Below are 57671 nucleotides of genomic sequence, written 5' to 3' on the forward strand. Positions count from 1 at the left end.
AGTATTCGCCTTACTTTCGCTACGACATCATGAGAAGTATAGCCTTCAGGCTTCCAAACGGGCAAAACACCTTCTAGTGTCATCTCAGTTCTGTACCTACTTCCTGAACCATTCTAGCTATTGCTTCCTCTAACGTACCATGTATCGTGCAGCCCGAAGCACGGACATGCCCGCCTCCACCAATAGACTGCGCGATCTGTGCGACGTCAACTTTTCCAGCGGATCGAAGACTGACTTTGATAACGCCTGGCGCTTTTTCCTTAAACAGGATGCCCACCTCGACACCCTCCACATTACGAGGATAATTCACAAGACCGTCAAGATCATCACTCGAAGCTCCCGTAATCTCCAAATCTGCCAAAGAGACTGCGAGCCAGGCAAGCTTGCGGTCGTGGGCAAAAGAGAGTGTGGAGAGCGCTCTTTGCAGCAGCACAGTCTGGGAATAAGTCAGCCGTTCGAGCACCTGCTCCGCAATAACGGAGCCTTGCACGCCGAGTTGCAATAAAGTTGCGCCAATCTGCATGACCTCCGGCGTCGTATTGGAATAGCGGAATCCGCCGGTATCCGTTAAGAGGCCCGTATAAAAGCAATCTCCAACCTCTAAAGTTGGCACCAAGTTCATATGTATCGTCAAATCATATAAAATCTGCACGGTTGCCGCGGCATCGTGTTTAATTAGATGACAAGACCCAAATCTATCGTTCGTGGGATGATGATCGATATTGAGCAAACTAACCTGCTCATCAAAAAGAGTGCTGATCTTACCCATTCTGGAAAAATCAGCACAATCCACACTTATGATCGTTTGGTATAGCCTTGGCGGAGCTTCTTTGCTGAAATCCATCACTAGATCGCTTCCCCACAAATAAGAAAATTTTGAGGGCATGGCGCCCTCATTGATCATTGTGAACGATTTACCAAGCTGTTTCAGAATCCAGCCCGTTGCATACGTAGAACTGGCGGCATCCCCATCCGGCTGGATATGGGATACCACCAGGAAATCATCATGCTGCTCGATAAACTTCGCAGCCGCTTCAAGCTGCTGCACGTATTCGGATGCATGGTTCATTCCGTTCTTCATACGTTTGGATTTCCTTCCTGATTAAGCTGGTGCAGCAAGTTGTCAATCCGGCTTCCATAGTCGATAGAAGCATCGAACTTAAATTGCAGGTCTGGAATTTTGCGCAAACGAATTCGTTTGCCTAATTCCGAACGAATATAACCGGTTCCGGCAGACAGCGCCTTAAGTGTCGCTGCCTTTTCTTCTTCGGTTCCCATGACGCTTAAGAAAACGCGAGCCAAGGATAAATCGTTCGTTACTTCAACGCCGGTAACGGTCAAGAAGCCAATGCGCGGATCTTTTAATTCGGATTGTACGATTTGGCTAAGCTCTTTCTTGATCTGCTCGCCGACTCGCCCTACGCGAACTCTAGCCATAAGTCATCACCTCTCAACGGATTCCATGATGAAGGCTTCAATAATGTCCCCTTCTTTAATATCATGATAACGCTCCAGAGATATACCACATTCGTAGCCTTGAGCAACTTCTTTTGCATCGTCCTTAAATCTTTTCAGGGAATCAATCTTGCCTTCATGCACGACGATACCGCCGCGGATTAAGCGCAATTGAGCGTTACGAGCAATTTTACCGGAAATAACCATACAACCTGCGATGGTTCCGGCTCCTGTAATTTTGAACACGTTACGCACTTCAGCCTGACCAAGCGTCACTTCTTTAAAGACCGGATCCAACATGCCCTTCATGGCTTGCTCGATTTCTTCGATGACGTTATAGATGATGTTATGCAGACGAATATCCACTTTTTCTTGATCAGCAGTCGATTTGGCTGCAGGTTCCGGACGCACGTTGAAACCGATGATAATCGCATTGGAAGCCGATGCAAGGATAATATCGGACTCCGTAATCGCACCTACGCCGTTATGAAGGATTTTGACGCGAACGCCTTCCACTTCAATTTTTTCCAGCGAGCTCTTCAACGCTTCCACGGAACCTTGAACGTCACCTTTGATGATTACATTCAGATCCTTGATTTCACCGTCTTTAATATGCTTAAAGAGATCATCCAATGTGACGCGAGAGTTGGCCGTCATTTCGGATTGACGCAGCGCGATGGCGCGGCGTTCCGCAATGTCTCTTGCTTTGCGCTCATCTTCATAAGCCAGGAACGGATCCCCTGCTTGAGGAACTTCAGTCAAACCTGTAATCTCAACTGGAGTCGATGGTCCTGCTTCTTTCAGTCGTTTACCTTTATCATTCACCATGGCTCTGACACGACCAAAATGTACGCCCGCAACAAAGCTGTCGCCGACTTTCAGTGTTCCATGCTGAATCAGGATTCTCGCTACCGGTCCTCTACCTTTATCAAGCTCTGCCTCAATGACCGTACCTCTGGCACGTTTATTCGGGTTTGCTTTGTACTCTTGTACTTCAGCTACCAGAAGAATCATCTCCAGCAGGTTCTCAAGACCGATGCGCTGTTTGGCTGAAATCTCACAGAAAATCGTGTCGCCGCCCCACTCTTCGGGAACAAGCTCGAACGCCGTGAGCGCCTGCTTGATCTGATCAGGATTAGCGCCCTCTTTATCAATTTTGTTCACAGCGACAATGATTGGAACGCCAGCTGCTTTCGCATGGCTGATCGCTTCTACGGTTTGAGGCATAACGCCGTCATCCGCTGCAACAACGATAATCGTAATATCCGTTACTTGTGCACCGCGGGCACGCATTGTAGTGAACGCTTCGTGACCAGGCGTATCCAGGAACGTAATTTTCTTCTGATTCACTTCGACTTGATAAGCACCGATATGCTGAGTGATACCGCCTGCTTCGCCTTCCGTTACATTCGTCGAGCGAATGGCATCGAGCAGCGTCGTTTTACCATGGTCAACGTGACCCATAATGGTGACGACTGGCGGACGTTCAAGCAGATCTGCCTCATCATCGATTTCTTCAAACGTCTCAAAGTTATCTTCTTCCACTTTGATTTTCACTTCAACCTCAACGCCAAATTCCGTTGCGATTAATTGAATGGCATCCAAATCAAGCTCTTGGTTAATTGTTGCCATGGTTCCAAGGAATAATAGCTTTTTAATAACCTCGGAGGCATCTTTATGGAGCAATTTCGCCGTTTCACCGACCGTCATTGTGCCACGAACGATGATTTTCTTAGGCGTATTATCGATTTTCTCTTTTTTAACCGTTTCTTGTTGATATCTGCCTCTATTGTTACCGCGTTGGTTATTGCGGTTTTGTCCGCCTGGACCGCGTCTAGCGCCTGCTTTATTATCATCAAAGCGATTCGGCGTAGGTTTCGTTTTCTTCGTTGTTTTCACACCGGCTTTAGCTGCAGCTTCATCTAGCTCTGCTGCTGTAGCTCCCACGTGGAACTGTGGCTTCGCTTCTTGAATGACCGGTCTGCCACTTTGGTTATTGCGGTTGTCGAAAGGTCTGTTAGGACGGTTCGGACCCGCACCGCCGCGATTCGGAGCTCCGCCTTGCGGACGGTTACCACCTGTGCCTTGAGTACTTGTTCCAGTGCTGCCAGTACCTTGGTTCGGACGGGAGCCCGCATAGTTACTGCTGCGATTTCCGCCGCCTTGACCTTGGCCCTGGCTCGAACCTTGACCACCTGGACGGTTACCATAGTTGCCGCCGCCAGAATTGCCTGGGCGCTGGTCGTTAGAACGGTAAGGAGGGCGATCGCCAGTACGTTGACCTTGACCTTGGCCTTGGCCGCTTGGACGTTGACCCTGCCCTTGACCTTGATATCCGGAACGCTGCCCCTGACCTTGTCCTTGACCACTTGGACGCTGTCCCTGGCTTTGACCTGTCGGGCGCTGTCCTTGACCCTGACCGCTTGGGCGTTGATCACGCTGAGGCTGAGCCGGGCGGCTAGCTACATACTGATCATCCGAACGTCTAGGGGAAGTAGATTGTCCTTGTGTGGAAGATTGATTTTGCTGCGGTGAATTGACACCGCCATTAGTTTGCTCAGAAGCAACCGGCTTCGAAGCCGAAGTTGCCGCACCTTTATTCTCCTGTGCAGGAGCCTGCGAAGCAGGTTTCTGATTCGTCGTAGATGAACTCACATTTCCTCCGTCCGTAGCTGCTCGTTTGGCAGCCGCATTTGCTTTTATATCACGAAAAAACTTTTCAACACTATCCACCGCTTCGTTTTCCATTACGCTCATATGGTTGTTAACGGGAATATTTAAACGCTTGAGAATCGTAATGATTTCCTTACTGCTCATGTTCAGTGATTTCGCGTATTCGTACACGCGTGTTTTATCTTTATTGTCTTGTTTATTAGTCAATACTTTTCACCTCCGCAGGATTTACCTGACACTTCTGCAGCATCTGCGCGAAGCCTCCGTCCAGTACGCCCAGGATGACACGCATCTCTTTGCCAATGCTGCCTCCCAGCTCGTATTTCGTACCTAATTCCATCAGGGGAACCTTATAGAACTGGCATTTATCTTGAAATTTTTTACGCGTATTGTCCGAAGCGTCTTCCGCCATAATGACAAGTTTCGCTTCTCCCGAACGGATCGCTTTAAAGACGCTCTCATCGCCCGAGACCAGCTTACCTGCCCGCATTGCCAACCCCAATTGGGATAAAAATTTATTCTTCATCCTCGTTCTCCTCCTCTTTCGAAGAGAGGAACTCGTCTTCAACACGAATGAAATCCTGCTCCAATTGATCATAAATATCAGCGCTTACGGCATGCTTCAGCGCCCGATCCAGCGCCTTGCTCTTCTTAGCCAACTTAAAACAAGATACTTTGCCGCACAGGTAGGCACCGCGCCCGGACTTCTTCCCTTTCAAATCGATGAGAATTTCGTCCTCAGGCGTTTTGACGACGCGGATCAAGTCCCTCTTCGGCATCATCTCCTGGCAGGCCACGCATTTTCTTAGAGGGATTTTTCTCTGCTTCATTCCGATCACCCCTTGCTCCAGGCAACTACTCGTTAGTCAATGCTAACGGAATCTTGATGCATTTCTTCCGTGTACGTTTTAGGTCTGCCGTACTCTTGTTCCGCCTGTGACTCGCTCTTGATGTCAATTTTCCAGCCGGTCAGTTTCGCAGCCAAACGCGCGTTCTGTCCTTTAATGCCAATAGCAAGAGAAAGTTGATAATCAGGCACGATAACGCGCGCCATTTTTTCGCTCTCATGCACTTGCACTTCGAGCACTTTGGAAGGACTGAGCGCATTCGCTACGTACTCCTCCACGCTTTCCATCCAGCGTACGATATCGATTTTCTCGCCGCGGAGCTCGCCGACGATCGTTTGGACGCGCAAGCCTTTGGGCCCTACGCAGGAACCAACCGGATCGACTTCAGCATTGCGGGAATGAACGGCGATTTTGGAACGGAAACCCGCTTCGCGCGCAACCGAACGAATTTCAACGACGCCGTCGAAAATCTCCGGAACCTCGAGCTCGAACAACCGTTTGAGCAAACCAGGGTGCGTTCTGGAAAGAATGATTTGCGGCCCTTTTGTCGTATTCTCCACCTTGGTGATGTACGCTTTAATGCGGTCGCCTTGTTTGAATTTGTCTGTCGGCATCAACTCAGTAAGAGGAAGCACCGCTTCGACTTTACCCAGGTCCACATAAATGTTGCGCTGATCCTGACGTTGAAGAATACCCGTAACGATATCCTCTTCCTTGTCAATAAAAGCGTTGTAAATCAAACCTCTTTCCGCTTCGCGAATGCGCTGCGTCACAACTTGTTTCGCGGTTTGCGCCGCAATCCGGCCGAAATCGCGTGGCGTTACTTCAATCTCAACGATATCATCCAATTGATAGTTCGGATTGATCTCACGAGCTGCATGAAGCGAAATCTCTAATCTCGGATCGAGTACATCCTCCGTAACGGTTTTGCGGGCATATACTTTGATAAGTCCTGTTTGGCGGTTAATATCCACGCGCACGTTCTGTGCGGTATTGAAATTGCGCTTATAACTCGAAATCATCGCCGCCTCAATCGCATCGATCAGCAGCTCCTTGGAGATACCTTTCTCACGTTCAATTTCCGACAGCGCTTCGATAAAATCCATGTTCATTTGAACCGAGTTCCCCCTTTCAATAAGTAACTGTTGCTAAAAGACGATAGCCAAACGAGCGCTCGCTACTTTAGCAAACGATATCGTGCTTTTCTTCTTGCCTGTTTCAACAACGAGTTCCTCGCCGTCAAATGAAAGCAGCTTGCCTTCAAACTCTTTAGAGCCGTCAATAGGCTCGTAGGTGGTAACAAATACGTGACTTCCTACAGCTTTGTGATAATCCTGCAGCTTTTTGAGAGGTCGTTCTGCGCCTGGCGAAGACACTTCCAAAAAATACGCATCTGGAATAGGATCCTTCTCATCAAGCTGTGCGCTTAAGTATTCGCTGATGCGGCCGCAATCATCTATATCAATGCCGCCTTCTTTGTCTGCATAGACACGAAGGAACCAGTTGCTGCCTTCTTTCACGTATTCAATATCCACGAGTTCAAATCCATTTTGTTCGATGAAATCTTTCAGCATGTCCTCAATGACGGATTTGATTTGTGCTTGTGTAACCACGGATTGATTTGCCCTCCTAAAATGAACTTTGCCCACTAAAATAAGTGTTTAAAAAGTTGGCTTTTTAAACTTCATTTAAGGTAAAAAGTCCTATATCAAAATGTAAAGAGTGGGTTTCCCCACTCTTTAATCACAAGATGATATCCTCATTATTGCCAAGAAAAATTATACCATAACCATTCAGAGCTTTACAATAGCAAACTTGTTAATCATTTTCACTTGACAGGTTGCGTAAATTTGCAAAAAACAGGTTGCGTAAAGGCTTAGAACAAAGATAATTGATTCGATTCCGGCAATCCTCGGAAGCACCCCATTGAAGATAGAAGCTCGATAACTGTCTTCGAGGCCTTCGATCGGTTCTGGAAATCTTCGATCGATAAGAAGTCGCCGTCTTCTTTCGCTGCGGCGATGTTTTTCGCCGCACTCTCACCAATCCCCTGCATAGCTGCAAACGGAGGAATAAGTGAAGTCCCGTCAATGATAAACTTCGTAGCGTCGGATCGATACAGATCAATCGGCTTGAAGCTGAACCCGCGTGACGTCATTTCAAGCGCCATCTCGAGAATGGAGACCATCGCTTTTTCCTTAGGCAACGCTTGAAAGCCCTTCTCCTCAATTTCGATCAGACGTTTCAAAATGGCGTCGTAGCCTTGACAAAGCAGTTCAAGATCAAAATCAGCCGCCCTAACGCTAAAATATGTCGCATAGTAAGCAATTGGATGATAAACCTTGAAATAGGCTGTACGCACAGCCGAGATTACGTAAGCGGCGGCATGCGCTTTAGGGAACATATATTCGATGCGTTCGCACGATTCGATATACCAAGCGGGCACGTTGCAGCGCTTCATCTCTTCTTTCCATTCGTCGGTAAGACCCTTACCTTTACGTACGCTCTCCGTAATTTTAAAAGCAAGTCCTGCGTCCATCCCCGCTTTGTAGATCAGGTATAGCATAATGTCGTCACGACAACCGATAACGGTTTTAATGTTGCATATCCCTTTTTTAATGAGCTCCTGCGCATTGCCCAGCCAGACGCCGGTACCATGCGAAAGACCGGAAATTTGCAACAAGTCGGCAAATGAGCTCGGCTGTGTCTCTTGGAGCATCTGCCGCACGAATTTCGTTCCCATCTCGGGAACCCCGTACGTAGCGACAGGGGAACGGATTTGCTCCGGCGTTACGCCAAGCGCTTCTGTAGAATTAAAAATGCTCATCGCCTTCGGATCGTTCATTGGTATCGTCGTAGGATCCACGCCGGTCAAATCCTGCAGCATCCGCATCATCGTCGGGTCATCATGACCCAGGATGTCGAGTTTCAATAAGTTCGCATCGAAGGCATGGTAATCAAAATGCGTCGTCTTCCATTCCGCGTTCACATCATCGGCTGGATACTGAACAGGCGTAATGTCGTCTACTTCCATGTAATCAGGGACAACGACGATACCGCCGGGATGCTGCCCCGTGCTGCGTTTAACGCCCGTACAACCTGCGGCAAGTCGGTTGAGCTCGGCTCCGCGCCATTTTTGCCCCTGTTCCTCTTCGTACTTCTTGACGAAACCGAAGGCCGTCTTCTCTGCCACCGTACCGATCGTACCCGCACGGAACACGCTTTTTTCACCAAACAGCACTTTTGTGTAGTTATGAGCAACGGGCTGATATTCACCGGAGAAGTTCAAGTCGATATCGGGAACTTTATCCCCTTTAAAGCCAAGGAACGTTTCGAACGGGATATCATGACCGTCGCCTTTCATATTCGCGCCGCAGTTCGGGCAAATCTTATTCGGAAGGTCGAAGCCGCTTGGCACGCTTCCGTCTAAAAACCACTCGCTCGTTTTGCATGAATAGCATAGATAATGCGGCGGCAATGGATTAACTTCCGATATCCCAAGCATCATTGCAACGACAGACGATCCGACGGAACCCCGAGAGCCGACCAGATACCCGTCTGCATTCGATTTCTTAACCAGTCGCTCCGAAATCAAATAGTTCGCCGAGAAGCCGAATTTAATAATCGGCACGAGCTCCTTCTCCAATCGGGCAACAATAACTTCAGGCAATTCATCGCCATAAAGTCCTTTAGCCGTGTTATAGCAGGTATTACGAATTTCTTCGTCAGCCCCATCGATGATCGGCGTAAACAGCTTGTCCGGGAACAGCTGAATTTCTTCAAAACGGTCCGCAAGCTCGTTGGTGCTGCGTATGACGACTTCAAGCGCCTTTTCCTCGCCGAGGAATTTGAACTCCTCCAGCATCTCCTTTGTCGTACGGAAATGCGCATCAGGTTTGTTCATGCCCTTAAGCGGGCTAAAGCCCGTAATGCCGTTGATCGTAATGTCCCTGCATACTTTTTCTCGCGGATGCAAGTAATGCACATTACCGGTTGCAATGACCGGTTTGCCGGATTTATAGCCGATTTCGCAAACCCGGCGAACGGCATTTTCCAGATCCTCTTTACTCCCAACGAGCCCTTTGTCTACAAGGTGCATGTTATAGCTGACGGGCTGGATCTCAAGCACATCATAAAATTCGGCTACTTGCTCAGCTTCTTCTACGGATTTGTTAAGAATCGCTTCGAAAAATTCGCCTTTTTCACACCCGGAAGTAATAAGCAGTCCCTCTCTATGTTCAACTAATACACTTTTGGGTATTGTAGCCATTTTGTGAAAATATTGCGTATGCGATAAAGTAATAAGTCTGAATAAGTTCTTCTTGCCGGTGGCATTAAGCGCATAAATACAACAGTGAAAAGGACGCTGGTTCGTCAAATCTTTGCCAACATAGTCATTTAATCTAGCAAGATTCATAATCTGCCGATCATAGGCTTCGTTAATTAAATGATAGAGGACAAAGCCCAAAGCAATCGAGTCGTCAATCGCTCGGTGATGGTTGTCCAAACTCACTTTGAACTTATCCGACAATGTATTCAAACGATGATTTTTCATGGATGGGAATAAGAATCGTGCTAGTTCCAATGTATCGAGCGCGGAATTCGTTACTTCCGGCAACCCCATGCGTTTCAAATTGGCTTGGAGGAAGCCCATATCGAACCGGGCGTTATGAGCTACAAGAACGGCATCGCCGACGAATTCAATGAATTTCGGAAGCTCATCTTCAATGTCCGGCGCATCCTTAACCATATCATCGTTAATGTTCGTCAATTGTTGAATGTTGTAAGGAATTTTCTCGTGCGGATTAATGAAGGTAGCGAAACGGTCGATTTCTTTGCCGTCCTGCATTTTCACGCCTGCAAGCTCTATGATCTTATTGTTCGTAACGGAAAGCCCTGTTGTCTCTACGTCAAAAATAACGTAAGTGGCTGTCTTTAAATCCATATCTCGCGGATTCAAAACGATGGGAACGGAGTCATTTACAACGTTCGCTTCCAAACCATAAATGACCTTGATTCCGTGCTTTTTGCCAGCTTTGCCTGCTTCGGGGAAGCATTGGATGTTGCTGTGATCTGTAATTGCGATCGCCTTGTGGCCCCATTTGGCTGCTGTTTTGATATACTGATCAACTGGCGTGAGTGCATCCATCGTACTCATTGAGGTATGAAGGTGGAACTCGACCCGCTTCTCCGCCGCATCATCCATACGATCCTTGGGAGGCATGACTTCATTAAGATCATTCGGAATCATGACGAGTTCGGGTATTTGCATAAACCGATCGTATTCGACTTTGCCGCGTGCCCGAATCCATGTGCCGTTCGACAAGAGACTCAGAATCTTCACGTCGTCTTTCGTCTTGGCGAAAACTTTCATGGACATGGAATCAGTGAAATCCGTAAGGTTAAACGTGAAAAGTGTGTTGCCGTTTCGCAATTCTTTGACATCGAGTCCGAAAACCGTGCCCTGTACGGTCACTTTTTTCTCTTCTTCCTGAATATCTTTCAGCGGTGTCGGAACCTCTTTAATATCATAGCCGATGACCAGTTTAAGGTCTCCCTCAGGTAGATCCGAAGCTTCCTCTTCTTGTTCAATGGACATCATAATTTCTTGCGTAACGCTGCGCTCTTCCTGAGCTCTTTGCTGCGCGAATTTCTCGTATTCGGCTTCGATCTCGGTGCTATCGCTAACCGCATATTTAACGGACAATTCCAATTGAAAAAAGTTATGATAAAAATTTCGAATAAACATGTCAATGTTCTTCTTCTTCGCGAGGTCCAGGCCGATTTGATCGAGCATAATCAGCGTCAAAACTTGACCTTGTACGTCAATTTTCGCTTTAGCCATCCAACCGTTGATGGATGCCGCCTCACGCTGCAGCCATTCCATGAACAGACTCCAGTATTCATTTACCAGCGCTGACGGTTCCGCTTGTTCGAACCGCCAAATGAAGCGAATTTTCGCAATATGCGCGAATTTTTCTTGAATCGTTTTACAAAAAGAGCGGTATATGTTCTGAGGCACTAATTCATTTTTCACCAAATAAAAGGTCCAGTCGCGATTTTTCCGGCTAATTTCTACTTGATCGATGTACCCTTCCGCAAAAAATGACCGAACGGTATCGGCCGGAATCTCGGCTTGCTGCATCAAAAGCTCAAAGCGATTCCGTTTGTCAGCCAAACTACTCATGAACATCCTCCCCATAAAATATCCCCCACAAAGAGTCCCCGATAACTATATAAGCATAGTGAAAATTCCTGAACAAAAATACGAAGGGCAAAGGAGATGGTGCATTCCGTTTGCCCTTATGTTTGCTTTTAAAGAATCAATTAATAGCTTCTTCCGAATACGACCGTATGTTTGGCTGCTTCCCCGCAAACCAGACAAGTAGACTTCGATTCCGAAGGATTGAACGGAATGTTTCGGCTCGTTGCGCCGGTCTCTTCCTTCACTTGTGACTCACAAGCGTCCGAACCGCACCAGCCTGCCAACGCGAATCCTCGTTTGCCTTCCAGGAACGTCTTGAATTCGTCAAGCGAATCCACAGCGATATAATGCTCGTCACGGAACTGCTTCGCTTTATCATACATCTGCTGGTGAATCTCAGCAAGCATATTCTCAATTTCTTGAACGAAGTCCGCTTGCGCTACGACTTTTTTCTCACCGCTGACACGGGAAACGAGAACGACTTGTCCATTCTCCATATCGCGCGGTCCCAATTCCACTCGAATCGGAACGCCGCGCATTTCGTATTCATTAAATTTCCAGCCTGGACTTTGGTCTGCACGATCATCCACTTTGACCCGCACGCCTGCTTTCTTAAGCTGAGCGTACAGCTCATCTACGCGGCCAATCACTTGTTCTCTTGTCTTTGGCGGACCGATTGGAATCATGACAACTTGTGTCGGCGCAACTTTCGGCGGCAGTGCAAGTCCCCGATCATCGCCGTGAACCATAATCAGAGCGCCGATTAGGCGAGTGCTTACGCCCCAAGAAGTCGTATGCGCAAATTGATGTTGATTTTCCCGATCCAAGTATTTGATATCAAACGCAACTGCGAAATTCGTTCCAAGATAATGCGAGGTTCCTGCTTGTACCGCTTTGCCGTCTTTCATCATGGCTTCGATTGAGAAAGTATCGACTGCACCGGCGAATTTCTCAGATGGTGTTTTCTGACCGACAATGACCGGAATCGCCAAGAAATTCTCTGCAAAATCACGGTACACTTCCAGCATTTGCATCGTTTCGCGACGTGCATCCTGTTCGTCTTCATGAGCGGTATGGCCTTCTTGCCACAAAAACTCGCTGGTCCGCAAGAACGGTTGTGTGCGTTTTTCCCAACGCACCACGTTAGCCCATTGATTGATCAAAAGCGGAAGATCACGGTAAGAGTTGATCCATTCGGAGTACATATGGCCGATCATCGTCTCCGAAGTCGGACGAATCGCCAAGCGTTCCTCCAGCTTCTCGCCACCTGCTTCTGTTACCCAAGGCAGTTCAGGATTAAAGCCTTCCACATGTTCTTTTTCCTTCTGGAAGAAGCTTTCGGGAATAAAAAGCGGAAAATACGCATTACGGTGGCCGGTTTCTTTGAAACGGGCATCGAGTTCACGCTGAATGTTCTCCCAAATCTCATAACCGTCCGGTTTAAACACGATACAGCCTCGGACCGGCGAATAGCTCATTAAATCTGCTTTCTTAATAACATCTATGTACCAACGGGAGAAGTCTTCTCCCTGAGGTGTAATTTCTTTAACAAACTGCTTTTCGTTTGACATATGCGCCTCCTAAAAGTTTTGCTTTTGCAAAACTGACTTCGTAAGCATGAGCTCTCCATGGCTATCCTTTTATCAACCGTAATATATCATTATACGTCACCGCTACCATGAGCAGCATGAGCAATGCAAATCCGATGAAATGCACCATGCTTTCGCGATTCGGATCAATCGGCTTGCCGCGCAGCGCCTCAAGTCCCATAAAGAGAAGTCGGCTGCCATCAAGTGCAGGAATCGGCAACAGATTGAAAATGCCAAGGTACAGACTAAGCGTTGCCGCCCATGAAATCAAGTAAGTCATTCCGAGTTTGGCAAACTCCGCGGATACTTGTGCGGTACGGACGGGTCCTCCCAAATCATCTAATTTGAATTGAAGCATGACCAGCTTTTGCAAACCAGTCACGATCCCTACCGTAGTTCCCACGACCTGCTCGTATGTCCCTTTCATGACTTCGCTAAATGTTGCATTTCTCCGATCTCCTGAAATGACAACGCCAAGCTTGCCCGCACCTGCTTCCATTTCCGGTGTCACTTGAAGTGTCATTAAGCTGCCTGCGCGATCAACCACCCATGTCATGGATTTGCCGGCAGATTGTTGAATGGCTGTCACAAGTTTTTCACGATTATCTCCGATCGGTTGACTGTCTATAGAGATGATGATATCACCTTTATGAAGGCCGGCTTTCTCACCCGCTTTACCGGCAACCACCGAATCCAATTTCACATTTGTAAAAACACCCGACATAATCACGACGATCAGAAACAAGACAATCGCCAGCAAAAAATTCATGACAGGTCCCATAACAATTGCGAGCGCACGTTGACCCACCGTCTTACTGCCGAATTGTCGATCATAAGGCGCAATCTGCGTCTCCGTCCCTTTGGCCACCATCATGGCTTGGGGATCAATCGGGTAAGTCACCGTTTCACCATCAACTTCAAGAGTTAATTGAAGACTTCTCTCTAAATCAATCTGTTCAACAACACCCATGATAATATTAGAGCGTCGATCCAATTGATCCAAATAAAGCATGGTTACTTGATTGGCATTGTTCAGTTGAACTGCAATCGTTTGACCAGGGTTCACTTGCACGATCTCAGGGTCTTCACCTGCCATGCGCACGAAACCGCCAATCGGCAAGATTCGCAATGTGTACCTAGTCTCTCCTTTTTTATATGAAAAAAGCTTGGGTCCGAAACCGATGGCAAACTCCCTTACAAGAATGCCTGCACGTTTGGCAAAATAAAAGTGACCCCATTCATGAATCGTCACCAATACGAAAAACAACAAAATAACTTTCAATCCAACTTCTATGGCTGACAAGTCGTATTTCCTCCTTAGAGTTTTGCTATAGCAAAACTTGCATCGTAAGCACTTATTTGGGCTTGCTTGCTTTTAGATTACCATTATTGAATGACTGAATACAAGCTACCCCCTTTTAGCTCAGTATACGAGAAAGGAGTTTCATTTAGACTCTTTGACTCTGCCTAGACGTTGATGCATTGAAAAAAGAGCCGAGCCAACCTTGCTGACCTAAGCTCTCCTTCCATCGTTAAAATTGAATCGATGCTGCATAAGCTCTTGCCCATGCATCCTGCTCTTGAATAAGGTCAAGAGACGGCTCAGCATAAGACTCGTGCTTTTGGAGAGCAGCTTCAATGACTTGTTCAATTTGCAAGAAAGTGATTTCGCCTCGCAAGAAACGTGCAACAGCAATTTCATTAGCGGCATTAAATACGGTTGGCGTTGTGCCGCTCTGCCTTCCGCTCTCAAAGGCCATTCGCAAGCATGGATACCTGTCGAAATCCATTTCTCGAAAATGGAGCTTTCCGATCGCAGCCAAATCCAACCGTTTTGTCGGCGTCGGATATCGATGCGGATAAGTCAACGCATACTGGATCGGGACGCGCATATCCGGATTGCCAAGTTGAGCGATAACACTGTTATCCACGAATTCAATATAGGAATGGATGACGCTTTCCGGATGGATGATAACTCCAATTTGATCGTACGTCAGATCGAATAGCCAGCGTGCTTCAATCACTTCGAGCCCTTTGTTCACCATCGTCGCAGAATCGATTGTAATCTTTGCGCCCATCGACCAATTCGGATGCTGTAAAGCTTGCTCTACCGTTACCCCTTGTAGCTCCTCGCGCGTTCGATCCCGAAAAGAACCCCCTGAAGCTGTGATCGTGATCTTGGCTAATTCCGGCCGGTTCTCGCCATTCAAGCATTGAAAGATTGCTGAGTGCTCACTATCTATAGGCAGCAGAGCAACTCCCTTGCGTTTCACAGCATCCGTTACGATATGGCCTGCGCTTACAAGAGTTTCTTTATTAGCCAGGCCAATATGCTTGCCTGCCTCAATTGCCGCAAGCGTCGGCTTCAATCCCTGACTGCCTACCAAGGCAGTCACCACAATATCCGCATCCGTTGAAGCCGCTACCTCTAGCAAACCTTCTTCTCCAAAGAGAACGCGGGTACCAGAGGATACGTGCTGCTCAACTTCTTCAGCTAATTCCTTGGTTGCTACAGATACGATCTTCGGATGGAATTGTTTAACCTGTTTGATAATAAGCTTGCTGTTATATCCGCCGGAAAGCGCCTCTACTTGAAAACGCTCGGGGGCATTCGCAACAATATCTAGCGTTTGAGTTCCAATCGATCCTGTTGACCCCAAGATCGCAATGCGTTTTATCATAATCCACCTCGTACGTCTGCGGTTAGTGGGGAAGAATACCTAGCAAGTGGATAAAAGGAAATACAATCAGCCAGCTATCCACTCGATCTAAAACTCCACCATGTCCAGGAAGAAGCGTCCCTGTATCCTTTATGCCTTTTACCCGTTTATAGGCGGACTGAATTAAATCACCGATTTGTCCCACGATCGCGATAACTAATCCTAGCAAGATAGCCGTCCCAAAGGAAAGTAAGTCTGGCGCATACCATGCAAAGCCAAGTGCGACGAGCATTGAAACGATGATCCCGCCTACGGCGCCCTCGATTGATTTTTTAGGACTGATTTGAGGCCACAACGGGTTCTTACCAATCATGGACCCGATAAAATAAGCTCCTGAATCCGTTGCCCATATGCACACAAACACCAGCACAGTCCAAAACAACCCATGTTCGGGCATACGCGTAGAGATCATATAATAAAAACCAAGTCCTATGTAAATGGCGCCCAGCAATATGATCGAAACTTGATCGATGGTTATTGAATTTTTGGAAGCGACTGTGATGAAAAGGAGCACAAACATGGCGAGCCATATAATGGCTGTGGCATTGACAGGAAGAGAAATACCCAGCATTCCCCAAGGAATCGTTAGGAGCAGCAGAGCAATCAGGCCTACAAAAGAGGATAATTTATGTGATGTAAAACCATTCATTTGAATATATTCCCGATAACCAATAATCGAGAGCAGAACGATTAAGCCGGCGTACCAGTACCCACCTAGCACTAACAGCGTGATGAAAACCAGTCCAGCGATAACCCCTGTGATGATCCTCTGCTTCAAGATAGACTCCTCCTAGATGACAAAAACTTCATAAACAGCGTCTAGTCCGAAACATATGGGCTTAAATACCGCCGTACCTTCTCGCTCGACGCTGATATTCAGCAATCGCCTGCATAAATAACGCTTCTGTGAATTCCGGCCAATACGCATCCGTAAACCACAATTCCGAATATGCTAACTGCCAAAGCAGAAAATTGCTTAAGCGCAGTTCGCCGCTAGTGCGGATTAACAGATCCGGGTCCGGTAAATCCGAGGTTAACATATAGGAAGAAAAGCGTGCCTCATCGAGTTCTTCGGCCTGAAGGGTGCCGTTCTGTACATCACGAATAATATCTTGAACACCGGCAATCATTTCTTTGCGACCGCCATAATTCAAGGCAAAATTGAGAATGAGTCCAGTGTTGTCCTTCGTACGTTCGATAGCCCCTTCTATCGCTTTAAGCGTATAATCAGGCAAGCCTTCTTTCCAACCCGTCATCCGGATACGAACGTTATTTTCAATAAGCTCTTCGATCTCCAGCGGAAAAAACTCCTGGGGAAGTTTCATCAGAAATTCGACTTCTTCCTTCGGTCTCTTCCAATTTTCCGTCGAAAAAGCATACATCGTCAGTACTTTTACGCCGATATTATTCGCTGCCATTGTAATTTTCTTGACATTTTTCATACCGGAATGGTGCCCGGCTACGCGAGGTAACCCTCTTTGCTTTGCCCAGCGTCCGTTACCGTCCATGATGATCGCCACATGTGCAGGCACATTATCCAAATCAATGTCAGGAAACTCTGAAGCGGTGCCGTCCTTGGACGTATTTCCTAACCATTTCTTTAACGGTTTGAGCATCGTTGTTCCTCCCTACTCAAGGAAAGATGAAAAACCCCCAGCTAATACCCCGGGGGCGTATCTAATTTAAACTTCCATAATTTCTTTCTCTTTAGCGGCTAGTACTTTTTCGACTTCCGCAACGAACTTATCTGTAAATTTCTGAATATCCTCTTGGTGTTTCCTCGATTCATCTTCAGAAATGCCAGCTTTTTCAAGCTTTTTGATCTCGTCATTGGCATCGCGACGAATGTTTCGGATCGCTACTTTTGCTTCCTCACCGAATTTTTTCGTCATCTTCACGAGCTCTGCCCGGCGCTCTTCCGTCAAAGCCGGTATCACAATGCGGATCACACTGCCATCATTTGATGGCGTAAGACCCAGATCCGATTTCATGATCGCTTTTTCGATTGCGCCCATAGAGCTTTTGTCCCATGGTTGGATGATCAAAGACCGGGAATCTGGTGTAGTTAAATTAGCAAGCTGATTTACAGGTGTCATTGCACCATAATATTCAACTTGAATACGATCCAAAAGCGAAGGCGTCGCTCGACCTGCGCGAAGCGATGTCAAATCTCTTCTCAACGCGCCAATTGCTTTTTCCATCCGATCTTCGGCGTTCTTTTTAATGGATTGTGGCATATCTTAGACACTCCCTTTAACTGTAGTCCCAATTTTCTCGCCAAGGACAACGCGTTTGATATTCCCTTGTTCCGTAATATTGAACACCACTAACGGGATGTTGTTATCCATACAAAGGGAAGAAGCGGTGGAGTCCATGACACCTAAATTGTTGCTAAGAACTTCCATATAGGTCAAAGTTTCATACTTTTTGGCAGATGGGTCTTTAAATGGATCAGCCGAGTAAACCCCGTCTACCTTGTTCTTCGCCATAAGAATAACTTCCGCTTCAATTTCAGCCGCTCTTAAAGCAGCCGTCGTATCTGTCGAGAAGTAAGGATTTCCTGTGCCAGCCGCAAAAATAACAACTCTGCCTTTTTCCAGATGACGAATGGCTTTGCGTCGAATATAGGGCTCCGCTACCTGCTGCATCGTAATTGAAGATTGAACTCTTGTCGGCACATCAATCGTTTCGAGTGCATCCTGCAAAGCAAGGGAGTTCATGACGGTAGCCAGCATTCCCATGTAATCTGCTGTCGCCCGGTCCATCCCTTTTTCGCTTCCAGCAATACCTCTCCATATGTTGCCTCCGCCTACCACGATGGCTACTTCAACATTTAATTCGATAACATCCTTCACCTGTTGTGCGATAGAGGTAATGACTTCTGAATCGATGCCGTAGCCTTGCTGTCCAGCCAAAGCTTCCCCGCTTAATTTCAGTATGATTCTTTTATAAAAAGGTTGCACCAACTTGTATACCCTCCGTTTCGATACATAAAGCAGGTCTTGCCTAGTAGCTAAAAAAGAAGGAACACCAAGTGTTCCATCTTCGGAAAAACGTATTAGAGTTTAACTTGGGACATAACTTCTTCCGCGAAGTTCTCTTGTTTTTTCTCAAGTCCTTCGCCAAGCGCGAAACGCACGAAACGACGGATCGAAATGTTCTCGCCGATTGTTGCGATTTTCTCGTTCAACAATTGCTCGATTGTTTTATCTGGATCTTTAACGAAAGGCTGCTCCATTAAGCAATACTCTTCGTAGTATTTACCAATGCGGCCTTCAACCATTTTGTCAACGATTTTTTCAGGCTTGCCTTCGTTCAACGCTTGGTTGCGAAGAATTTCTTTTTCTTTTTCCAATGCTTCTGTTGGCACTTCTTCACGACGAACATAAGATGGGCTTGCAGCCGCGATATGCATAGCGATGTCTCTGCAGAATGCTTTGAATTGATCCGTTTTACCTACGAAGTCAGTTTCACAGTTGATTTCAACCAGAACGCCAACTTTACCGCCTGCGTGAATGTAGGATTCTACAGCGCCTTCTGTAGCAATACGTCCAGCTTTGTTAGCTGCAGCGGAAAGACCTTTCTCGCGAAGCAATTCTCCTGCTTTCGTCAAATCACCGTTTGCTTCTTCAAGCGCTTTTTTGCAATCCAACATACCTGCGCCTGTTTTTTCACGTAATTCTTTTACCTGTGCTGCTGTAACTGCCATTGGTAAGAACCTCCCGATAATTATATGTAGTTATATACTACGCTTTAAAAAAAGGGTGGTGACAGGCTGTTACACCTTCCAACCACCCTTTTCACATTCCTATAATTAAGCTGTTGTTTGTTCGCCTTGGTGTGCTTCGATAACTGCGTCAGCAATTTTTGCAGTCAGCAATTTCACTGCGCGAATCGCATCATCGTTACCAGGAATCACATAGTCGATTTCGTCCGGATCACAGTTAGTATCTACGATACCAACGATTGGGATACCCAATTTGCGAGCTTCAGCAACAGCAATGCGCTCTTTGCGAGGGTCGATAACGAACAACGCGCTAGGCAGACCTTTCATGTTCTTGATGCCGCCCAGGAATTTCTCAAGACGATCTTTCTCTTTACGGAGAATAATAACTTCTTTCTTAGGAAGAACTTCGAATGTACCGTCTTCTTCCCATCTTTCGAGTTCTTTCAAACGATCAATACGCTTTTGGATTGTTTGGAAGTTAGTCAGCGTACCACCCAACCAACGTTGGTTGATGTAGTACATGCCGCAACGCTCAGCTTCTTCAGCAACTGAATCTTGAGCTTGTTTTTTCGTACCTACGAAAAGAATCGTTCCATTCTCTTCGGAAACGGATTTAACAAAGTTGTAAGCTTCTTCAACTTTTTTAACCGTTTTTTGCAGGTCGATGATGTAAATTCCGTTTCTTTCAGTAAAAATGTACTTGTCCATTTTCGGGTTCCAACGACGAGTTTGGTGACCGAAATGTACGCCAGCTTCTAAAAGCTGTTTCATGGAGATAACTGCCATCTCCAATCCCTCCCTTAAAATGGTTTTTGTGGTATCCGCCGCCGGTCGCATCTTCGCATAAAACTTACCAAAGTAAGCACCATTATGCAAATTGACGGGCGTGTGTTTTTAACACCGTGAATAAATATACCATAACTCAAATGCCTATGCAACCTTTTGTCATGATAGTCATCATGCCCTATTTTTTACTTCTTGATGTAGGTCAAGCAGCACGTCTGCAAACAAAAACAGACCCCGCAAAAGATCGTTTTGCCGGTCTGTTTTATTATTGAGCTGCAATTAGATTGGAAACCACTTTCTGCATATCCATCGCGCCTTCAAACACATGATAACCAATTTGAATTTTGACGGAACCGCCTTGTTTCTCAAGTTCTGTCATGAAAGCTTTACGATCTGTAATGATGCCGGACTTCAAAAGCAATTCAGTGACCGCTGTAGCGTCGAGATTAGGCTGGACGTAGATTACGATTCGCTGTTCGGCTGATGTACTGCCGGATGGAGGCTGATCTTTCGGTTTAGAAGTGGCCAGCTTATCCTTTTCTTCCTGCACCTTCTTCTGAACAGCCGCATCATAATCAGCTTGTGTGTAGACTTTTGTTGCTTTGTCAAATACCTGATAATATTTAGACGCCTGATCCTTTAACTTCAGAGGATCCAATTCGTCGAGCGGGGTGGCGCTTGATCCGGGTGCACTAGGCCTTACAGCCATGATCTGCAGCAAAACGGCTCCTATGATAATCCCCGTGCCGATTCCGTATACATATGATCGGTTCTTAAACACGTGACTTTTCCTCCTGACTGGAGAGCTGCAGGATCAGACTCACTTCACCTTTATTCATACCAAGTTTCTTGGCAATAGCTTCAACACTTTTCCCTTGATCATGCAAGCTGAAAAGCTCAGCATATCTGGTTTTCATGCTTAGTCCTGTATATATGGGCTCAAGGACGGGGTCTTCCTGTACAGTTTCCATCTGCCTTGTGTGTAATTCCGCTTGAACCAATTGTTGAGATTCCTGCTGGGAGGATATTGACTCTATTGAAGCACCAGACACCGGATTAGCTGAGCTAAAAGATTTCAAGTTAAGCTGCTGATTCACATGAACTTTGGTTAATTCTTGGGAAAGCTCATGCTTTTGTTTCTCGAGTGATTCCAATCTGCCCGCAAGTTTGGCTAGTTCCACCTCGTAATCCTGTTTGGTCCGTGAGAACAAATCAAGAAGCGCTTGATTCTGCTCGTCCATTTCGGCAGCAAAATGCTCTATCGTCTCTTCGATCTCTTGGACAACGTTCGTTTTGGCAGAGACTGCTGCCTCTTTTTTTGGAATGAATCGTGCATAGACGATGATTACGAGACCGAGAAGCACGACATACATCAAAGGCTTCATGTCCAAGCTGTCTCACCTTTTCTATAATGAAATAACGTGATTATAGCGATAAATCAATATGATGCCCTTTATACGGATGCTCTGGATAAGGACTATTTGCGCTAGAAGAAACAGTAGTTGACTCCGAATTCGCATTATTCTCATTTTTATGCGCTTGCTGCTTCTGATGCTTGCGGCTTTGACGATCCTTACCATTGGTTCGAGCACTTTCTTCTAACTTACTACTGCGCCCGCGGTCGAGCTCCGTCGTTTGCGCCGACTGATTCTCAAGAATCGTCTCATCCTGCCGCGGCTTTTGCATAAGTTGATTTTGCCTTTGGCCTGCCTCATCATTTTTATGTACGGCAAACTGTAAATCAATGGATTTCATGCTCATTTAGATAAGCATCTCCTTCAATTACACATAAGCACTCATTGAAATATCTCCATCGCTTAAACGGAATGTCATCCGATTCGTAGGATCTTTAATGAATTTCGTGTAACGGCCGATAACGATCTTAGCACCGCCATAAATGGTTGAAATCACTTCTACTCTGGACTTCTCGGAATCTTCCAGCGACTTCTCAATCTCTAGAATCCGATCTTTAATCGTACTTTGTTCGTCAAGGGCTTGCTTTTTTGTATGATTCAATTTAATTCGCATCGCAACTTTATCCGGTCCGAGCTGTCCAGCAGCCGCTAATTGATCCAACAGTGTTAACGCTTTGTCCGTTTTATCCATATTTTCCATATGCGTTTTCAGTTGATTGCGAAGTTGAATCATTTCATTTCGAAGTTCAGGGAGTACGCCGACTTCGATTACTGTCGCAGTTGACATCGAATTACCGATGGTTCTTGCCGTTACGCGCTCACCGGCTTGAATTGTACCACCTACAATCAGTCCTTTCGAGCCATTACAGTTAACGGCTTTACCCGCACGAATTGTAGAATGCATAATACTTTGTGATACGTTTAACTCTTCGCCCGCTTCAACAATCGCATCCTGAACAAAGGAGCTTTTGACATTATGTCCGGCCTTCACATGTGCTTTATTCTGCCCAACGATGCCGGCGTTAATTTCAATTGAGCCGTCTGCTTCAAGCTCCGCTGCTTCAACGCCGCCCGTCACCCGGATATCTCCGGCTGCGCGGATTTTAAATCCTGGAAGGACATTGCCGCGGATAACAACAGTACCAATGAAATCAATATTACCAATGTTATAATCTACATTGCCGTTAACTTCGTAGATCGGGAATACGTTAATTTTATCACGGTCGGTCTTGACGACCATTCCGTCTATGACCGCATATAGACCCATCTGGTCGGCGTCCGTAATCACATTCTTGCCCATTTTGAAACGAGCTTCTTTACCTGCTTTTGTGAAAATTGTTTCACCGGTCACGGCCCTTCCGGGAGTACCTTCCGTTGCCAGAAATCGCTGGCCGATGAGCTGTCCCTTTTTCACATTGTGGATGGAGATGACTTCTTTATAATTGACCCTCCCGTCTTCCATTTCAAGTGGCTTCTTGTCTTCATTATCAAAATCATAAATATACTTGATATACCCGTTTTGACCCTCCTGAGGCTTGGTCCCAGAAGCAATCACTACTTTTTGATGAAAAAAAGACTTCGGGTTGGTCGAAATCTGCGAGAGCAATGTTCGGTTCAATCCATGTACGATATGATTTGCGGTGATTAATTCTTCCAGTTGACCGACTGTTACACTGAAATTGTCGTCTGCGTTATTGATTAGTAAAAACGCTGATAATTTGTCGTCCGAGATAGTAATCGTGATGTAATAGTCGACAGGCATGTTCCTCTCTTGCATTGGACATACCACCTTTCGTGTCCTTTTTATTTAACGTTAAGTATCTTGAAAAAGCTGTGTTTTGAACCGTCCCAAGGCGCCCTTCAAGCGAAGAATGGCTTTGGAATGCAGCTGGGAAATGCGGGAAGGGGATAAATTCATCACTTCTGCAATTTCGCTTAAAGATAGTTCTTCAAAATAAAATAAGGACACAACGGTTCGTTCCTTTTCCGTCAGTCTCTCAATTGCACGAGCCAGAGATTCCTTCAAATAAAATTCATTGACCTTGAATTCAGGGTTTTTGGCTTTCTCATCAATGAGCAATGAAAGTCTCGTTTCGGACTCTTCGTCACGAATCGGATCATCAATGGAACATATGGTCGTGATCGAGATATCCTGAAGCATTTGCTGAAAATCTTGCTCACTAACCTGCAGATACTCACTCATCTCTGCATCGGTTACGGAACGAAGATATTTCTGCTCCAGCTTCTGATAAGCCTCCTCGACTTTCTTGGCCTTTTCCCTTACGGACCGGGGTACCCAATCACCTTGACGAAGGCCGTCTATAATAGCTCCCCGGATCCTCCAAGAAGCATAGGTTTCGAATTGTAGTCCGCGAGCATAGTCAAACTTTTCAACTGCATCGATAAGCCCCATAACCCCATAGCTCGTAAGATCTTCTTTCGAAACGCTCTTGGGAAGTCCGATGGCAAGGCGTCCGGATACATAATCGACCAAAGGTAGGTAATTCTCGATTAGTGCTTGCTTCGCAGGTACCCACCCCTGCTCTTTCCACTGCTTCCAGAGCTCTATATTAGCCAATTGAGGTTGCTTTTGTTCGATCATGACTTACGTTTCACCATCCTTAGTCTTCTGACATACGCCTTAAGGCGCCGGCCAGTTGTTCAGGGTCCAAATTATTCTTGGTGACGAGCTTAGGTGGATTCAGCGGTGAAAACAGTGATTCCTCAGCATTATCAGAAAGAGGAGAGTTCAAATTTGCTTTGAGCAGCTCATGAGTCGCCGCATCCTCAGGTGTGGTTAAATCCAGATTTTGCCCGACAGCGGCATTTACGGAATCATCCATTGATTGGCCATTCACATGCTCAAGCCCCATCGTGAAGCCCAACACCCATCTGAAGCCAAAAGTCAGGGCAAACAAAATCAAAAAACTATAGAAACTTCTCATACATGTTGTCAACAACACATTGTTACCGATGGATAGTGCAAATGTGAGTATTCCAGCCAAAGCAGCTACAATCACATTGATACGAATGGTTCCTATCATAATGTTAGATTTCCTTTACTCCTTGTTGGACACTTCGGATCGTCAAAACGCCGGATTCACAATTAAATTCGATGGTTCGTCCGTAATTAGCTCCCGTATCCTCAGCTTTAATAGGAATTCTGTATTTATTCAACATTTCTTTACAAGATTCTACATTTCTCGGACCAATTCTCATCGTATCATTATTTCCAGCAAAAGCAAACATCTGTGCGCCACCGGCAAGTTTTGCCTCCATCCGGCCAACAATCGCACCGAGCTTCTCCATTTGAGAAATCAATTCCGGAATAGCTGTGTCGGCATATTTGGCTATGTTGATGGAACCTTCTCGGGCAATTTCTGATGATGGTAACATCACATGTGCCATTCCTGCGACCTTAACGCGGCTATCATACAGGGTGACGCCTACACAAGATCCTAGTCCCGTTGTCTTCAGCACGCCCGTCTGATGAGCGACATTCAGATCAGCCATTCCAACTTTGATCAAATTGTCTTGGATCATGGAGCTTCTACTCCTAATGCAGCAAATATTTTCCCGAACGATTCGGGGTCGGGGATAAGGAAAAAATGTCCCTGAACTTCATTTTCCCCTTCCAAGAACTTGGTATCAATCAACAGCGCCTGATCCCCCATTTGCCCAAACTGTAAAAGTCCATAACTTAAAATGGCACCTGCCATATCAATGGCCAAGGACGGAACAGTTGGCTGCAGATTTAATTGCGTAAAGTCAGCCAAAGAGGTTAAATACGAACCAGCCAAAATGTTGCCGATTTCGTTCAAGGCAGACAGTTCAAGTTCGGAATATTCATCTTCTTCTTGAATTTCGAGACCCACTAGATCCCTTAACATATTTTTGGCAGAGTCGAGATTAAGAATAAAGAACATGTTCCCTGGAGCATCTCCGTCTACACGCAAAAAGATGGCCAATACAACTGTCTCTGCTCCGCCCACGCTTTCGCAAATCTCTTCGAAGGGCAGCATTCGCACTTTAGGAACGAGCATATCAATCGGTTTATCCAGCAGTGTGGAAAGCGCAGTAGCAGCATGCCCCGCGCCGATATTCCCCACCTCTTTGAGAACGTCCATTTGGAAATCAGCTAAATCATTAAACAGATCCACGTTATTCCTCTATTCTTTCTAACTGTTGAATTTCTTGGCGATCCAGTACCTGCTCCAAGTTCAGCAGTACAAGCAGTCTTTGTTCCCCGACACGCGCGATACCATCCAAATATTTGGCTTTAATTCCACCAACAATTTCTGGCGGATTATCAATATGATCGGTGTCGATGTCAATGACATCGTTGGCGGAATCCACGACCAGGCCCACTTCGAATTCACCCGCAGATACGATAATTATCCGAGTCGCGTCACTATAATCTTGCTGGTCCAGCCCGAATCTTGAACGAAGATCAATGATCGGAATCACGACTCCGCGCAAATTGATTACACCTTTAATGAACGCAGGCGCTTTGGGTACACGTGTCATTGGCTGCATTCTTTCAATCGTTCTTACTTTTTCAACTTCCACACCGTACTCTTCTGTGCCAAGCGCAAATACGATAACCTTTTTTTCTTCTCCCATTGTGAAACCTCCTTAGAGTTTTGCCTTGCAAAACTTGCATCGTAAGCGTTACTAAGTATTTGCCAGAAAAACTGGCTTCGTAACGAACTGCTTATTTACTTGATTAATGCATTAGGATCAATAATTAAGGCTACCTGCCCGTCTCCCAAAATTGTAGCGCCAGAGATGGCAAATAATCCGGATAAATATTTGCCTAATGTCTTTAATACAATCTCTTGTTGGCCTATGAATTCATCTACCATGAGCGCAACCTGTTTGTCCCCTTTGCGTACAACGACGATTTCAGTTTCGTCTTCAAGGCTTTCATCAAAGTCAGGAACATCGAACAAATGACTGAGCGAAACAAGCGGGATAACGGAATTTCGGTAATCGACCATTTTATTGCCATGAATATTGCGAATCTGCGATTTCTGGATCGCGGAAGTTTCAACAATCGAAGAAAGCGGGATCGCATATTTCTCACTGCCAAGTCGAACAAGCATCGCCGAAATGATCGATAAAGTTAGCGGGAGCTGTACAGAGAACTTACTGCCCAGACCGGGTCTGGAATCTACTTGTACATGACCGCCAAGCATTTGAATCTTCGTTTTCACAACATCCAAACCTACGCCCCGTCCGGAAATGTCGGAAATTTTATCGGCCGTACTGAAGCCGGATTCGAAAAGAAGATTGTAAACTTCCTTGTCGCTCAGTTTTGCGGCTTGTTCTTGCGTAACTAAGCCATTCTTGAGCGCGGTTTTAAGCACCTTTTCCCGATGAATGCCTCTGCCGTCTTCTTCAATCTCAATAAATACATGATTGCCGCTATGGAAAGCTCGAAGCTGGATCGTACCGTGCTCACTTTTACCTGCAGCCAACCGATCGCTGATCGATTCTACACCATGGTCTACCGCATTTCGCAGCAAGTGAACCAATGGATCCCCGATTTCGTCAATAACTGTGCGGTCAAGCTCTGTATCGGCACCTGTTATTACCAAATCCACTTTTTTATCCAGTGATTTGGCCAAATCGCGAATCATGCGCGGGAAACGGTTGAAGACCGAGTCAACGGGTACCATGCGCAGTTTCAATACGATATTTTGCAAATCACTGCTAACTCGAGACATGTGCTCTACGGTTTCGGTCAGATCATTGCGCTTCACTTCGCTGGCCAATTGTTCCAAACGCACACGATCGATCAATAACTCACTGAACAAATTCATCAATGCGTCCAACCGTTCGATATCAACGCGAATCGTACGACTTGCGACCGGAGCCCCACCTGCTGCCGACGGCTTAGCCGCTATTGCTGGCTCCGCCTTAGGCGCCTCAACGTGTACAGGTGCAGTTGTCGCCGTTGCAGCCGCAACGGCTGCTGCGATTTCTTGAGTAGCAGCTTCCACTTCCGTTCTTGGGCGAGACAATTCTGCAAGCGATTCGGTATCGACTGTAATAATTACAGCGGATTCAATTTCTGAAACATTTAGAATTTCTTTTTCTAATGTTACTTGATCGACTTTAGAAATAAAATAGAGAGAGAACGTTCGATCAAACTTCTCTTGCTCGATTTCTTGAACGGATGGAGTCGCTTTAACGATTTCTCCCATTCTTTCAAGAGCATCGAACACCATATAAGCACGTGCTGCTTTCAGTACACAACTCTCTTGAACACTAACTTCCAAATAAAATACCAGGAAACCAGATTCGATAGATTGTTGAAGAATGGAAAATTGGAATTCGTCAACTTCAATACCTTTCGAAGGTTCTTTAACAGCCGAAGTTGCTGCAACTTGGGCCACGTTATAATCGCCTGTCACGATCGAACGCAGTGAGGCAACGATTTGTGTAACATCCGCCTTACCGGTCCCGCCTTGAATAATGTCTTCTACCATCGACTCTAGTGAATCAAGACTCTTAAAAATACAATCAAAAATGAAAGGATTCATATCCAGCTTGCTATTGCGTACCAAATCCAGGACGTTCTCCATCTCATGAGTCAACGAGGCGATGTCCTCAAAGCCCATCGTTGCAGACATTCCTTTCAACGTATGCGCCGAGCGGAAAATATTGTGCACAATGCTAATGTCCTGAGGGCTGCTCTCCAGACTGAGTAAGTTCTCATTCATGGCTTGTAAATGTTCTTTCGATTCATCGATAAACATAGATAAATATTGACTAAGTTCCACAACCACACACCTCCAATAGGATCACTATGTAACCTGCTGATTATCGCTTTACTTTAAGTAAGTACAGCTTGGGAAATCTTTGATGCAATATCCTGTTGTGGCAGTATATGCATAGCCGCTTTTAATTCGATAGCTGCTCTAGGCATCCCATAGACCACACAAGTTTCTTCTGATTCCGCAATTGTTGTCGCTGCTCCAGATTGTTTCAGGGATAGCATGCCTTTGGCGCCGTCACTCCCCATCCCCGTCATTAGTACGGCATGTCTCTTTAATTCGCTCATGAGTAATAAAGACTCAAACATGACATCCACCGAGGGGCGGTGGCCAGAACGAGGATCTTCTTTGGTTAAACGAATTTTGTACACTTTCGAAGAATCTTTATATGTTGTCATATGCCAACCGCCAGGGGCTACATAAGCAGTTGCTGTATGAAGGATATCACCGTCCCCAGCCTCAACAACCTGAATCTGGGATATGTCATTAAGCCGCTGAGCCAAAGACTTCGTAAAGTTAGGCGGCATATGTTGGACAATAAGTATAGGCGCAGGAAACCCTGCAGGGATTTGTGAAATCACCTGGTGCAAGGCGCGCGGCCCTCCTGTTGATGTTCCGATAGCCACTAAATGTTCGAATTGCGTGCCTCCGCCGCTGCTTCTTGGTGTAGTTTTGGTGTCAGGAGGCTTCGTCATGCTTACTGGGCTCTTAGTCATTGGAGGTTGGCTGAGCCTAGATGGAGAAGCTTGATGAATCGATTTCGGCTTGGCTCGCACCGCTATTTGCAGCTTCTCGTGCAGCAGTTGCTTCACTTTATACAAATCTAACGAAATCGAACCCGATGGCTTTCGAATAAAGTCGACAGCACCTAACTCCAGTGCCCTTATCGTCTCAGCAGCCCCTTCTTGCGTAAGTGAGCTAAGCATAATAACAGGCGTTGGCTGTTCAGCCATAATTCGTTCTAAAGCTTCTAAACCGTTCATCTCCGGCATCTCGACGTCCATCGTAAGAGCATCAGGCTTTAATAACTTCACCTGCTCGATGGCTTCCTTGCCGTTCTTCGCGGTTCCCACAATCTTAAATTGCGGATTTTCAGTAATGAGATCGCTTATGATTTTGCGCATAAAGACGGAGTCGTCTACGACAAGTATGTGATATGGCGCCATGCTGTTTCCCTCCCTCTATGGGTCGATTGGAGACTACAATCGAAACTTATTTCAGAAGCTTCATCATTTTATTCAAAAAGCCTTTAACACCAGATGAAGAGGCTTCATTCACTTGGTAACCAGTGATGTAGCGATCAACAAGAGAATGCAAGCTTCTGGAGGCTGCTGAATTCGGAAAGGCTACAGTAAATGGGACCTGTTTTTTAACGGCTTTGGAAACAGAATTGTCATCATCCACAAATCCTAAAGTTGGAATATCGAGATCCAAAAATTGCTTGGCAACCAGGCTAATCTTATCCGCAGTGTGCTTACCTTCCTTAGAATCTGTGACACGATTAATCACCAGCTTGAAAGAAACCTTGTGTCCCATGGAGTTAACCATTTTTATAATCGCATAAGCATCTGTAATCGAAGTAGGCTCTGGTGTCGTAACAACTATTGTTTCTTCAGCGGCGAGAATGAATTTTAAGGTTTCCTTAGACAATCCCGCACCCGTATCAAATATAATAAAGTCTACATATCCATTCAGTTGTGTGACTTCTTCGGCAAAATAGTCCAGCTCATCCTCCGTTAGTCTGAGCAAATCATTGAAACCCGATCCACCGGCGATGAACTCTAGACCATTATGGCCTTTTTGAATAATCTCCCAGATGCTCTTTTCTTTCTTAAGCAAGTGGTACAAGCTATATTTAGAAGATACACCCATGAGTACATCGATATTTGCAAGACCAATATCTGCATCAAAGACAAGGACCTTGTACCCTTGCGACTGAAGCGTCAGAGCGAAGTTCAACGTAAAGTTGGATTTTCCTACGCCACCCTTTCCGCTAGTCACGGTAATGATCCTTGTTGTCTTGTTGGTTTTCTCGTTTTGCATCTGGACCAGGTTCCGTAACCCTTGTGCTTGATCAGTCATGACAGCGGTTCCTCCAATAACAGATCAATAATTTGTTGTTCATCCATTTCTGTAATATCGTCAGGGACACTTTGACCGTTAGTGACATATGAAAGCTTCAGGGAAAACTCATGAACCAAGTTGACGATAGCGCCATAGGAGTCGGTCTCATCCATTTTTGTAAAGAGCACTTTGTCTAGCTTAAACTTGTTAAAATTGTTCGTTATCGCTCGCATATCCCGATATTTAGTCGTCAAACTAAGAACCAGAATGGTTTCGCTGTTTCCTTGTGTCTTAAGCAATGCATTTAACTCCGAGACGTACATCTCGTTTCGAAAATTCCGACCGGCTGTATCCATGAAGATCACATCGCAACCTTCGAGATTATGAAAAGCTTTCGACAGATCCTGTGGCGAGAATACAACTTCTAGTGGAACATTCAAGATCGTCGCATACGTCTTCAATTGTTCAATGGCTGCAATCCGATACGTATCGGAAGTAATAAAGCCAACCTTGCGTTGATATTTCAGCACTTGTTCTGCAGCTAATTTGGCGATGGTTGTTGTTTTTCCTACTCCAGTAGGTCCAACAAAATGAACAACTCGCGTGCTTGGCAAAATGCGTTTGCTCGTATCTGTCCGGAAAAGTTCGCCAAGTTTCCTTCGTATTGCTTGTTGTGCGGAATCCTCTGTAACTGCCGCTTGGGCTTCCTCATGCTCGGCTACCACTTCATCCATCATTTGCCCAACGATATTTGAATCAACTTCCTGATTAAGAAGTTTTTGCTCAAGCCTCTTGAGAGGCTCAGGGAGCTCCGAGTCAACAGAAGAAACCGTCAACTTGCGCATCATTTCTTTCATTTGCTTGAGCTCCTCTAGGAGCAGCTCTTCTTTAGGATTCGATCTTACGCCAGCAACAACCGATTGAGCTGCATAAACTTGTTGAGGTGAATAACTGGGCGCAGCCTCCATCGTAGACGGGACGGAAGCCAGTTCTTTCTTTATAGAAGCTGCAGGCGCTAATACGTCAGGCACTTCTGGAAAGTCAGAACGGTGCTGATGTGTTTTTGTAGGTGAAGCCGTCGCAACGGCTGTTTGAACACGCGGTGGTTGTTGTGAAGGGATTCGGGATGCTCCCGAATTCCCTGCGTTTGAGGCGGCATCAATTGCCGCGATAACCTCAATCTTTTTTTTGCCGAACATACCAAGAAACCCGCCTGTACGAATTTCTTTTGTGTTTAGAATAACGGCATCTTTGCCTAAGTCGGTGCGTATTTTTTGCAGCGCATCAGGCATGGAATCAACAACATATCTTTTTACTCTCATAAATTGACTACCCCCATGCTCTGAATTTCTACGCTAGGCTCTAATTCACTATAGGATAATACCGGAATATCTTGCAGCGTTCTCTCCAAAAGCTGTCTTAAATACATACGAATTGTTGGAGATGTAAGAATGACTGGCTGTTGGCCGGATTGTATCAATCTGGATACTTGTTCACTCACCCGATGATGAATAATCTGTGAAGACGATGGATCAAGCGCCAAGTAACTGCCTTGATCGGACTGCTGAACGGAATCAGCGATTTTCTTTTCTACGGATGGACCGACAGTAATGACTTTTAACGAATCCCCTATAGAAGTAAACTGCTGTGTAATCTGTCTGGATAATGCCTGTCTGACATATTCGGTTAATATTTCAGGATCTTTCGTGTAGGAACCATAATCAGCCAGTGTCTCCAATATGGTAACCAAATCGCGTACAGATATTTTTTCACGAAGCAGTTTGGCCAGAACTTTCTGTACATCTCCAATGGAAAGAACGGAAGGAATCAAGTCGTCCACCAGAGCAGGATACGTTTCGCGAACATTGTCGATAAGCGCCTTCGTCTCTTGTCGGCCCAAAAGTTCGTGCGTATGCTTTTTAATAATTTCTGTCAAATGCGTCGCCACGACGGAAGGCGGGTCTACGACCGTATAACCGGATAGTTCTGCTCGTTCTTTTGTCACTTCATCAATCCAGATCGCTGGTAAACCAAATGCAGGCTCAGTCGTTTCGATACCCGAAATTGAATCGTCATCGATCCCTGGACTCATTGCTAAATAATGATTAAGGAGTAGTTCTCCACGCGCTACCGTATTGCCTTTTATTTTGATGATATACTCGTTTGGTCGAAGTTGAATATTATCCCGGATACGGATAACCGGCACAACAACGCCTAATTCAAGTGCGCATTGTCTGCGGATCAAGATAATTCGGTCTAATAAATCCCCGCCCTGCTGCGTATCGGCCAAAGGAATTAGACCGTATCCAAATTCAAACTCAATAGGATCCACTTGTAGTAACGAGATAACACTCTCGGGACTGCGAACCTCTTCGATTTGCTGTTCCTCGACCAATTGTTCCTCTTTGATCGCTTGCCTTTCCAAGTTTTTTTGCATTTTATAGGCCGCGAAAGCGAGCAAGCCTGCAACTGGAAAAGTCGTATACCAATGAATGGGAGTAAAGATACCAAGCGTAACGAGCGTTCCGGCCACAATATAAAGCAACTTGGGCTGAGCGGTAATTTGAGAGGTAATGTCGTGACCCAAATTGCCTTCTGACGAAGCGCGCGTCACAATGATACCAGCTGCCGTTGAAATCAGAAGCGCAGGAATCTGACTGACAAGCCCGTCACCGATAGTTAAAATTGAAAACGTTTGGAGTGCTTCATTGAATGACATGCCTTTCTGCGTCATCCCAATGATGAAACCGCCTAAGAGGTTAATGACTAGAATGATAATACCCGCGATGGCGTCCCCTTTTACGAATTTACTGGCACCATCCATCGCTCCATAAAAATCTGCTTCGCGTTCAATCTTTTGTCTGCGTTCTCTCGCTTGCGTCTCATTAATTAAGCCGGCATTCAAATCAGCATCAATACTCATTTGCTTACCAGGCATCGCATCGAGCGTAAATCTCGCTGCGACCTCGGCAACACGCTCAGAACCTTTGGTAATCACAATGAATTGAACCAAGACAAGAATGAGGAATACGACAAATCCTACAACGATATTGCCTGCGGCTACAAAGGAACCAAAAGTTCTGACCACGTTACCTGCTTCAGCATGCGACAAAATGTTCCGAGTCGTTGAAACGTTGAGCGCCAACCGGAACAAAGTGGTGATTAATAATAAGGAAGGAAAAATGGAAAATTGAAGGGCTTCCTTCGTATTCATGCCCACCAATATAATCATTAATGCCACTGAAATATTTATAATAAGCAAAAAATCCAATAAAGGGATCGGAACCGGTACAACCATCATTAATACAATACCGATAATGCCCACCAGAACTAGTAAATCTTTCATTCTCATCTGATTGTACCTCCCTCCTTACAAATATCCGTAAACGAAATCAGTTGGTTCTGCCTTTAACTTTATATACGTACGCAAGCACTTCAGCGACAGCCTGGAATAGCTCAGCCGGGATGGCTTCACCGATCTCCACCTGGGCATAAATCGCACGTGCAAGCGGCTTATTTTCCATCGTCATAACACCGCTTTGTTTGGCAACTTCTTTTATTTTTAAAGCCATGTAATCGGTTCCTTTAGCAATAACGGTCGGTGCTTGCATGTTGTTGGCATCATATTTCAAAGCAACGGCAAAGTGTGTCGGGTTCGTAATAATGACATCCGCTTTGGGAACCTCTTGCATCATCCGCTGCATCGCCATTTGGCGCTGTTTTGCGCGGATTTTCCCTTTAATGTGGGGATCCCCTTCGCTTTTCTTATACTCATCCTTAATATCCTGCTTCGACATCTTGATGCTTTTCTCAAATTCATATTTTTGATAAATAAAATCAAAGATAGCCAGTACAATTAAAATAGCGCCAATTTTTATTCCAAGTTTAATCGTAATGGAAGCGACTAATGAAAACGTGCTCTCAAGCGGAGCATGGCCCAGACCAAAAAGCTTAGCCTTCTCTCCCATTAACGTGCTATAGACGACATAGCCAATTATGCTCATTTTCAACGTCGATTTTAGAAACTCCATCACGGTCCGCAAGGAGAAAATCCGTTTGAACCCGGAAATCGGATTGATTTTGCTAAATTTCATCATCAACGGCTCGCCGATGAACATAAAGCCGATTTGCCCATAATTACCGAGAATGGCAATAACGACAACAAGTATGAAAAGCGGGGCTAAGATGAACAAGCCTTGTTTTACAAGATCCGAAAATAAAACATGGACGTTCCCTGCAGTAACATCCATCGTCAACTGATTTTCAAAAACATTAAGAAAAATATTCATTATCCTCTCTTTCATATAACCGCCGAACATGATGAACGACAGGAAAGAGAATAATAGTATGGCAGCAGCAGGCAGGTCCATGCTTTTGGCAACTTGACCTTTTTTACGTGCCTCCTGCCTCTTTTTCGGTGTGGCTGGTTCCGACTTTTCCCCAGCAAACCATTGTAAATCCAGCTGCAAGCGAAATGGTTGGGACACGGCCTTCTTCCTCCCGTACTTAAGGAGATGTTGGTGGAGCGCCGCTAATAAGCTGCAGCAGCTTTTCCATCGAGTCAAACATTGAAGCAAATAAGCTTTGGAATTGTGAAATCAATTCAGGGAACAAGAAAATGAGTAAAATGAATCCCAGAATCATTTTCAAAGGCGCACCAATGACAAAAATATTGAACTGCGGGGCAACCCGCGTCAAAAGCCCTAAGCCCAAATCGGTTAAGAACAGCGCTGCAACGACTGGAGCAGCTAGTTGAAACGATAAGTAAAACATTTTAGAGAACGATTGAAAAAGAAACTCCGAAATTTGACCGTTGTAAATACGATCGAACAGCTGATTATTTAACGGTATCCATTGATAACTTTCCATGATGGCTCGGATGAAAAAATGATGTCCGTCGAAGGATAGGAAGAGCAGCACCGCGACCATGTATTTCAAATTCCCCAACATCGGAGAAGACACTCCGGTTAGAGGATCAATCACATTCGCCATACTGAATCCAATCTGCATATCCATAATAGCTCCGGCTGTTTGAACGACAGTGAAAAAAATATAAGCTAAAAATCCGAGCAATACACCAACCAGCATCTCCCGTAAAATTAACAGTACGTATTGCCCATCAATAGGCACAGGCTGATTGAATCCAAATGTCATAAATACGATTAACGAAATAAAGATGGATAGCCCGATTTTGAACATCGCCGGGACATTTCTTGAAGATAATACGGGAACAACGACAAAGTATGATGTAATTCGACAAAAGATAAGCAGAAAGCTAGGTAGAACCTGAAAAAAGAGTTCCATCACCCTCACAACCTAACCAACGAATTTGTAAAGGTTGTTCAGCAAATTATAAGTAAAATCAACCAATGTGTTCATAATCCAAGGTCCAAAAATCAAAATGGACAGGAGTACGGCTACGATTTTAGGAACAAAAGCAAGTGTTTGCTCCTGAATTTGCGTAGTAGCTTGAAAGATACTGATGATTAAACCGACGACCAAACCAATGACCAGCATCGGGGCACTCGCTTTGAGTACCGTATACACTGCTTCACCGGCAATACGAATAACGAATTCCGAACCCATTAGAATACCTCCGTAATCATGATCATGTGCTGTAACTGAGCAGTAATGACTTCACTACAAGATACCAGCCGTCAACAAGAATGAACAGCAGGATCTTAAAAGGCAATGAAATCATAACGGGCGGCAGCATCATCATCCCCATCGCCATTAAGGTACTGGAAACAACCATATCAATGACCAAGAACGGAATGAATATCATAAATCCCATTTGAAAAGCAGACTTAAGTTCACTAATCGCATAGGCCGGTACGAGTGCAGTAATCGGAATGTCGTCTACTCCTGTTGGCGCTTTGGCTTTCGTATAATCCAGGAATAATTTCAAATCTTTTTGACGCGTATGCTTAAACATGAACTCTTTCATAGGACCAGCGGCTTTCTGAAAAGCTTGCGTTTGATTAATCTCGCCTTTCAGATAGGGTTGCAATGCAGTTTGATTGACCTGACCCAGGGTTGGAGACATGATAAAAAAGGTTAAAAACAGAGCTAGTCCGATTAAAACCTGGTTGGGTGGCATCTGCTGGGTTCCTAGTGATGTACGAACGAATCCAAGTACAATGACAATCCGCGTAAAGCTCGTCATTAAGATAAGAAACGAAGGGGCCAAACTCAAGACGGTTAATAAAAGCAAAAGCGTAACGGTGTTCGACGATCCCGCAGCACCGCTTGATCCGATATTGACATTTAGTCCGGGAATCGGATTGCCCGGATCGGTCTCCGCGGCAGATGCTGTAAGTGAAATAACGAAAACCGACATAACCAGCAATAAAGCCACAACCACTATCTTGTTTCTTTTCATTCTTCATTCAACCGATCTTTTTGTTTTTGATCCGAAAGCCATTCCTCGACATTTTTGTTGCGATTCGTCACTCTCTGCAGCTTATCGTGGAACACTTGTTGGAAGGATGAAGTAATTTCTACTTCTTCCTCGACTTCCTTCTTGCGAACAGGGAGCTTGCTCAGCCATTTGCTTAAGGAATCAAAGCCAGAACGTTGATCCTGCGTAGAAGTAAGCAAATCCGTAATATAGGCCACTTCATCGGCGTCATTGATTTTATCCAGCAATTGAATATTGTCACCGACGCCAACTACGAAGAGAGAATGACCAATTTCAACAATTTGAATCGATTTGTTCTGACCAAGCGGTACTCCACCCAATGAACGAACGGAGTTTCCGAAGAATGAACCTTTATTTTTCTTGGCCAAAAATTTAATAAGAATAAAAAACAGGAAAATAATAAAGATAAGAAAAAATATGACTTTGCCAATCATAGCAAATGAATCAAAAGCCGTTGTTGCCGGGAACTCGGAACCAGGAAGACCAGATCCCGGTTCGGTTTCTGCAGCGAAAGACTTGGTCTCCATAAAAAGGAATATGACTAGGCTGCAAGCAGCCGTTAATAGTGTTTTGCTTTGGAGTCTTCTCATAGCCACATCCCTTTCGGTTTATGTAAGACTCAACCGAACCAGGCGGTTAGCCTAAAGTCTTTTTAATTGCTTCGATAACGCGATCCGCTTGGAAAGGCTTCACGATGAAATCTTTGGCACCTGCTTGAATGGCGTCAATAACCATCGCTTGTTGCCCCATTGCTGAACACATAATAACCTTCGCGTTAGGCTCTAACTTCTTAATTTCTTTCAATGCTTGAATGCCGTCCATCTCAGGCATCGTGATATCCATAGTAACAAGGTCCGGTTTGAGTTCTTTGTACTTCTCGATCGCTTGTGCTCCATCATTAGCTTCGCCACAAACTTCATAACCATTTTTCGACAAAATATCACGAATCATCATTCTCATAAAAGCTGCATCATCCACGATAAGAATACGGTTTGCCATTAATAAACAGTCCCCCTAATAAATTAAGTAAGTTATTGTAACTTTTGAATTCGTTCCCACTGGTTCACAATGTCAGTGACACGAACCCCGAAGTTTTCATCGATAACGACGACTTCGCCTTTGGCAATCAGCTTATTGTTAACCAAGATGTCCACCGGCTCACCGGCAAGCTTGTCCAATTCGATGATTGATCCCTGGGACAGTTCCAAGATGTCTTTAATCACCTTTTGAGTTCGTCCTAATTCTACTGTCACCTTCAATGGTATATCCAATAGTAAATTAAGGTTCGTATCATCTGCATGACCCATTGTGCCAGATTGCAAACTTCCGAATTGAACCGGCTGAACGTTCACATTGCGATTTGGCATACCACCATAAGCCGCAGGAGGCTGCTGATACATCGGCTGCTGTGGCGGGTACATTGGCGGATACATAGGTTGGCCCATCGGCGGTTGCTGATACATAGGCTGCTCATAGATTGGCTGTTGCTGCATAGGCTGCTCGTACATAGGCCCAGATGCGGCAGGAGGCGGTGTATGAACTTCTTGCCTTGGAGCTGCAGCCGGAGTCGGCGCAGGTGCTTGAGCGGCCGGGGCAGCTTCCATAGCAGCATCTGTATCTCCTCCCATCAGAATCGAAACCATTTCTTTGGCAAATGGAACAGGAAGCAACTGCATAATGTTGGAATCAATCAGGTCGCCAATCGTCAGTCGGAACGATATTTTAATAAATACGTCCTCATCAGGTAATTTTCCTTCTCCTTTCGACAAATTTAATATGTCGATTCCTGGAGGAGAGATATTGACAAACCGATTAAAGATGGTTGACATCGATGTTGCAGAAGAGCCCATCATCTGATTCATGGCTTCCTGCACAGCGCTAATGTGAATCTCGCTAAGACTCTCATCCCCGCCTGTACCGTCTCCGCCCATCATCAGATCGGCTATAACCTGAGCATCACGCGTTTTGATCACAAGAAGGTTAATGCCATCAAAACCATCCACATAGTTTACGTGAACAGCCACATGAGGCCTCGGAAACTGCTCTTCCAATTCTTCTTTAGCAATTACGGAAACCTTAGGCGTCGTAATATCGACTTTTTTGCCGAGCAACGTCGAAAGAGCTGTGGCGGCACTACCAAACGTGATATTGCCGATTTCACCAAGCGCATCTTGTTCCAGAGAAGACAGGAAATCCTCTACTTTCGGATGCCCATGAAAAGAAGAGTCGGAGCTTGAGCTATCTTCGGATGTCTGTCTTAACAAGGCATCGATCTCTTCCTGAGACAAATAATCTCTGTTATTACCCGTCATTTTCTTCTTCTCCTTCATGTACGATATCAGTAATTTGTACAGCCAACTTCCCTTTTACGCTACCAGGGTTTCCAAGATATTTCAGCTTCTCGCCGACTTTGACTTGAAGCGAATCTTCGACGGGTTTACGCAGCGGGATAACATCGCCTACAGATAAGCTCAAAAATTCGCGTATCGAGATCTCGGATGTTCCCAATTCTGCGATGAGAGGCAGCTTGGCTTTCTCCAAGCGCGATTGAAGTGCATCCACTTCTTCCGGAGCTCTCGTTTTTTTCTGCGAAACAAACCAGTGATGCACAGAAAGTCGAGGCATGATCGGTTCAATAACGACATGGGGGATAGCTAAGTTTATCATACCGGTCGTATCGCCGATTTTGGTACTCAATGAGATAAGCGCAATCGTTTCATTGGGCGACACGATTTGCATAAATTGAGGATTCGTTTCTAAAGCTTCTAAACGAGGCTGAATATCAATAACCGTCTTCCAGGCCTCTTGCAAACTATCGAACGCTCTACTGAAGATTCGTTCCATCACGATTGTTTCAATTTCGGTTAAAGCATTGATTTTGGTGGGCGTTGTACCCGCACCGCCTAACAAACGGTCCAACATGGCAAAAGCAACATTGGGATGAACCTCAAGCACCATCCGACCCTCTAAAGGCTCTGCTTCAAAGATGTTCAAAATGGTCATTTTCGGGATCGAGCGAATAAACTCGTCATAAGGGAGTTGTTCGACTTGGACCACGTTAATTTGAACGAATGTACGAAGCTGCGCAGAAAAATAAGTCGTCAAATATCGTGCAAAATTCTCATGTATTCGAGTTAAACTTCGAATATGATCTTTTGAAAAGCGAACAGCTCGTTTAAAATCATAAGCCCTTACTTTTTTCTGCGTCTCCTCTTTCTTGAGCTCATCCGCATCCATTTCACCGGAGGACAAAGCAGCGAGCAAGGCATCGATCTCATTTTGCGACAATACATCAACCATAAGAGTCACCTCCTTAAAGCAAGTTCAGCGAGCTATTGAAGTACTTTATCCGTTATCCAAATCTGCTTGATTTTACCGTCGTGCAGCAATGGGTTTAATTTATTCATTAATGTTGAAGTCAAACTATCAGACCCTTTACTGCCTTCGATTTGTTCTTTGGTCATGTCACCCAATGTTTGAACAATCGTCCCTTTTACAGCTGAGTCTAGCAGACTATCAAATTCTGTCTTGCCTTTAGTGTTCTCTAATTCAAAAGCTAAACTGATTTTAATGAAATTCTGGCTGCCGGATAAGTTCGTCAAAATATCTTTGATAATTGCCGTATTTGCTTTGACGGTTTCAGCCGATGGCGCTTTAGTCGGTTTCACACTTGCAACCGCATCTTGAGCTTGTCCTGCCGGATCCTTGGATTGATTATTTTTCTCCATAAAATTCCATAAAACAAATGCAGCTGTCAATATCAAGGTAATCGCGATCAAAATCGAAACAATAAGTATAAAAATTTTGTTCTTAAACACCTACGAGCCCTCCATATCCATGGACTTGATAGTGGCTCGAATTGAGCCGATTTCCTGCATGTAGGTTCGCACTAAGCTTACCACAACCTCTGCCTTCTCGAGAACCGTGATTTTCTTACCTGTGGTCAATGTAATCATGGTGTCCGGAGTCTCTTCGATCATCTCGATTAAGATGGCATTCAGAAAGATGGTCTTACCGTTTAATCGTGTTAGAGAAATCATTGTTTCCTCCTGCATCCCGTTGGGGGAGCTCAGCCCCCCATCTAGCATGCTTTAGTTATTAGTGCTTAAGATTAACAACCTCTTGAAGAACTTCATCAGAAGTGGTAATAATGCGCGAGTTCGCCTGGAAACCGCGTTGGGCAATAATCATTTCGGTGAACTCACCCGTCAAGTCAACGTTTGACATTTCTAACTGTCCGGAAACCAGTGTTCCTGCACCAGCCGCTGCATTCCCTGGAGTTGTAATCGCATTTCCGCTACCTGCTGACATCGGGGCATTCGCCGTTGTTCGGTACAAATTGCCGCCTACTTTTTCCAAACCACCCGGATTATCAACTGTTATAATCCCTAATTGCTGGCCTGTTACTTTAGCACCGGCATTATCAATTCCATTAATCGTACCGTCTTGACCAATTGAAAACGAAACGATCGCAGGATCAATAACGACCGGAGCGCCACTCGCATCTAGCACATGAAGGCCGTCAGCATTGACTAGGTTTCGGTTCGCATCCAGAGTAAAGTTGCCGGATCTCGTCAAAAACGGTCCACTTGGCGTTGTCGTATCGACTGCAAAAAATCCGTCTCCATTAATTCGTAAATCCGTCGTTACATTAGTTGTCATAGCACTTCCTTGAGTATGAATGGTATCGATTGCAGCCATGCTGACACCAAGACCAACCTGCTGCGCATTGACACCGCCACGCTCAGCATCCGGAGCACTAACACCTGAAACCGTTTGACTCAAAATGTCTTTGAACATGACACGACTGCCTTTAAAGCCGATTGTATTCACGTTGGCGATGTTATTGCCGATTACATCCAATTTTGTTTGAAAACCGCGCATACCTGAAACGCCTGAGTACAAAGATCTTAACATGTGTAAGATGCCTCCTAAAGGTTTTCTAAATAAGTTGAGCTGCTTCATTCGCTCCACAGCTCCAGGCTCCCTAGAGTGGTCCAGCCTGTTGGTCAAGCAATAATAACGGCACTATCAATCTGTGTAAAAACATGTTCATTCATCGATTTTCCATCTAGCGCTGTCACTACAGTGCGATTAGGAACATTGACGATTAGTGCGTTGCCATTCAAAAGCATCAGGGCATCTTTGGCTCCTTTAGCTGCAGCCTTGTCAATGGCAGAACTAATTTTGTCCATTTGCTCCGGTTGAATTTGAATGCCTCGCTCTTTGAGCCTAACCTCTGCATGATGACTAAAACGAACAAATTGATCCTGAAGCAAATTTTGAAATGTTGGTTTACCGGGGGTAGTCGCCCGCGGTTGGACAAGTTGTGTTCGTCTCGTAGACGCTGGAGGAGCCGCATTCGGATAAAGCTGCCCAATGGATATTCGCTCCGTCATTTGGTTTCTCCGGGATTCTCAATTTTTGTGAGCTTGTCCAGAGAAATTTCCTCTCCTTTCACATTGGCATATTGATTGCCATCTTTAAATGTAATGGAATCAACAATACCCGACTTGTCAACTGACGCTCCTGAGGAATCCGTACTGGTCCACGTAATCGATTTGCCGATCATTCCTGAAACAAACCCCAATGATTGACGCATTAGCTTCATTTCGCTTGCCATGTTCGTCAATTGTTCAACCGATGTAAACTGAGCCATCTGAGCGATAAACTCTTTGTCTTGTAACGGCTGTGTCGGGTCTTGATTCTGAAGTTGGGTAATCAGGATTTTAAGGAAATCATCCTTACCTAAGGCATTCCCATCTTTTTGCTTGGTTTGTGAGTTCTTGCCGGCATTGATTAAATCCGACACATTGCCGACAATTGGATCTGTAGCCATCATTTCACCTCCAGATTCCTAATTATTTCATGATTCATTAAGCAATCACATCGAAGGAATTCCCGTATACAGCCGAACGCGACTGTACAACGTTCTCAATTTCTTGATTAAAATCCAGAGCATCTATTCCATAATCTGCAGAACGATTTTTGCTCTGACGTTGTGATTGGTTGGAAGACTGTCCTTGACGTTGATCCTGGAACATGCCGGACTGCATCGTTGGACTTTGTGTAACCTCAAGTTTCTCTACTTGCAATCCTTGCGTTTGCAGAGATTGTCTTAACTGCGGAAGTTGACTTTCAAGCATCTGTTTACCAGCAAGGCTATCTGCAGCAAATTGAGCTACCAGTTGCCCTTCATGCATCGTGATCTTCACATCAATATGTCCCAAATTTTTAGGGAATAACGATAACTTTGCTTCAGAGATGCCATTTGCTAATGTAACCTTCATGTTTTTCAGTACATGTTCGGTCATTTCTGCCGAAAAATTGGCCGCATTCATCGTTTGTGCGACGGGCTTCTCCAGCGGTGAAGTGGCAAGTTGTGCTTTTTGCAAATCGCTCAGAGCCATTATTGGACTGGAAATCCCGGATACATCTGAAGGACGTTCTTGGTCAGGCTCCAAAGGTACTTCAGCCTTCATAATGGATTGAATAGCGGGTACATTTATGACATTTTTCACAGCAAGAAGCTCGAGTTTAGAAATAGAAGGCTGTTTAGCTGTGACGATGTTTGCATTTTGCATCTCCGGAGCAGCTGGCTTATATGTACGCTTATGCTGGGGACGCATACTAGCAGTATGAACGTCTATTGATTTGTCTTCTTCCAAACCTGCAGCGGCTTGTGTTGCAATGCCAGTTTGTTCATCCAACAATTTTGAAGCATTCGAACCAGCTACGAATTGAGGGAGCAAAGGTTCAATTGCATGCTGTAAATCTTGATTCAAATATTGCAAAATCGGATTATCAGGCTGCTGTTTCGATAATGACGCAAGGGTGAGCAATACATTCTGTGCTTGCAGATTGAAAGTATCAGCGGTCGGCAGACTAGATCCACTTCCCAAAGAAAAAGCTGGGGTTATCGGATTATCGCTAAATGAGCTCAGCAACTGCTCCGCTTGTTCAACCCATTGTTTCATTTTAGGATTTTGTAATAACTTCTCTGCCAATCCTGCATTGCTGTTCATCGCTTGCAGTAACATCTCTGGAAGAGGCTGTTGTTCAGTAGAATCGCCAGCAGGCATTTGTTCATTCTGGATTGCATTTTGCATCGGCATAGTTAAACTTTGAAGCATTTGCATCAAAGCTGCCAATGATGTAACTTCAGCCGAAGGATCATTAGCGTCTTTGGGCTGTTGTTCAAGCTGACCGCTCAAAATTTGATTAAATGCGTCTTTAGCGCCCACGTTTGCACTCGCTTTTCCTGTCGCAGTTGAAGTCGAAGCAGTCCCTGCAGGCGCTGAAGAATTTGACGATGGTGCAATTGGCATTTGTACGTCCATTTTTTCACCTCCCTTCATGTGGATAATCTTTTAATGAGCGAGCTTTGCTGTAATCGAAGCGGCAATTTCTTTGTTGGCATCAGATAAGGAGGACATCACTTTCGAACGTGATGCGTTATCCATTCCGCTTAGGATTGCAAGCACTTTATCAGGGTTTGATTTATTCATTTCTAACAGCACGTTGGCCGCACTTTTCGGTACCATATTAGCAAACGTTTGTCCCAAATCTTCCTTGCTTACGGAAGTCGAACCTTTAGTTGGGTCTTTAACTCCATTCAAGGCTAATCGTTCTTGAAGAGCGGCGATTTCTTTATCCCGTACAGGAACCACATCTTTTAACCCGATCGAAGCTTCAGCCGCTTTTTTGGCATCCATCTTTTCAAGAATGGCTCCTCGACTATCGGCTTTCATCATGGAGAAAACCAAGACCATCTCTTTAGGTGTTAAATTTTCAATAATCGGAGCCGCTTTGCTTGGCGTCATTTTGGCATATATGCTAGCGAGCTGGGTAATCTGATTGTTGTACTCTTCTTCCGTTTGCGTCTTATCTTTTAACTTATCTTCCAGTTCAGTAGCTTTGGCCTGCGCATCCTTTATAGATTGATCTTTTTGTTCAGCCGTTCCATCTGATTTTTTGAGCGCTGCTTCCAATTCGGCCACTCTCGCGTTCAGCTTTGCAATCTCATCATCTTTGCCCTTCAGAGACTCTTCAGCGGTCAAGGCCTTACCTGCTCCAGTCACAACTGTTTTCTCTTTAGGCGCTGGTACGATACTGCCAATAACAGGTGTATTATGAAGTGCCTTCTGAATGCTGCTCTTGATATCGTAATCAAAGATGGACAACAAAACGAAGAGCAGAACCGCCGTAAACACAAATGGGATGACAAACCAAATCAAGAATCGCTCTAATGCACTATAGGATGTACCCTCTATGCTCGTATCAGCCATTCCCTTTTCCCTCCTTCACGCTTCAATAGGACAGTCGCTTGTATCGGTTCGTGGCCATCTCATCTTGAGATTCCTGTTCCTTCTTTGCAACCAAAGATTGAAACTGGCAGTAAGCCTTCTCTCTCGCTTTTGTCCATACTTTCTCGTCGATCATTCTTTCGGAGAGATGCTCTTGCTTCTTTTCCACTACATGTTGTGCTTTTTGAATATCTTGATGCTTGCGCATAATCTGCGTATCCAGATGATTCATATAAGTTTGCAACCGCATCATTTCAGCAATTCTCACTGAATTTCCGGAGGCATCAGCCATCTGACTTTGAAGCTGATCTTTTTCTGCGTATAAACCGTGAAGACTGGTTTCTTCGTTCCGCAATTGACCGAGAGCATCAGAGAGAATCCACTCCGCTTGAGTTCTTTCATTATATTTGAGATCCACAATTTGTTGGAAAGAATACCGAAATTTCATTCAGGCCCCTCATCCCCTGTAAAATTCATGAATCAAACGTTCTTGCGCTTCATCAAACGTTAATTTCTCGCTCGTTTTTTGCTTCGTATAATTCCATATCGTTTCAATATTTTCAATTGCAATATCGATATTTGGATTCGAACCTTTTTGGTACGCCCCGATATTAATGAGGTCTTCCGAATCTTTGTATATGGAGAGAAGTCGCTTTAATTGATCAGCAGCTTCCATATGTTCCTGAGGGACAATTTCTTTCATTACGCGGCTCACACTGGATAATACATCAACAGCCGGATAATGTCCTTTATTCGCTATGCTTCGATTGAGCACGATATGTCCATCCAGAATACCGCGCACTGCATCAGCGATTGGCTCATTCATATCATCGCCGTCAACCAAAACCGTATAGAATGCCGTAATGGATCCCTTCGGCCCAGTTCCGGATCGTTCCAACAATCGCGGCAGCATGGCGAAGACGGATGGTGTATAACCACGAGTTGCCGGCGGTTCTCCTACTGCAAGACCGACTTCCCGCTGAGCCATCGCAAACCGGGTTACAGAATCCATCATCATCATGACATTGAGACCACGATCGCGAAAATATTCAGCAATACTTGTTGCAATCATCGCACCTTTAATACGAATCAATGCGGGTTGGTCGGAGGTCGCGACGATCACAACGGATCTGGCCAAGCCTTCAGGGCCCAAGTCTCGTTCGATAAAATCGAGGACTTCTCTACCCCGCTCACCGATAAGTGCAATAACATTGACATCAGCCGAAGTATTGCGTGCGATCATGCCCATCAGCGTGCTCTTACCTACACCCGAACCCGCGAAAATACCGACACGCTGACCTTTGCCGATCGTGAGCAAACCATCAATGCATCGAACGCCTACGGAAATCGGATGAAGAACACGCGGCCGAGTTAGAGGATTGCTGGGCGCATTATTCGTTGAATATTGAGCCATTCTTGATGGCAAAAATGATCCGTCGAGCGGCTGCCCTAAGCCATCTAGCACCTTGCCCAACAATTCATGACCAACCTGTACGGTCAAAGGCTTGCCTGTTCCAACTACATCACAGCCAGGTCCTATGGCTTCCAGTTCGCCTAAAGGCATTAATACTACTTTATTGCTACGAAAACCAACAACTTCCGCTTTCAAAGGTTTATTGGACTTATGCGGATAAATGTAGCAAAGATCGCCTATACTCACATCCGGGCCTTCGGATTCTACAGTTAAACCAATCACTTGAGTGACTTTTCCATTGACCCGAACTGGGTCGATTGCATTTAGCAACTCTTTGTATTTATCTGCTGACGGCACGGAAAAGCTCATCATTCAGCCCCCTCACTTTGGTTGGCCATTTGCCGCAGGGCTGATTTAATTTCTTTGAGTTGCGTATCAATTCTTGCGTCAATACTGCCATAGGAAGAACGAATGACACATCCGTGATCCTGTACAGAGGCATCAGGAATGATCTCTAGCTCAGCTTGTGAGTCGATGGAAGTTAACAATTCCTCACGAGCATCCTGGATATACGCGAATTGAGAAGGAGTTACACACAACGTAATAATTCCTTTTTCACGTCGACGAGAAAGAACTTTCTGGACAAGATCGAGTACCCATTCCGGGTTTATGCTTAATTGACGACCTATCACTTTCTCAGCGATAGAAGTACTTAGATCTATAAGAAAAGGTTCTGATTCTTGAATAATTTGCTGTTTAAGAGTATAGGCTTGTTCCAAAATGGTACGTGCCTCTGCCAACATTTCATTATATTCTTGGCGAAGAACGATCTCAGCCTGCTCTATCCCGCGCTGATATCCCTCTTCAAACCCAGCTTGCTCAGCTTGTGAAACATGTTCTTCATCTTGTGCTCGACGTTGCTCCCACCATGAAGATATCTCAGAGTCAACTTGTTCCCGAAGCGCGGCACACTCCTGCATTGCGAGATGAATCTGCTCATTGGCAAAAGCTTCGGCATCCTGAAGTATTTGATCCTTCATACTGGTTGCTTCTGCCAACTCTTGCTGCTGTTCCGGAGTCAGTTGGTTTCTCACGCTTTCTTCATCTTCAAGCAATCCTGCACGATATAGCTGCTGTGGCGTAAGAGCTTCAACAAGCTTAGTATCCTCTAGTGGAACATAGGCAAATGATTTAATGACATTAGACAATAATATCATCTCCTCCACCGCGAGCGATGATGATTTCACCTGATTCTTCTAGACGACGAATGGTGGCAACGATGCGTGTTTGCGCCTCTTCCACATCACGCAGACGTACTGGGCCCATAAACTCCATTTCTTCCTTAAAGGTTTCCGCCATCCGTTTGGACATATTTTTAAACAAAGCGTCGCGCACTTCTTCACTCGCCACTTTAAGCGCAAGCTGTAGATCGGCATTTTCAATATCCCGAATAATGCGTTGAATAGAACGATTGTCGATATTGACGATATCTTCGAACACGAACATCCGTTTTTTGATTTCTTCTGCAAGCTCCGGATCTTGAATTTCAAGGGAATCGAGAATCGTACGCTCCGTACCACGATCAACACCATTCAGAATTTGAACGATCGAAGCAATACCGCCCGCGTTCGTGTAATCCTGAGTAACCGTCGCGGAAAGTTTTTGCTCAAGCACGCGTTCCACTTGACTGATCACTTCCGGCGAGGTGCTGTCCATTAAAGCAATACGCTTCGCAACATCAGCTTGCTTCTCTTGCGGAAGTGAAGATAAAATAATCGACGCTTGATCGGCCTGCAAGTAAGACAATACCAAGGCGATCGTTTGCGAGTTTTCATTTTGAATAAAGTTAAGAATTTGAGCCGGATCGGCTTTCCTAGCAAAATCAAACGGTCTCACCTGCAAGGTAGCCGTTAACCGGTTGATAATATCCAGAGCTTTCTGATTACCTAAAGCTTTCTCCAAAATATCTTTGGCGTATGCAATACCACCTTGAGAGATAAATTCCTGAGCCAAGCAGATTTGATGAAATTCCATGAGAATGGATTCCTTCTCTAAAGAATCCACTTTCCTTACATTAGCAATTTCAAGCGTTAACTGCTCAATCTCATCTTCGCGCAAGTGTTTAAAAATTTGAGCAGACACCTCAGGGCCTAAACTGATCAAAAGAATCGCGGCCTTTTGCCGTCCGGTTAACCCTTGCAGAGCAGCTTTAGCCATACAACTGCACCTCTATTCATCTACTAACCAAGTACGAAGCAGATTGACGAAATCTTCGGGTCGCTTCTTCGCAAGAGTTTCCAATTGTTTGCGCACTTGATTGTCATTGGTCACATTTTCGATATCGATTGTTGGAAGTTCTGCCTTAGTAGTCGGCATATTGAGTTCTTCTTCCAGTTGTTGAGTAGCTTTTCTGCGTTTTCTCAGTATAAAACCGCCAATTGCACCTAGAGCAAGTGCAGCTAATGCTAATCCGCCATAAGTCAAGTAAGATGTAGTCTTGGCAGCTGCGGCGTCTGCCGGCCGGACAAATGAATGAGCAAACACTGTAACTTTTTGCTGCAATTCTGCGTCAGTATAAGTGACCTTATTATCGGCAAGTGCCGTTCTCACAATATTCACCAAAGCGGCTTGTACAGCTGCCTTCGTCTCAGGAGTCAAAGAGTTAGGATCATCTTTAACAGGGGGCTCTATCCCTACATTAATACTTAAATCCTTAACCACATAAGGCGTTGAGATAATATCGTTTGTAATGCGATTCACTTCGTAGTTCACAGTCTTGCTGTTCTTCTCGGAATTCGATTTGCCAGAGCTGGATGATCCCGGATATCCCGGCACATCAGTTGTACCTGTTCCAGGAACCCCCCCATTCGACGATCCGTCGTTCTGATACGACTCGGTCGCTTCCTGTAGGGAAATTTCCAACCCTTTTTGATCTACTTGATTTGGCGCACTAACCAGCTGCTCTTTACTTTTCTTTTGATCGAAGTTCATCGTCGAGAATACACTAACGATGACTTTATCGCGACCCAGCATCGTGCCGAGCATACTGTTAATATTTTTCTGCAAATCGTTACGGAATTGATTATTAATGTCCGCTTGACTCGTTACCAAGTTCGCAGAATTTTGCCCGCCTGCCTTGGAAGAATTCAAGCTTTCTCCATATTGATCTGAGATGGTGATATTCTCCAAAGGAAGGTTCTTCACACTGTGAGAAACCAAATTATAAATCGTATCGATTTTACCTTGATCCATGGTATAACCCGGTTTAATTTGAAGCACTACGGAAGCTGTCGCTTGCTCTTGCTGCTGTTTTAAGAAGGGACCTTCTTCCGGTAATGTGATTAACACTTTAGAACTGCTAATACCTTGATTGGAGTTAATTAATTGTTGAAGCTCCCCTTGAACGGCATTTAAATATTTGACTTTAAATTCATTATCAGTAATACCGAATGAACTGCTGTTGCTAAACGCACCGAAACCTAAGGAACCATTTTTGTTCAACCCTTGAGATTCAACACCAAGTTTCACATTTGCAACTTCACTCGTTGGAACTTCGATACTTTTACCATCAGCACTTAGATGATAAGGAATCTTAGCCGTATCCAAATAATTTTTAATGGATGCAGCATCACTAGGCTGCAAATCGGTAAAGGCTAATGAATATTCTGTCTTGGATAAATTAAAACTGATAATTGCTGCAGTAAGAACCAAGAGGAAAACCGTAGCTATGAAAGTGATTTTCGTCGTTCTACTGTATCGATTCCAATATTGTTTCACCTTTTCCCAATATTGGAGCAGGTTCTCATTCACGGTGTCACCTCATTGACCCAAAGTTTAGCAGCGCGGAGCGGAATCACAGCTGCATTCTCATCATTTCTTGATAAGCTTCCAGAACCTTATTTCTAACCTGTACGGTCAGTTCCAGTCCTAATGAAGCTTTCTCAGAAGCGATAGTCAATTGATGAACATCAGAGAGTTCGCCTTTGATAAAACTCTGATTCAACTGGTCGACTTGCTGTTGCTGTGTATTTAAATTGTTCATTGCATCATTAAGAAATGAACCGAATTTTTTCCCTAAATCCGCTGCACCTTCGCCTGTGTTATCTTTAGGCTGTACGGAGCTCATAATATTAATTGGGCTATAGCTGATTTTGTCGAGCATGATGAGCCTCCTTTACTAGTTATCTACCTATTTCCAATGCCTTCGATATCATGGATTTACTGGCATTAAGCGCAGTGACGTTGGCTTCATAAGATCTCGTCGCCGAAATCATATCTACCATTTCCTTGAGCACATCAACGTTGGGCATATACACAAATCCATTTGAGTCCGCATCGGGATGAGTAGGATTATACACTTGCTTGAGCGGTGAAGTATCATCGAAAATTTTATTAACTCTGACTCCCTCGCCGGTTCCATCCGCCATTGCCGATTGCAAGGTTTGGGCAAAGGTTGGTTGTGATTTCGTTTCAAATGAAACTAATTTCCGCTGATAGGGAACCCATTTCCCATCGACGAATTTGGCCCGAGTTGTATCAGCATTGGCGATATTGGAAGAAATGACATCCATCCTCAAGCGTTGTGCTGTAAGGGCGGACGAACTAATATCAAATCCGTTCGTGAGTCTCATCGTTTATCATTTCCCTCCCAGGACGGTATGCATCTTTTTAAACTCACTATTCATTTGTTGAATCAAAGTATTATATTTCAGTTGATTTTTGGCCATCAAAGACATTTCATAGTCCATGTCGACATTATTCATGTTATTGTTAATCGCAGTTGTTTCATCGGTCTTTATTTCCGGAGGCGTCACATTCGGTGATTTACCTATGTAAAAATGTCTACGATCCGTTCGATATCCTTCTATAGAGGGTGTCGATGAACTCATTTGGCCTTGTAAAAGTTCTTCAAACATGACATCAGAACGTTTGAAATAAGGTGTATCCACATTGGCGACATTATTCGCTATGACTTTTTGTCGAAGGGACGACGCATCAAGCGTACGCTCCATTAAATTCCAACTGGGCTTGTCTAAAAGAGACATTAGGAAAATACCCACTTTCTATAGAATGGTTGAGTAAATATTCAACGTTAACCCTCATGATTCCTTCTTATTTCGACATTATATTCATAAATAATAAAATGATTTGTTACCAAATTGTAGAAATATGTAGAAGCATTTGTTACATTTCTTATCATCTAAGATATTAACCTAACTTACAATAAGAAAAAAGCCCTATCTTTTACAAGACAGGGCTTTGCTTCATATTCGACATTTATTTAGATGTTATAGTTTCGTTTTGAGTTGTTCGATGCTAAGAATTAATTGTTCATTTAGAATTCGGATATAAGTGCCTTTCATTCCCAGCGAGCGTGTCTCGATGACTCCGGCACTTTCCAATTTACGAAGCGCATTAACAATGACTGAGCGTGTGATCCCAACGCGGTCGGCAATTTTACTTGCAACTAAGAGACCTTCTTTGCCGTCCAGTTCTTCAAATATATGTTCAACGGCTTCCATCTCACTGAAAGACAAAGAGCCAATTGCGACTTGAACTACAGCTTTACTGCGTGCCTCTTCCTCAATTTCTTCAGCTCGTTCTCTTAAGATTTCCATGGCTACAACTGTTGATCCATACTCCGCCAAAATCAAATCGTCATCCACAAAAGCCGCATCGTTTCGACTTAAAACCAATGTCCCAAGACGATCTCCGCCTCCGATTACAGGAACAATAGTCGTATACGTATATGGAAACATATCTCTCATTTGATCTGTGTAATAGTAATAAGGACTATCCGGCTCCACATTGGAGGAAGTTTCTTCAATCTTCATTAAAAGATTATTCGACTCCGTCGGAAACCGTCTATCCACCAAAATCGTTTGATTCATTTCCGGCGATATGGGATCATTCGTTAAAGCATATCCAAGTATTTTGCCCTTTCGGCTTACTACGTAAATATTGGCGATAACGATATCGCGCAATACTTCAGCCATATCCATAAAGCTAACCGCATTACCCGCTTCTTTTTGAAGTAACCGATTTAGCCTTCTTGTTTTGTTTAATAAACTCATGTAACTGCCTCCTACTTACTTAACCATGCTTATTCACTATAAGATATACTGGCTCAAATCGCGATTTTGGACAATGTCACTTAATTTCTCGCGAACATATTCCGGATTAATGACGATATGCTCAAGCGTAAGCTCTGGCGCTTCAAATGACAAATCCTCTAATAACTTTTCCAAAATCGTATGCAACCGTCGAGCCCCGATATTTTCGGTATTTTGATTGACTTCTACAGCAATTCGCGCAATCTCATGAACTGCCTCATCGGCAAATTCTACGGTTATGCCTTCAGTTTGTAAAAGTGCTGTGTACTGCTTAGTTAATGCGTTCTTTGGTTCTTTCAAAATGGATACGAAATCCTCATGCGTTAAATTGTTTAATTCTACGCGGATTGGAAAGCGTCCCTGCAACTCTGGAATAAGGTCAGAAGGTTTGGCGATATGGAAAGCGCCGGCCCCGATAAACAGCACATAATCCGTCTTCACCGGACCATATTTCGTCACGACGGTTGAACCTTCAACAATAGGCAAAATATCGCGTTGAACACCTTCTCGCGAAACGTCAGGTCCACCGCCACCGCGGCTGCTGCTTGCAATTTTATCAATCTCATCAATGAAAATGATGCCGGATTGCTCGGCTCTGCTGATCGACTCCTGAATCACTTCATCCATATCAATCAAGCGCTGTGCTTCTTCCTGAGTCAGCACTTTACGGGCTTCCTTCACGGATAATTTACGCTTCTTCATCTTTTTCGGCATAAGATTGCCGAACATCTCTTGCATATTCATGCCCATTTGTTCATTGCCCTGGCCTGCAAGCATATCCATCATGGATGGCGAGGAATCCTCGACTTCAATTTCAATCGTTTCCTGCTCGAGCTTCCCTTGGGCGAGTTGCTCTGCAATTTGCGACCGTTTTGCTGCAAGCGAAGGATCAGGTGCCGGTTCTTCCTGCGCAGGTTGATTTTGACCGCCAAAGAGCATTTCGAGTGGATTTCGCTGCGTCTTGGCGCGTGCAGGATTCGGAACAAGAAGGTTAACCAGACGCTCATTAGCGAGCTTCTCTGCGCGATCTTTGACTTTTTCCGTACGTTCCGCTTTCACCATGCGGATTGATGTTTCAATCAAATCACGCACCATGGATTCAACGTCGCGCCCGACATAACCAACTTCTGTGAATTTCGTTGCCTCCACTTTAATGAAAGGCGCTCCTACGAGCTTGGCTAATCTGCGGGCAATTTCCGTCTTCCCCACACCCGTCGGCCCGATCATAAGAATATTTTTCGGAACGATTTCATCACGAAGCGTCTCATCGAGCAAACTTCTGCGATAACGATTACGCAATGCAATCGCGACAGATTTTTTCGCTTTCTTCTGACCAACAATATATCGATCCAATTCCTGCACAATTTGTTTAGGTGTAAGGGAGCTGTTTTTCACTTAAGGTACCCTCCTAAGAGTTTTGCTTTAGCAAAACTTACTTCGTAAGCATAAGCTGAGCTTTCCGTAGGAAAGCTGGCATCGTAAGCATACAAGACCTACTCAATCTCTTCAACGATAATATTATGATTGGTGAAAACACAAATTTCAGCAGCTGTCGTTAAAGCCGCGTGTGCGATTTCTCTGGCGCTTAATGCAGGGGCGTGTCGGTGAAGCGCTCTACCCGCTGCCAATGCGAAACTGCCTCCTGAACCGATCGCTAAAATGCCGTCATCCGGCTCAATAATCTCGCCATTGCCGGAAAGCAATAACAAGCCCGATGCATCCATCACGATCATCATTGCTTCAAGTCTTCGTAAAACGCGGTCTTGACGCCAATCCTTGGTCAACTCTACCGCAGCGCGCTGCAGGTTGCCATGGTGTTCTTCCAGTTTGCCTTCAAATTTCTCAAAAAGCGTAATGGCATCCGCTACCGAACCAGCAAAGCCGGCTACAACTTTTCCTCTATATAAACGCCTTACTTTTTTGGCGCTCCCCTTCATAATCATGCTGTTGCCAAATGTCACTTGTCCATCCCCGGCAATAGCTCCTTTACCCTGATGACGAATCGCAAATATCGTTGTCGCATGAAATGATGCGTTTTTCGGATCCATCGATTTCACCTCTTCGGAATCATAATCAGACCATGTGCACAAAAGATTCTGTCTTAAAAATGAGATAAACCTCTAGCGAGGTCTTGCGAAAATAAGCGACCGCGTCTAGAGGTGATTATTGCATCCATGAAAATGCCACAAAACATAATTATAGTAACATAGGGACAGCTTTACTTACAAGCTTGCAAGTTCCTTTTCCGAAAAATTCTGAATACTTTCCAGCGCTCTATGAGCTAGTTTTTCGTACTTTTCCTTTTTGTTACGAATTCGTTCCGGCAGAGGCGGCAACAGTCCGAAATTGGCATTCATCGGTTGAAAATGCTTGAAGTCGGCTGTAGTAATATAATTAGCCATACTGCCTAATGTTGTTTCATGAGGAAGCACAAGACACGGTTCACCTTTAGCCAATCGTCCTGCATTCATTCCCGCGATAAGTCCAGAAGCGGCTGATTCCACATAACCCTCGACACCGGTCATTTGTCCGGCAAAGAATAGATTGTCGCGGCGCTTAAACTGATAAGTCGGTTCGAGCAGCTTAGGAGAATTGATGAATGTATTGCGGTGCATGACACCATAGCGGACAAACTCTGCATTTTCGAGCCCAGGGATCAGGGACAGCACCCGTTTTTGCTCGCCCCATTTTAAGTGGGTTTGGAAGCCAACGAGATTATACAAAGTACCCGCCGCATTGTCTTGTCTAAGCTGAACCACGGCATGCGGCATTTTGCCTGTATGGGGATTAATCAAGCCGACCGGTTTCATCGGACCGAAAAGCACCGTTTGTTTTCCGCGCTTGGCCATCACTTCAAGAGGCATACAGCCTTCGAAATAAATCTCTTTCTCGAATTCCTTGAGTTCGGCCACCTCTGCTGTAATTAACGCTTCATAGAATGTGTTAAATTCCTCTTCGGTCATCGGACAGTTGAGATAAGCCGCTTCCCCTTTGTCATAGCGGGAAGCGAGATACACTTTGCTCATATCGATGGAGTCTTTCTCAACAATAGGAGCAGCTGCATCGTAGAAGTATAAATATTCTTCACCCATCAGCTCTTTCAATTCACTTGAAAGGGAGGGCGATGTCAACGGTCCTGAAGCTACTACGGTAATGCCTTCAGGTAAAGCTTGCATTTCCTCGTTGCGCACTTCGATAAGCGGATGATTGCGCAGCGTCGACGTCACGGCCTGGGAAAATCCATCACGGTCTACTGCTAAAGCGCCGCCCGCCGGAACAGCATGACGATCTGCACAAGCAAGAATGAGCGAATCCATACGCCTCATCTCTTCTTTCAGCACGCCAACTGCATTCGTTAAACCATTCGCTCTAAGCGAATTACTGCAAACCAGTTCTGCGAACTGATCTGTAATATGAGCCGGAGTTTTACGCACGGGGCGCATTTCGTATAACGTTACCGGCACGCCTTGGCGGGCGATCTGCCATGCTGCTTCGCTTCCTGCCAATCCTGCGCCGATGACCGTTACTCTTGGATAATCTGGCAAAATCGGTACACCTCTAATCTTTCACTTCATCTTGATTCTCTTCATTAACTTCTTCTTTAAAATCACACTGAATGCATTGAATGCTGATACCGTTCTTACTCCGCTTCTCAATCAACAATGAACCGCAGTTAGGACAAGGTTTACTTACCGGCTTATCCCAGGAGACAAAGTCGCAATCCGGATAGCGGTCACATCCGAAAAATACTCGCCCCTTTTTACTTCTTCGCTCAACGATCTTGCCCTGATGACAAGTCGGACAAGTTACGCCTATATCCTTAACGATCGGTTTCGTATTCCGGCAGTCCGGGAATCCGGAGCAAGCAAGGAATTTACCGAAGCGTCCCATTTTGTAGACGAGAGGTTTTCCGCACTTTTCACAAATCTCATCGGATACTTCGTCCTGGATCTCGATCTCTTTCATTTCCTCTTCAGCGACCTCCAGCCGCTTTTCGAAGGAAGTATAAAAGGAATCCAAAACCTTCACCCAATCTTCTTTGCCCTCTTCGACAAAGTCCAGTTCTTCTTCCATGTGCGCCGTAAACTCGACATCCAGTATTTCCGGAAAAAATTCTTGCATCAGTTGAATGACGAGCTCACCAAGCTCCGTCGGAACGAACTTTTTCTCTTCGATCGCAACGTAACCACGCTTTTGAATCGTCTCCAGCGTAGGCGCGTACGTACTCGGTCGTCCGATGCCCATTTCCTCCAGTGCTCGCACTAAACGGGCTTCCGTGTATCTTGGAGGGGGTTGAGTGAAATGCTGTTTAGGATCAATGCTCTGCTGTTGCAAAGAATCACCTGGAGACATTGCCGGCAGCAGCTTATCTTCCTCCGTCGTTCCATCGTCATTGCTTTCGACATATACCTTCATGAAACCGGCAAACTTCATTTTGGAACCTGCAGCTCGGAAAATTGTTTCACCTGCAGCCAAATCTACGGTCATCGTATCCAGAATGGCTGAAGCCATTTGACTTGCCACAAAACGCTCCCAAACGAGCTTGTACAGTCGGTATTGATCCTTGCTCAGAAACTCTTTCAGCTGATCAGGTTCGCGCAGCACGGATGTTGGTCGGATCCCTTCATGCGCATCTTGCGCATTCGCGTTTTTCTTGATGTACTGCCGAGGCGTTTCCGGATAGAAAGCAGCGCCGTACTTACCAATTATGAATTCTTTCGCTTCTTCTTGGGCTACCGGAGAAATCCGTGTGGAGTCCGTACGCATATAAGTGATTAAACCTACGGTACCTTCCTTCCCAAGGTCAATTCCTTCATACAGCTGCTGGGCAACGGACATCGTCTTGGAAGCCCGGAAATTTAATTTCCTTGCTGCTTCCTGCTGCATGGAGCTTGTAATAAAAGGCGGAGAAGGATTGCGCTGACGCTCTTTCTCTTTGACCTCTTGCACCGTAAAGGTGCCGTTACCCATTGCGGCAAGAATCTCATTAACATCTTCTTGAGAGTGTAGTTCTTTTTTCTCGCCACGGATGCTGTAATATTTTGCTTCAAACACATTTTTGCCAGCATCCAAAACAACGGTAATCGACCAATACTCTTCCGGTTCAAACGCTTTGATTTCATTCTCGCGATCTTGAATCAGCTTAACGGCAA

Annotated in this window: 60 protein-coding genes (2 of these 60 cut by a window edge); all 60 read right to left on the reverse strand. The window is 45.0% G+C overall.

The window, feature by feature from the left end; genetic code table 11:
• On the reverse strand, positions 1-83 hold the 5' end (the start) of the coding sequence (gene truB, locus ACFQZT_RS30105) for a tRNA pseudouridine(55) synthase TruB (RefSeq protein WP_379306253.1). Its footprint begins 832 nt before the window's first position; only the first 83 of its 915 coding nucleotides appear in the window; its start codon is at positions 81-83; its stop codon lies off the left edge, out of view.
• Complete coding sequence (locus ACFQZT_RS30110) at positions 80-1081, reverse strand: DHH family phosphoesterase (RefSeq protein WP_379306255.1); 1002 nt, start codon at positions 1079-1081, stop codon at positions 80-82. Before ACFQZT_RS30110 ends, truB begins: the two co-directional genes overlap by 4 nt.
• A complete protein-coding gene (gene rbfA / locus ACFQZT_RS30115; RefSeq protein WP_379306256.1) occupies positions 1078-1437 on the reverse strand; it encodes a 30S ribosome-binding factor RbfA in 360 nt (119 codons plus the stop codon). The genes ACFQZT_RS30110 and rbfA overlap by 4 nt, the downstream gene beginning before the upstream one ends.
• A gap of 6 nt (positions 1438-1443) precedes the next feature.
• Positions 1444-4335, reverse strand: coding sequence for a translation initiation factor IF-2 (infB, locus tag ACFQZT_RS30120; protein ID WP_379306258.1), 2892 nt, complete (start codon positions 4333-4335; stop codon positions 1444-1446).
• The gene (locus ACFQZT_RS30125; RefSeq protein ID WP_379306260.1) at positions 4328-4654 is read right to left on the reverse strand and encodes a YlxQ family RNA-binding protein; all 327 of its coding nucleotides are present in this window, start codon (positions 4652-4654) and stop codon (positions 4328-4330) included. Before ACFQZT_RS30125 ends, infB begins: the two co-directional genes overlap by 8 nt.
• Positions 4644-4958 (reverse strand): RNase P modulator RnpM, encoded by a 315-nt coding sequence (gene rnpM, locus ACFQZT_RS30130; protein ID WP_379306262.1) that lies wholly within the window; start codon positions 4956-4958, stop codon positions 4644-4646. The genes ACFQZT_RS30125 and rnpM overlap by 11 nt, the downstream gene beginning before the upstream one ends.
• A gap of 32 nt (positions 4959-4990) precedes the next feature.
• Positions 4991-6088: a transcription termination factor NusA gene (gene nusA / locus ACFQZT_RS30135; RefSeq protein WP_379306264.1), complete on the reverse strand. Its 1098-nt coding sequence runs from the start codon at positions 6086-6088 to the stop codon at positions 4991-4993.
• A gap of 36 nt (positions 6089-6124) precedes the next feature.
• Positions 6125-6571, reverse strand: a complete 447-nt coding sequence (rimP, locus tag ACFQZT_RS30140; RefSeq protein WP_379306408.1) for a ribosome maturation factor RimP — start codon at positions 6569-6571, stop codon at positions 6125-6127.
• Between the two features lie 281 nt (positions 6572-6852).
• The gene (locus ACFQZT_RS30145) at positions 6853-11163 is read right to left on the reverse strand and encodes a PolC-type DNA polymerase III (RefSeq protein ID WP_379306266.1); all 4311 of its coding nucleotides are present in this window, start codon (positions 11161-11163) and stop codon (positions 6853-6855) included.
• A gap of 140 nt (positions 11164-11303) precedes the next feature.
• Positions 11304-12752: a proline--tRNA ligase gene (proS, locus tag ACFQZT_RS30150; RefSeq protein ID WP_379306268.1), complete on the reverse strand. Its 1449-nt coding sequence runs from the start codon at positions 12750-12752 to the stop codon at positions 11304-11306.
• Positions 12753-12813: 61 nt separating this feature from the next.
• The gene (gene rseP, locus ACFQZT_RS30155; protein ID WP_379306270.1) at positions 12814-14073 is read right to left on the reverse strand and encodes an RIP metalloprotease RseP; all 1260 of its coding nucleotides are present in this window, start codon (positions 14071-14073) and stop codon (positions 12814-12816) included.
• A gap of 229 nt (positions 14074-14302) precedes the next feature.
• On the reverse strand, positions 14303-15448 hold the full coding sequence (locus ACFQZT_RS30160; protein ID WP_379306410.1) for a 1-deoxy-D-xylulose-5-phosphate reductoisomerase: 1146 nt from the start codon (positions 15446-15448) through the stop codon (positions 14303-14305).
• Between the two features lie 25 nt (positions 15449-15473).
• Positions 15474-16268, reverse strand: a complete 795-nt coding sequence (locus ACFQZT_RS30165) for a phosphatidate cytidylyltransferase (protein ID WP_379306272.1) — start codon at positions 16266-16268, stop codon at positions 15474-15476.
• A 61-nt stretch (positions 16269-16329) separates the two neighbouring features.
• Positions 16330-17106, reverse strand: coding sequence for an undecaprenyl pyrophosphate synthase (locus tag ACFQZT_RS30170; protein ID WP_379306274.1), 777 nt, complete (start codon positions 17104-17106; stop codon positions 16330-16332).
• Positions 17107-17172: 66 nt separating this feature from the next.
• Positions 17173-17727, reverse strand: coding sequence for a ribosome recycling factor (gene frr / locus ACFQZT_RS30175; protein WP_379306276.1), 555 nt, complete (start codon positions 17725-17727; stop codon positions 17173-17175).
• 3 nt (positions 17728-17730) lie between these two features.
• Positions 17731-18456, reverse strand: a complete 726-nt coding sequence (gene pyrH / locus ACFQZT_RS30180; protein WP_379306278.1) for a UMP kinase — start codon at positions 18454-18456, stop codon at positions 17731-17733.
• 92 nt (positions 18457-18548) lie between these two features.
• The gene (gene tsf, locus ACFQZT_RS30185) at positions 18549-19199 is read right to left on the reverse strand and encodes a translation elongation factor Ts (RefSeq protein ID WP_379306280.1); all 651 of its coding nucleotides are present in this window, start codon (positions 19197-19199) and stop codon (positions 18549-18551) included.
• Positions 19200-19304: 105 nt separating this feature from the next.
• On the reverse strand, positions 19305-20003 hold the full coding sequence (rpsB, locus tag ACFQZT_RS30190) for a 30S ribosomal protein S2 (RefSeq protein WP_188174137.1): 699 nt from the start codon (positions 20001-20003) through the stop codon (positions 19305-19307).
• Between the two features lie 265 nt (positions 20004-20268).
• Complete coding sequence (locus ACFQZT_RS30195; RefSeq protein ID WP_379306282.1) at positions 20269-20784, reverse strand: hypothetical protein; 516 nt, start codon at positions 20782-20784, stop codon at positions 20269-20271.
• The gene (locus tag ACFQZT_RS30200) at positions 20777-21388 is read right to left on the reverse strand and encodes a DUF6115 domain-containing protein (protein WP_379306284.1); all 612 of its coding nucleotides are present in this window, start codon (positions 21386-21388) and stop codon (positions 20777-20779) included. Before ACFQZT_RS30200 ends, ACFQZT_RS30195 begins: the two co-directional genes overlap by 8 nt.
• A 40-nt stretch (positions 21389-21428) precedes the next feature.
• Positions 21429-21764, reverse strand: coding sequence for a hypothetical protein (locus ACFQZT_RS30205; protein ID WP_379306286.1), 336 nt, complete (start codon positions 21762-21764; stop codon positions 21429-21431).
• A 21-nt stretch (positions 21765-21785) separates the two neighbouring features.
• A complete protein-coding gene (locus tag ACFQZT_RS30210) occupies positions 21786-23195 on the reverse strand; it encodes a flagellar assembly protein A (RefSeq protein WP_379306288.1) in 1410 nt (469 codons plus the stop codon).
• A gap of 36 nt (positions 23196-23231) precedes the next feature.
• The gene (locus ACFQZT_RS30215) at positions 23232-24020 is read right to left on the reverse strand and encodes a FliA/WhiG family RNA polymerase sigma factor (RefSeq protein ID WP_379306290.1); all 789 of its coding nucleotides are present in this window, start codon (positions 24018-24020) and stop codon (positions 23232-23234) included.
• A gap of 19 nt (positions 24021-24039) precedes the next feature.
• Positions 24040-24462, reverse strand: coding sequence for a hypothetical protein (locus ACFQZT_RS30220; RefSeq protein WP_379306292.1), 423 nt, complete (start codon positions 24460-24462; stop codon positions 24040-24042).
• Between the two features lie 4 nt (positions 24463-24466).
• Complete coding sequence (locus tag ACFQZT_RS30225; protein ID WP_379306294.1) at positions 24467-24961, reverse strand: chemotaxis protein CheD; 495 nt, start codon at positions 24959-24961, stop codon at positions 24467-24469.
• Entirely contained in the window at positions 24958-25545 is a 588-nt protein-coding gene (locus ACFQZT_RS30230) for a chemotaxis protein CheC (RefSeq protein WP_379306412.1), read from the reverse strand. Before ACFQZT_RS30230 ends, ACFQZT_RS30225 begins: the two co-directional genes overlap by 4 nt.
• A gap of 34 nt (positions 25546-25579) precedes the next feature.
• A complete protein-coding gene (locus tag ACFQZT_RS30235) occupies positions 25580-26041 on the reverse strand; it encodes a chemotaxis protein CheW (protein WP_379306296.1) in 462 nt (153 codons plus the stop codon).
• Positions 26042-26136: 95 nt separating this feature from the next.
• Positions 26137-28206, reverse strand: a complete 2070-nt coding sequence (locus ACFQZT_RS30240) for a chemotaxis protein CheW (RefSeq protein WP_379306297.1) — start codon at positions 28204-28206, stop codon at positions 26137-26139.
• Between the two features lie 53 nt (positions 28207-28259).
• Positions 28260-29366: a protein-glutamate methylesterase/protein-glutamine glutaminase gene (locus ACFQZT_RS30245; RefSeq protein WP_379306299.1), complete on the reverse strand. Its 1107-nt coding sequence runs from the start codon at positions 29364-29366 to the stop codon at positions 28260-28262.
• A gap of 46 nt (positions 29367-29412) precedes the next feature.
• Complete coding sequence (locus ACFQZT_RS30250; protein ID WP_379306301.1) at positions 29413-30282, reverse strand: MinD/ParA family protein; 870 nt, start codon at positions 30280-30282, stop codon at positions 29413-29415.
• Positions 30279-31586 (reverse strand): flagellar biosynthesis GTPase FlhF, encoded by a 1308-nt coding sequence (gene flhF, locus ACFQZT_RS30255; protein WP_379306303.1) that lies wholly within the window; start codon positions 31584-31586, stop codon positions 30279-30281. Before flhF ends, ACFQZT_RS30250 begins: the two co-directional genes overlap by 4 nt.
• Positions 31583-33616 carry a flagellar biosynthesis protein FlhA gene (flhA, locus tag ACFQZT_RS30260; RefSeq protein WP_379306305.1) on the reverse strand — a complete coding sequence of 678 codons (2034 nt, stop codon included), beginning with the start codon at positions 33614-33616 and terminating at the stop codon, positions 31583-31585. Before flhA ends, flhF begins: the two co-directional genes overlap by 4 nt.
• A 40-nt stretch (positions 33617-33656) precedes the next feature.
• Positions 33657-34751 carry a flagellar biosynthesis protein FlhB gene (flhB, locus tag ACFQZT_RS30265; RefSeq protein WP_379306307.1) on the reverse strand — a complete coding sequence of 365 codons (1095 nt, stop codon included), beginning with the start codon at positions 34749-34751 and terminating at the stop codon, positions 33657-33659.
• A gap of 19 nt (positions 34752-34770) precedes the next feature.
• Entirely contained in the window at positions 34771-35568 is a 798-nt protein-coding gene (fliR, locus tag ACFQZT_RS30270; protein ID WP_379306309.1) for a flagellar biosynthetic protein FliR, read from the reverse strand.
• A 12-nt stretch (positions 35569-35580) separates the two neighbouring features.
• Positions 35581-35850: a flagellar biosynthesis protein FliQ gene (fliQ, locus tag ACFQZT_RS30275; protein ID WP_235121924.1), complete on the reverse strand. Its 270-nt coding sequence runs from the start codon at positions 35848-35850 to the stop codon at positions 35581-35583.
• 22 nt (positions 35851-35872) lie between these two features.
• Entirely contained in the window at positions 35873-36646 is a 774-nt protein-coding gene (fliP, locus tag ACFQZT_RS30280) for a flagellar type III secretion system pore protein FliP (protein ID WP_379306311.1), read from the reverse strand.
• Positions 36643-37275 (reverse strand): flagellar biosynthetic protein FliO, encoded by a 633-nt coding sequence (locus ACFQZT_RS30285; RefSeq protein ID WP_379306313.1) that lies wholly within the window; start codon positions 37273-37275, stop codon positions 36643-36645. The genes fliP and ACFQZT_RS30285 overlap by 4 nt, the downstream gene beginning before the upstream one ends.
• 46 nt (positions 37276-37321) lie before the next feature.
• Positions 37322-37684, reverse strand: a complete 363-nt coding sequence (locus ACFQZT_RS30290; RefSeq protein ID WP_188174156.1) for a response regulator — start codon at positions 37682-37684, stop codon at positions 37322-37324.
• A 32-nt stretch (positions 37685-37716) separates the two neighbouring features.
• A complete protein-coding gene (gene fliY / locus ACFQZT_RS30295; protein ID WP_379306316.1) occupies positions 37717-38997 on the reverse strand; it encodes a flagellar motor switch phosphatase FliY in 1281 nt (426 codons plus the stop codon).
• Positions 38987-39985 carry a flagellar motor switch protein FliM gene (gene fliM / locus ACFQZT_RS30300; protein ID WP_379306318.1) on the reverse strand — a complete coding sequence of 333 codons (999 nt, stop codon included), beginning with the start codon at positions 39983-39985 and terminating at the stop codon, positions 38987-38989. The genes fliY and fliM overlap by 11 nt, the downstream gene beginning before the upstream one ends.
• Before the next feature lie 32 nt (positions 39986-40017).
• On the reverse strand, positions 40018-40503 hold the full coding sequence (locus ACFQZT_RS30305) for a flagellar basal body-associated FliL family protein (RefSeq protein ID WP_379306320.1): 486 nt from the start codon (positions 40501-40503) through the stop codon (positions 40018-40020).
• Positions 40504-40725 carry a flagellar FlbD family protein gene (locus ACFQZT_RS30310; RefSeq protein WP_379306322.1) on the reverse strand — a complete coding sequence of 74 codons (222 nt, stop codon included), beginning with the start codon at positions 40723-40725 and terminating at the stop codon, positions 40504-40506.
• A gap of 58 nt (positions 40726-40783) precedes the next feature.
• The gene (gene flgG / locus ACFQZT_RS30315) at positions 40784-41602 is read right to left on the reverse strand and encodes a flagellar basal body rod protein FlgG (protein ID WP_379306324.1); all 819 of its coding nucleotides are present in this window, start codon (positions 41600-41602) and stop codon (positions 40784-40786) included.
• A gap of 92 nt (positions 41603-41694) precedes the next feature.
• The gene (locus tag ACFQZT_RS30320; protein ID WP_379306326.1) at positions 41695-42084 is read right to left on the reverse strand and encodes a TIGR02530 family flagellar biosynthesis protein; all 390 of its coding nucleotides are present in this window, start codon (positions 42082-42084) and stop codon (positions 41695-41697) included.
• The gene (gene flgD / locus ACFQZT_RS30325) at positions 42081-42527 is read right to left on the reverse strand and encodes a flagellar hook assembly protein FlgD (protein ID WP_379306328.1); all 447 of its coding nucleotides are present in this window, start codon (positions 42525-42527) and stop codon (positions 42081-42083) included. The genes ACFQZT_RS30320 and flgD overlap by 4 nt, the downstream gene beginning before the upstream one ends.
• A gap of 34 nt (positions 42528-42561) precedes the next feature.
• Positions 42562-44025 carry a flagellar hook-length control protein FliK gene (locus ACFQZT_RS30330; protein ID WP_379306330.1) on the reverse strand — a complete coding sequence of 488 codons (1464 nt, stop codon included), beginning with the start codon at positions 44023-44025 and terminating at the stop codon, positions 42562-42564.
• A gap of 30 nt (positions 44026-44055) precedes the next feature.
• A complete protein-coding gene (locus ACFQZT_RS30335) occupies positions 44056-44973 on the reverse strand; it encodes a MotE family protein (RefSeq protein ID WP_379306332.1) in 918 nt (305 codons plus the stop codon).
• Positions 44974-44995: 22 nt separating this feature from the next.
• Positions 44996-45439 (reverse strand): flagellar export protein FliJ, encoded by a 444-nt coding sequence (gene fliJ, locus ACFQZT_RS30340; protein WP_379306334.1) that lies wholly within the window; start codon positions 45437-45439, stop codon positions 44996-44998.
• A gap of 9 nt (positions 45440-45448) precedes the next feature.
• Positions 45449-46774, reverse strand: a complete 1326-nt coding sequence (gene fliI, locus ACFQZT_RS30345; protein ID WP_379306414.1) for a flagellar protein export ATPase FliI — start codon at positions 46772-46774, stop codon at positions 45449-45451.
• A complete protein-coding gene (locus ACFQZT_RS30350; protein ID WP_379306336.1) occupies positions 46774-47622 on the reverse strand; it encodes a FliH/SctL family protein in 849 nt (282 codons plus the stop codon). Before ACFQZT_RS30350 ends, fliI begins: the two co-directional genes overlap by 1 nt.
• Positions 47606-48622 carry a flagellar motor switch protein FliG gene (fliG, locus tag ACFQZT_RS30355; protein WP_379306338.1) on the reverse strand — a complete coding sequence of 339 codons (1017 nt, stop codon included), beginning with the start codon at positions 48620-48622 and terminating at the stop codon, positions 47606-47608. Before fliG ends, ACFQZT_RS30350 begins: the two co-directional genes overlap by 17 nt.
• 12 nt (positions 48623-48634) lie before the next feature.
• The gene (fliF, locus tag ACFQZT_RS30360) at positions 48635-50215 is read right to left on the reverse strand and encodes a flagellar basal-body MS-ring/collar protein FliF (RefSeq protein WP_379306340.1); all 1581 of its coding nucleotides are present in this window, start codon (positions 50213-50215) and stop codon (positions 48635-48637) included.
• A gap of 43 nt (positions 50216-50258) precedes the next feature.
• The gene (gene fliE, locus ACFQZT_RS30365) at positions 50259-50531 is read right to left on the reverse strand and encodes a flagellar hook-basal body complex protein FliE (protein ID WP_483874897.1); all 273 of its coding nucleotides are present in this window, start codon (positions 50529-50531) and stop codon (positions 50259-50261) included.
• Positions 50532-50586: 55 nt separating this feature from the next.
• A complete protein-coding gene (flgC, locus tag ACFQZT_RS30370) occupies positions 50587-51036 on the reverse strand; it encodes a flagellar basal body rod protein FlgC (protein WP_379306344.1) in 450 nt (149 codons plus the stop codon).
• A gap of 6 nt (positions 51037-51042) precedes the next feature.
• Entirely contained in the window at positions 51043-51450 is a 408-nt protein-coding gene (gene flgB / locus ACFQZT_RS30375; RefSeq protein ID WP_379306346.1) for a flagellar basal body rod protein FlgB, read from the reverse strand.
• Positions 51451-51693: 243 nt separating this feature from the next.
• Complete coding sequence (codY, locus tag ACFQZT_RS30380; protein ID WP_379306348.1) at positions 51694-52479, reverse strand: GTP-sensing pleiotropic transcriptional regulator CodY; 786 nt, start codon at positions 52477-52479, stop codon at positions 51694-51696.
• A gap of 36 nt (positions 52480-52515) precedes the next feature.
• Positions 52516-53913 (reverse strand): ATP-dependent protease ATPase subunit HslU, encoded by a 1398-nt coding sequence (hslU, locus tag ACFQZT_RS30385; RefSeq protein ID WP_379306350.1) that lies wholly within the window; start codon positions 53911-53913, stop codon positions 52516-52518.
• Between the two features lie 98 nt (positions 53914-54011).
• The gene (hslV, locus tag ACFQZT_RS30390) at positions 54012-54566 is read right to left on the reverse strand and encodes an ATP-dependent protease subunit HslV (protein WP_379306352.1); all 555 of its coding nucleotides are present in this window, start codon (positions 54564-54566) and stop codon (positions 54012-54014) included.
• A 174-nt stretch (positions 54567-54740) separates the two neighbouring features.
• Entirely contained in the window at positions 54741-56063 is a 1323-nt protein-coding gene (gene trmFO, locus ACFQZT_RS30395) for an FADH(2)-oxidizing methylenetetrahydrofolate--tRNA-(uracil(54)-C(5))-methyltransferase TrmFO (RefSeq protein ID WP_379306354.1), read from the reverse strand.
• A gap of 13 nt (positions 56064-56076) precedes the next feature.
• A protein-coding gene (gene topA / locus ACFQZT_RS30400) for a type I DNA topoisomerase (protein ID WP_379306356.1) crosses the window boundary here: on the reverse strand, positions 56077-57671 show its 3' portion. 508 nt of this gene lie beyond the right edge of the window; 1595 of the gene's 2103 nt are visible here — the last part of the coding sequence; its start codon lies off the right edge, out of view; the stop codon is at positions 56077-56079.

This window comes from Paenibacillus sp. GCM10027628 (genome assembly GCF_042676385.1).
Lineage (GTDB): Bacteria > Bacillota > Bacilli > Paenibacillales > NBRC-103111 > Paenibacillus_E.

Excerpts from the sequence above, each read along its gene's own strand:
- flhF (WP_379306303.1), bottom strand. The coding sequence starts at position 31,586 with ATGAGAGTAAAAAGATATGTTGTTGATTCCATGCCTGATGCGCTGCAA.
- proS (WP_379306268.1), bottom strand. The coding sequence starts at position 12,752 with ATGTCAAACGAAAAGCAGTTTGTTAAAGAAATTACACCTCAGGGAGAA.
- nusA (WP_379306264.1), bottom strand. The coding sequence starts at position 6,088 with ATGAACATGGATTTTATCGAAGCGCTGTCGGAAATTGAACGTGAGAAA.
- ACFQZT_RS30245 (WP_379306299.1), bottom strand. The coding sequence starts at position 29,366 with ATGGCGCCATATCACATACTTGTCGTAGACGACTCCGTCTTTATGCGC.
- hslV (WP_379306352.1), bottom strand. The coding sequence starts at position 54,566 with ATGGATCCGAAAAACGCATCATTTCATGCGACAACGATATTTGCGATT.
- ACFQZT_RS30335 (WP_379306332.1), bottom strand. The coding sequence starts at position 44,973 with ATGGCTGATACGAGCATAGAGGGTACATCCTATAGTGCATTAGAGCGA.
- ACFQZT_RS30205 (WP_379306286.1), bottom strand. The coding sequence starts at position 21,764 with ATGAGCATGAAATCCATTGATTTACAGTTTGCCGTACATAAAAATGAT.
- fliY (WP_379306316.1), bottom strand. The coding sequence starts at position 38,997 with ATGACGGGTAATAACAGAGATTATTTGTCTCAGGAAGAGATCGATGCC.
- frr (WP_379306276.1), bottom strand. The coding sequence starts at position 17,727 with ATGCCACAATCCATTAAAAAGAACGCCGAAGATCGGATGGAAAAAGCA.
- ACFQZT_RS30290 (WP_188174156.1), bottom strand. The coding sequence starts at position 37,684 with ATGGCAAACCGTATTCTTATCGTGGATGATGCAGCTTTTATGAGAATG.
- ACFQZT_RS30285 (WP_379306313.1), bottom strand. The coding sequence starts at position 37,275 with ATGAGAAGACTCCAAAGCAAAACACTATTAACGGCTGCTTGCAGCCTA.
- flgB (WP_379306346.1), bottom strand. The coding sequence starts at position 51,450 with ATGTCTCTTTTAGACAAGCCCAGTTGGAATTTAATGGAGCGTACGCTT.
- ACFQZT_RS30330 (WP_379306330.1), bottom strand. The coding sequence starts at position 44,025 with ATGGACGTACAAATGCCAATTGCACCATCGTCAAATTCTTCAGCGCCT.
- rpsB (WP_188174137.1), bottom strand. The coding sequence starts at position 20,003 with ATGGCAGTTATCTCCATGAAACAGCTTTTAGAAGCTGGCGTACATTTC.
- ACFQZT_RS30350 (WP_379306336.1), bottom strand. The coding sequence starts at position 47,622 with ATGATATTATTGTCTAATGTCATTAAATCATTTGCCTATGTTCCACTA.
- ACFQZT_RS30200 (WP_379306284.1), bottom strand. The coding sequence starts at position 21,388 with ATGAAGCCTTTGATGTATGTCGTGCTTCTCGGTCTCGTAATCATCGTC.
- flgG (WP_379306324.1), bottom strand. The coding sequence starts at position 41,602 with ATGTTAAGATCTTTGTACTCAGGCGTTTCAGGTATGCGCGGTTTTCAA.
- fliQ (WP_235121924.1), bottom strand. The coding sequence starts at position 35,850 with ATGGGTTCGGAATTCGTTATTCGTATTGCCGGTGAAGCAGTGTATACG.
- ACFQZT_RS30210 (WP_379306288.1), bottom strand. The coding sequence starts at position 23,195 with ATGCAAGAGAGGAACATGCCTGTCGACTATTACATCACGATTACTATC.
- ACFQZT_RS30235 (WP_379306296.1), bottom strand. The coding sequence starts at position 26,041 with ATGGGAGAAGAAAAAAAGGTTATCGTATTTGCGCTTGGCACAGAAGAG.
- fliP (WP_379306311.1), bottom strand. The coding sequence starts at position 36,646 with ATGAAAAGAAACAAGATAGTGGTTGTGGCTTTATTGCTGGTTATGTCG.
- fliJ (WP_379306334.1), bottom strand. The coding sequence starts at position 45,439 with ATGAAATTTCGGTATTCTTTCCAACAAATTGTGGATCTCAAATATAAT.
- fliG (WP_379306338.1), bottom strand. The coding sequence starts at position 48,622 with ATGGCTAAAGCTGCTCTGCAAGGGTTAACCGGACGGCAAAAGGCCGCG.
- ACFQZT_RS30320 (WP_379306326.1), bottom strand. The coding sequence starts at position 42,084 with ATGACGGAGCGAATATCCATTGGGCAGCTTTATCCGAATGCGGCTCCT.
- ACFQZT_RS30145 (WP_379306266.1), bottom strand. The coding sequence starts at position 11,163 with ATGAGTAGTTTGGCTGACAAACGGAATCGCTTTGAGCTTTTGATGCAG.
- fliE (WP_483874897.1), bottom strand. The coding sequence starts at position 50,531 with ATGAGCTCCGTACAGCCTAAAGATAACACAGGCGAAGGTGCAGCGGAT.
- ACFQZT_RS30125 (WP_379306260.1), bottom strand. The coding sequence starts at position 4,654 with ATGAAGAATAAATTTTTATCCCAATTGGGGTTGGCAATGCGGGCAGGT.
- flgD (WP_379306328.1), bottom strand. The coding sequence starts at position 42,527 with ATGATGGCTACAGATCCAATTGTCGGCAATGTGTCGGATTTAATCAAT.
- ACFQZT_RS30215 (WP_379306290.1), bottom strand. The coding sequence starts at position 24,020 with ATGATCGAACAAAAGCAACCTCAATTGGCTAATATAGAGCTCTGGAAG.
- fliM (WP_379306318.1), bottom strand. The coding sequence starts at position 39,985 with ATGGTTGATGTATTGTCGCAAAATGAGATCGATGCCTTGCTCGCTGCT.
- ACFQZT_RS30110 (WP_379306255.1), bottom strand. The coding sequence starts at position 1,081 with ATGAAGAACGGAATGAACCATGCATCCGAATACGTGCAGCAGCTTGAA.
- ACFQZT_RS30170 (WP_379306274.1), bottom strand. The coding sequence starts at position 17,106 with ATGCTCAAACCGTTAAAGAAATGGTTAGGAAATACGTCCAAGGACGGC.
- fliI (WP_379306414.1), bottom strand. The coding sequence starts at position 46,774 with ATGAGCTTTTCCGTGCCGTCAGCAGATAAATACAAAGAGTTGCTAAAT.
- ACFQZT_RS30225 (WP_379306294.1), bottom strand. The coding sequence starts at position 24,961 with ATGATCCAAGACAATTTGATCAAAGTTGGAATGGCTGATCTGAATGTC.
- ACFQZT_RS30250 (WP_379306301.1), bottom strand. The coding sequence starts at position 30,282 with ATGACTGATCAAGCACAAGGGTTACGGAACCTGGTCCAGATGCAAAAC.
- ACFQZT_RS30310 (WP_379306322.1), bottom strand. The coding sequence starts at position 40,725 with ATGATTTCTCTAACACGATTAAACGGTAAGACCATCTTTCTGAATGCC.
- flgC (WP_379306344.1), bottom strand. The coding sequence starts at position 51,036 with ATGAGACTCACGAACGGATTTGATATTAGTTCGTCCGCCCTTACAGCA.
- ACFQZT_RS30230 (WP_379306412.1), bottom strand. The coding sequence starts at position 25,545 with ATGGACGTTCTCAAAGAGGTGGGGAATATCGGCGCGGGGCATGCTGCT.
- codY (WP_379306348.1), bottom strand. The coding sequence starts at position 52,479 with ATGAGTTTATTAAACAAAACAAGAAGGCTAAATCGGTTACTTCAAAAA.
- fliR (WP_379306309.1), bottom strand. The coding sequence starts at position 35,568 with ATGGAACTCTTTTTTCAGGTTCTACCTAGCTTTCTGCTTATCTTTTGT.
- rbfA (WP_379306256.1), bottom strand. The coding sequence starts at position 1,437 with ATGGCTAGAGTTCGCGTAGGGCGAGTCGGCGAGCAGATCAAGAAAGAG.
- flhA (WP_379306305.1), bottom strand. The coding sequence starts at position 33,616 with ATGAGAATGAAAGATTTACTAGTTCTGGTGGGCATTATCGGTATTGTA.
- rnpM (WP_379306262.1), bottom strand. The coding sequence starts at position 4,958 with ATGAAGCAGAGAAAAATCCCTCTAAGAAAATGCGTGGCCTGCCAGGAG.
- tsf (WP_379306280.1), bottom strand. The coding sequence starts at position 19,199 with ATGGCAGTTACAGCAGCACAGGTAAAAGAATTACGTGAAAAAACAGGC.
- ACFQZT_RS30220 (WP_379306292.1), bottom strand. The coding sequence starts at position 24,462 with ATGATAGGAACCATTCGTATCAATGTGATTGTAGCTGCTTTGGCTGGA.